Source organism: Enterococcus sp. DIV0970a (assembly GCF_051711265.1).
Classification (GTDB): domain Bacteria; phylum Bacillota; class Bacilli; order Lactobacillales; family Enterococcaceae; genus Enterococcus_D; species Enterococcus_D casseliflavus.
The window spans coordinates 1-46739 of record NZ_JBIOMF010000004.1; the positions used below are offsets into that span (position 1 = coordinate 1).

57 protein-coding genes are annotated in these 46739 nt (G+C 32.7%); 50 read left to right on the forward strand and 7 right to left on the reverse strand.

The genetic code is table 11. The features are described 5' to 3' along the window. From IGK14_RS17080 to IGK14_RS17190, 23 genes are all read left to right on the forward strand, one after another. Positions 1–470 (forward strand): replication initiation factor domain-containing protein (locus IGK14_RS17080; RefSeq protein ID WP_438712749.1); only part of this gene is annotated, 470 nt, incomplete at its 5' end. Continuing rightward, positions 463–696, forward strand: a complete 234-nt coding sequence (locus IGK14_RS17085) for a hypothetical protein (protein ID WP_438712751.1) — start codon at positions 463–465, stop codon at positions 694–696. The genes IGK14_RS17080 and IGK14_RS17085, both read left to right, overlap by 8 nt. Positions 697–715: 19 nt before the next feature. Beyond that, on the forward strand, positions 716–1255 hold the full coding sequence (locus IGK14_RS17090; RefSeq protein ID WP_438712752.1) for a hypothetical protein: 540 nt from the start codon (positions 716–718) through the stop codon (positions 1253–1255). 1 nt (position 1256) lies between these two features. Then, positions 1257–1604: a hypothetical protein gene (locus IGK14_RS17095; RefSeq protein ID WP_142425287.1), complete on the forward strand. Its 348-nt coding sequence runs from the start codon at positions 1257–1259 to the stop codon at positions 1602–1604. A gap of 13 nt (positions 1605–1617) precedes the next feature. Next, positions 1618–1881 (forward strand): hypothetical protein, encoded by a 264-nt coding sequence (locus IGK14_RS17100; protein ID WP_142425286.1) that lies wholly within the window; start codon positions 1618–1620, stop codon positions 1879–1881. Positions 1882–1903: 22 nt separating this feature from the next. After that, complete coding sequence (locus IGK14_RS17105) at positions 1904–2296, forward strand: helix-turn-helix domain-containing protein (protein ID WP_142425285.1); 393 nt, start codon at positions 1904–1906, stop codon at positions 2294–2296. A gap of 1675 nt (positions 2297–3971) precedes the next feature. Continuing rightward, entirely contained in the window at positions 3972–7520 is a 3549-nt protein-coding gene (locus IGK14_RS17110; RefSeq protein ID WP_438712755.1) for an MSCRAMM family protein, read from the forward strand. A gap of 12 nt (positions 7521–7532) precedes the next feature. Next, the gene (locus tag IGK14_RS17115; protein WP_144316642.1) at positions 7533–7862 is read left to right on the forward strand and encodes a hypothetical protein; all 330 of its coding nucleotides are present in this window, start codon (positions 7533–7535) and stop codon (positions 7860–7862) included. Positions 7863–7883: 21 nt separating this feature from the next. Beyond that, a complete protein-coding gene (locus IGK14_RS17120; protein ID WP_185938646.1) occupies positions 7884–8045 on the forward strand; it encodes a hypothetical protein in 162 nt (53 codons plus the stop codon). A gap of 58 nt (positions 8046–8103) precedes the next feature. Then, the gene (locus IGK14_RS17125; RefSeq protein ID WP_205821529.1) at positions 8104–8499 is read left to right on the forward strand and encodes a hypothetical protein; all 396 of its coding nucleotides are present in this window, start codon (positions 8104–8106) and stop codon (positions 8497–8499) included. A 4-nt stretch (positions 8500–8503) separates the two neighbouring features. Beyond that, a complete protein-coding gene (locus IGK14_RS17130) occupies positions 8504–9985 on the forward strand; it encodes an ATPase, T2SS/T4P/T4SS family (protein WP_438712758.1) in 1482 nt (493 codons plus the stop codon). A 13-nt stretch (positions 9986–9998) separates the two neighbouring features. Further along, a complete protein-coding gene (locus IGK14_RS17135) occupies positions 9999–10811 on the forward strand; it encodes a type II secretion system F family protein (RefSeq protein ID WP_260610878.1) in 813 nt (270 codons plus the stop codon). Positions 10812–10819: 8 nt separating this feature from the next. Further along, complete coding sequence (locus IGK14_RS17140) at positions 10820–11572, forward strand: hypothetical protein (protein WP_438712760.1); 753 nt, start codon at positions 10820–10822, stop codon at positions 11570–11572. A gap of 15 nt (positions 11573–11587) precedes the next feature. Next, on the forward strand, positions 11588–11953 hold the full coding sequence (locus tag IGK14_RS17145; RefSeq protein ID WP_272017759.1) for a hypothetical protein: 366 nt from the start codon (positions 11588–11590) through the stop codon (positions 11951–11953). 163 nt (positions 11954–12116) lie between these two features. Next, positions 12117–12896, forward strand: coding sequence for a hypothetical protein (locus IGK14_RS17150; RefSeq protein WP_438712762.1), 780 nt, complete (start codon positions 12117–12119; stop codon positions 12894–12896). A gap of 15 nt (positions 12897–12911) precedes the next feature. Further along, on the forward strand, positions 12912–13919 hold the full coding sequence (locus IGK14_RS17155) for a conjugal transfer protein (protein ID WP_438712764.1): 1008 nt from the start codon (positions 12912–12914) through the stop codon (positions 13917–13919). 1 nt (position 13920) lies between these two features. Beyond that, a complete protein-coding gene (locus tag IGK14_RS17160) occupies positions 13921–14139 on the forward strand; it encodes a TcpD family membrane protein (protein WP_142425277.1) in 219 nt (72 codons plus the stop codon). 9 nt (positions 14140–14148) lie between these two features. Continuing rightward, the gene (locus tag IGK14_RS17165; RefSeq protein WP_438712767.1) at positions 14149–14565 is read left to right on the forward strand and encodes a TcpE family conjugal transfer membrane protein; all 417 of its coding nucleotides are present in this window, start codon (positions 14149–14151) and stop codon (positions 14563–14565) included. A gap of 2 nt (positions 14566–14567) precedes the next feature. Then, the gene (locus IGK14_RS17170) at positions 14568–17078 is read left to right on the forward strand and encodes an ATP-binding protein (protein ID WP_438712769.1); all 2511 of its coding nucleotides are present in this window, start codon (positions 14568–14570) and stop codon (positions 17076–17078) included. Between the two features lie 14 nt (positions 17079–17092). After that, entirely contained in the window at positions 17093–19351 is a 2259-nt protein-coding gene (locus IGK14_RS17175) for a CD3337/EF1877 family mobilome membrane protein (protein WP_438712771.1), read from the forward strand. Next, positions 19348–20388, forward strand: a complete 1041-nt coding sequence (locus IGK14_RS17180) for a bifunctional lytic transglycosylase/C40 family peptidase (protein WP_144316667.1) — start codon at positions 19348–19350, stop codon at positions 20386–20388. The genes IGK14_RS17175 and IGK14_RS17180 overlap by 4 nt, the downstream gene beginning before the upstream one ends. A 9-nt stretch (positions 20389–20397) precedes the next feature. Then, complete coding sequence (locus IGK14_RS17185; RefSeq protein ID WP_438712773.1) at positions 20398–20994, forward strand: hypothetical protein; 597 nt, start codon at positions 20398–20400, stop codon at positions 20992–20994. 17 nt (positions 20995–21011) lie between these two features. Then, positions 21012–21407 carry a hypothetical protein gene (locus IGK14_RS17190; RefSeq protein ID WP_438712774.1) on the forward strand — a complete coding sequence of 132 codons (396 nt, stop codon included), beginning with the start codon at positions 21012–21014 and terminating at the stop codon, positions 21405–21407. Between the two features lie 58 nt (positions 21408–21465). Here the strand turns inward: IGK14_RS17190 and IGK14_RS17195 are convergent, their stop codons facing one another. From IGK14_RS17195 to IGK14_RS17210, 4 genes are all read right to left on the reverse strand, one after another. Then, positions 21466–21747 (reverse strand): type III secretion system protein PrgN, encoded by a 282-nt coding sequence (locus IGK14_RS17195; RefSeq protein ID WP_195961701.1) that lies wholly within the window; start codon positions 21745–21747, stop codon positions 21466–21468. A gap of 812 nt (positions 21748–22559) precedes the next feature. After that, positions 22560–23141, reverse strand: a complete 582-nt coding sequence (locus IGK14_RS17200) for a hypothetical protein (protein WP_438712776.1) — start codon at positions 23139–23141, stop codon at positions 22560–22562. A gap of 461 nt (positions 23142–23602) precedes the next feature. Then, entirely contained in the window at positions 23603–23908 is a 306-nt protein-coding gene (locus IGK14_RS17205) for a hypothetical protein (protein WP_438712778.1), read from the reverse strand. A gap of 13 nt (positions 23909–23921) precedes the next feature. Beyond that, a complete protein-coding gene (locus IGK14_RS17210) occupies positions 23922–24755 on the reverse strand; it encodes a ParA family protein (RefSeq protein ID WP_438712780.1) in 834 nt (277 codons plus the stop codon). Positions 24756–25082: 327 nt separating this feature from the next. Between IGK14_RS17210 and IGK14_RS17215 the strand changes: the two genes are divergently transcribed. Then, positions 25083–26123, forward strand: coding sequence for a replication initiator protein A (locus IGK14_RS17215; RefSeq protein WP_438712782.1), 1041 nt, complete (start codon positions 25083–25085; stop codon positions 26121–26123). 292 nt (positions 26124–26415) lie between these two features. Further along, a complete protein-coding gene (locus tag IGK14_RS17220; RefSeq protein WP_438712783.1) occupies positions 26416–28125 on the forward strand; it encodes an AIPR family protein in 1710 nt (569 codons plus the stop codon). 63 nt (positions 28126–28188) lie between these two features. Here the strand turns inward: IGK14_RS17220 and IGK14_RS17225 are convergent, their stop codons facing one another. Then, a complete protein-coding gene (locus tag IGK14_RS17225; protein WP_438712818.1) occupies positions 28189–30048 on the reverse strand; it encodes a Spaf_1101 family AAA-like ATPase in 1860 nt (619 codons plus the stop codon). An 81-nt stretch (positions 30049–30129) separates the two neighbouring features. Between IGK14_RS17225 and IGK14_RS17230 the strand changes: the two genes are divergently transcribed. Further along, a complete protein-coding gene (locus IGK14_RS17230; protein ID WP_002324630.1) occupies positions 30130–31320 on the forward strand; it encodes an IS256-like element ISLgar5 family transposase in 1191 nt (396 codons plus the stop codon). Between the two features lie 27 nt (positions 31321–31347). Here IGK14_RS17230 and IGK14_RS17235 read toward each other — a convergent pair whose 3' ends face one another. Further along, complete coding sequence (locus IGK14_RS17235; RefSeq protein WP_438712785.1) at positions 31348–32238, reverse strand: hypothetical protein; 891 nt, start codon at positions 32236–32238, stop codon at positions 31348–31350. A gap of 360 nt (positions 32239–32598) precedes the next feature. On the opposite strand from IGK14_RS17235, the gene IGK14_RS17240 reads away from it, so the two are divergent. From IGK14_RS17240 to IGK14_RS17310, 15 genes are all read left to right on the forward strand, one after another. Beyond that, a complete protein-coding gene (locus tag IGK14_RS17240; protein WP_167827453.1) occupies positions 32599–33192 on the forward strand; it encodes a recombinase family protein in 594 nt (197 codons plus the stop codon). Then, positions 33182–33748: a GNAT family N-acetyltransferase gene (locus tag IGK14_RS17245; RefSeq protein WP_167827452.1), complete on the forward strand. Its 567-nt coding sequence runs from the start codon at positions 33182–33184 to the stop codon at positions 33746–33748. Before IGK14_RS17240 ends, IGK14_RS17245 begins: the two co-directional genes overlap by 11 nt. Positions 33749–33796: 48 nt before the next feature. Continuing rightward, positions 33797–34075 carry a hypothetical protein gene (locus tag IGK14_RS17250; RefSeq protein ID WP_438712787.1) on the forward strand — a complete coding sequence of 93 codons (279 nt, stop codon included), beginning with the start codon at positions 33797–33799 and terminating at the stop codon, positions 34073–34075. An 84-nt stretch (positions 34076–34159) separates the two neighbouring features. Then, complete coding sequence (locus IGK14_RS17255; protein ID WP_002324630.1) at positions 34160–35350, forward strand: IS256-like element ISLgar5 family transposase; 1191 nt, start codon at positions 34160–34162, stop codon at positions 35348–35350. Between the two features lie 258 nt (positions 35351–35608). Beyond that, positions 35609–36640, forward strand: a complete 1032-nt coding sequence (locus IGK14_RS17260; protein WP_438712789.1) for a hypothetical protein — start codon at positions 35609–35611, stop codon at positions 36638–36640. A 214-nt stretch (positions 36641–36854) separates the two neighbouring features. Further along, positions 36855–37358, forward strand: coding sequence for a hypothetical protein (locus tag IGK14_RS17265; RefSeq protein WP_272017740.1), 504 nt, complete (start codon positions 36855–36857; stop codon positions 37356–37358). A gap of 339 nt (positions 37359–37697) precedes the next feature. Continuing rightward, entirely contained in the window at positions 37698–37958 is a 261-nt protein-coding gene (locus tag IGK14_RS17270) for an AbrB/MazE/SpoVT family DNA-binding domain-containing protein (RefSeq protein WP_438712791.1), read from the forward strand. After that, a complete protein-coding gene (locus IGK14_RS17275) occupies positions 37951–38262 on the forward strand; it encodes a type II toxin-antitoxin system RelE/ParE family toxin (RefSeq protein ID WP_005231959.1) in 312 nt (103 codons plus the stop codon). The genes IGK14_RS17270 and IGK14_RS17275 overlap by 8 nt, the downstream gene beginning before the upstream one ends. Positions 38263–38284: 22 nt before the next feature. Next, on the forward strand, positions 38285–38440 hold the full coding sequence (locus IGK14_RS17280) for a hypothetical protein (RefSeq protein WP_185938648.1): 156 nt from the start codon (positions 38285–38287) through the stop codon (positions 38438–38440). A gap of 37 nt (positions 38441–38477) precedes the next feature. Further along, the gene (locus IGK14_RS17285) at positions 38478–38855 is read left to right on the forward strand and encodes a hypothetical protein (RefSeq protein ID WP_438712793.1); all 378 of its coding nucleotides are present in this window, start codon (positions 38478–38480) and stop codon (positions 38853–38855) included. A gap of 236 nt (positions 38856–39091) precedes the next feature. Then, on the forward strand, positions 39092–39358 hold the full coding sequence (locus tag IGK14_RS17290; RefSeq protein ID WP_438712795.1) for a type II toxin-antitoxin system RelB/DinJ family antitoxin: 267 nt from the start codon (positions 39092–39094) through the stop codon (positions 39356–39358). Then, positions 39351–39623, forward strand: coding sequence for a type II toxin-antitoxin system YafQ family toxin (locus IGK14_RS17295; RefSeq protein ID WP_438712797.1), 273 nt, complete (start codon positions 39351–39353; stop codon positions 39621–39623). Before IGK14_RS17290 ends, IGK14_RS17295 begins: the two co-directional genes overlap by 8 nt. Positions 39624–39708: 85 nt before the next feature. Next, on the forward strand, positions 39709–39903 hold the full coding sequence (locus IGK14_RS17300) for a hypothetical protein (protein ID WP_438712800.1): 195 nt from the start codon (positions 39709–39711) through the stop codon (positions 39901–39903). A gap of 59 nt (positions 39904–39962) precedes the next feature. Next, positions 39963–40205, forward strand: a complete 243-nt coding sequence (locus IGK14_RS17305) for a type II toxin-antitoxin system Phd/YefM family antitoxin (RefSeq protein WP_438712801.1) — start codon at positions 39963–39965, stop codon at positions 40203–40205. Then, complete coding sequence (locus IGK14_RS17310; RefSeq protein WP_438712820.1) at positions 40205–40270, forward strand: putative holin-like toxin; 66 nt, start codon at positions 40205–40207, stop codon at positions 40268–40270. The genes IGK14_RS17305 and IGK14_RS17310 overlap by 1 nt, the downstream gene beginning before the upstream one ends. A 168-nt stretch (positions 40271–40438) precedes the next feature. Here IGK14_RS17310 and IGK14_RS17315 read toward each other — a convergent pair whose 3' ends face one another. Beyond that, complete coding sequence (locus IGK14_RS17315) at positions 40439–40720, reverse strand: helix-turn-helix domain-containing protein (protein ID WP_195961689.1); 282 nt, start codon at positions 40718–40720, stop codon at positions 40439–40441. 1152 nt (positions 40721–41872) lie between these two features. Here IGK14_RS17315 and IGK14_RS17320 point away from each other — a divergent pair. The 9 genes from IGK14_RS17320 to IGK14_RS17360 form a co-directional block, all read left to right on the forward strand. After that, the gene (locus IGK14_RS17320; protein ID WP_438712803.1) at positions 41873–42238 is read left to right on the forward strand and encodes a nucleotidyltransferase family protein; all 366 of its coding nucleotides are present in this window, start codon (positions 41873–41875) and stop codon (positions 42236–42238) included. After that, positions 42195–42542, forward strand: coding sequence for a HepT-like ribonuclease domain-containing protein (locus IGK14_RS17325; protein ID WP_438712805.1), 348 nt, complete (start codon positions 42195–42197; stop codon positions 42540–42542). The genes IGK14_RS17320 and IGK14_RS17325 overlap by 44 nt, the downstream gene beginning before the upstream one ends. Before the next feature lie 13 nt (positions 42543–42555). Continuing rightward, on the forward strand, positions 42556–42885 hold the full coding sequence (locus IGK14_RS17330; RefSeq protein WP_142425294.1) for a hypothetical protein: 330 nt from the start codon (positions 42556–42558) through the stop codon (positions 42883–42885). Then, entirely contained in the window at positions 42885–43298 is a 414-nt protein-coding gene (locus IGK14_RS17335) for a hypothetical protein (protein WP_438712807.1), read from the forward strand. The genes IGK14_RS17330 and IGK14_RS17335 overlap by 1 nt, the downstream gene beginning before the upstream one ends. A gap of 40 nt (positions 43299–43338) precedes the next feature. Beyond that, positions 43339–43704: a hypothetical protein gene (locus IGK14_RS17340; protein WP_438712808.1), complete on the forward strand. Its 366-nt coding sequence runs from the start codon at positions 43339–43341 to the stop codon at positions 43702–43704. A gap of 2 nt (positions 43705–43706) precedes the next feature. Further along, entirely contained in the window at positions 43707–45056 is a 1350-nt protein-coding gene (locus IGK14_RS17345) for an FtsK/SpoIIIE domain-containing protein (RefSeq protein WP_438712810.1), read from the forward strand. A gap of 47 nt (positions 45057–45103) precedes the next feature. Then, complete coding sequence (locus IGK14_RS17350; protein WP_438712812.1) at positions 45104–45412, forward strand: LPD11 domain-containing protein; 309 nt, start codon at positions 45104–45106, stop codon at positions 45410–45412. Positions 45413–45428: 16 nt separating this feature from the next. Beyond that, positions 45429–45632 carry a hypothetical protein gene (locus IGK14_RS17355; protein ID WP_438712814.1) on the forward strand — a complete coding sequence of 68 codons (204 nt, stop codon included), beginning with the start codon at positions 45429–45431 and terminating at the stop codon, positions 45630–45632. Positions 45633–45979: 347 nt separating this feature from the next. Further along, the coding region (locus IGK14_RS17360; RefSeq protein ID WP_438712816.1) for a replication initiation factor domain-containing protein at positions 45980–46739 on the forward strand (760 nt) is incomplete at its 3' end.

Consider the following 46739-nt stretch of genomic DNA (forward strand, 5'->3'; position numbering starts at 1 on the left):
AGAATAGGTACGAGATCCGGTTGATGGACGAAAAGGCAAATCGATTTATCGATGAATTTTTAACTACTTATGACTGCTCTCTTTTAATACGTTCAATCATTGATAAGTATGTTACTTTTTTTGATTATGATAAGTATAGAAAAGAATTGGTTGTTTCTAAGGAATGGAATGAATTATTGAAAGAAACGATCGATGTTGATTTTTCTATGGAACCAAAAGAAGTTTCTTTTGAAAAGTCTTATCGTTGGATGAATTATCAAGGGGGAAGGGTATTAAAGAAACTACGGTTATATGGCGAATATACTGGTGAGGATCTTATCGAAAAAATCATAGAGAATGCAGAATTGTCTGATGAAGACGAAATGCAGGTTGAGCAGGCTACAACGGATAGTGCCGATATTGTTGTTTTAGAAGGTATTGGCTATCTTAACAGAGAAACAGGACAAATATTTGGAGGTTCGTATGGATAAAATTGTACAAGAAATACCTAGAATAAAAGAATTTATTTATCGAATTGGTTCAAGGAGATTTAGCTTTCATGATATTGATAATTACCTGGTATCTGAGAAGCATGAAAAACCCTTCTCAACAAAGGAAAAAATGATTTTTGTTTCGTTTGCTAACAAGTCTATATTAAAAAGGACATACCGGCAGAGAGAAAAAACATTTGAAAGTATGTTCCAGCTGAACCATTAGATAAATAGTGAGGTGTTTTATGGAACGAAATGAATTTGTGGGAAAATATTTATCACTTGTGGAAGGGGTTATTCTTTCTAAGGTGCCAGATATTGACTTAAAAAAAGCTCCTAATCAGCAATGTTTCTATTGGGAAGAAGAGTTAATAGAACAAACCTATTATTCTTACGTCAGTGATCATAGGAGAAAGCCCGATTATGCGTTTTTAATGGATTGTGTGACCGATTTTGGCATGAAGCGCTTGGATTTATTTGATAAAAACGAACGCCAAGTTAGTTGTGATCAATTTGTTGAATTTTATATTGATCAATTAGAAAAAAGCCAAAAATTATTGGTCACAGATTACTCTTTTGAAGACTATCGTTTTATCTTAAAAAGAGAAAGATATATGGCGGAAAAATATTTTAATGAAAAGAGAAATGATTCTCCGTTATACAAAGAACTAAATATTGAAACTTCTAAAAAGGCTCAGGAAATGTTGTTGAATGTGTTAAATACACGATTTCAACATGATCTTGAGTCTTTTTATCATGGAATGAAATCTAAACGAGGTGCTTAATATGGGAGCATTTACGTTAAGTGATTACTTAAAGAAGCGTGGCTTTATGTGCTATGTTTCTAGTCCAAGTGATCAAGATGCAGAGGAATTTATGAAAATTTTGGTTAAAACAGGAAATCAAAATTTGAAGTTTAAACCATATGTACCAGTCTGTTACGAAAAAAAGTTGTCAGCGATCACTTCGTTAATTATTGAAGGGAGTAGCAAAAAAAGCATTTATTTTTATGACTTTTATAAGGCAACATTTTTTAAAAAAGATAATCGAGCAGCCAGGATAAAATTGTATGGCAGTTCGCTTAGAAGAAATGAGTTGATAACTGAAGTAAACAAATATTTTAGTAAGAAGTGAGGTGAAATTATTGGTGTTCGTAACGTTTGAGGAATTAAAGAAAGGCTTTTTTAGAAAAGTTCTTATGGTTATTTCTGCAAGATTTCCAACGATTCAAGAATCTGAAGTACAAGAAGAATTTTTAAAATCAGAAAAGTTACAGGAATTGCGCTCTATTGTACTTAACAAGTTTGGTGGTGATGTTCCTTTTTTAGAAACAGATCGATTGGAGGATCAGTTTTTGATTGGAATCATTGATGAAGTGCAGCGTTCAATTCAAAACAAACTTGCAAACTAATAGAAAAGAGTTGATGTAATTCGTGCCGAGTGGATTTTCTTATAATCTTAAAAGATTAAGAAAACAAACTCGATTAACACAAGAAGAATTGGCTGCCAAAACAAATGTTTCTGTAGCGACAATTAGAAACTATGAAAGTGGTCGTTCTTATCCTTCAAATGAAACAATTGAGAGATTATCAGATTCTTTAGGGTTTACTCCTAATATATTGGAGGGAATACCATTGATCAGGTACTCAGAGGACGATTTTAAGCGTTTTTCAACTCGATTAGATGAACTACAGGGCGATCCTTACGCTGTACGGCTCTTCATTTTGGAGCATATTTATTTGATTGATACAAAACTGTTGATCGAATTTGTTAAAAAACTTATGAATTTAGATATTTTATTAAATCTAGACGATTTGATGAAATAAAAAAACCATTGGCTGTCACCAATGGCAGTAGTTAAAACTTCGATTCAAAGTTTTAAGAAAATCTCTACAAAAAGGATTATATCATTAAAAAATACAAAAGAGCTGCTTTATTTAAATTTAATTTCTAATAGGCTTTCTTAAATAAACTGGTCAGTAATTTTTTTTAGATTGGGATATCTTCAAAGCCAAATTATATCCAACAAAAAAAATGATAAATTTGACTACTAAATTGGTAGTTGGTAAAGACTGCAAAGTATATTCTCCAAAGAATAAATCTGTAAGTACGATAAAAACTAGCGCAATTATAGATATTAAAAAGCTTTTAACAAAATATTTCATATAAACCTCTTTTCTATTCAATGTAAGAATACAATCGTTAAATATCCTAAGATAGTTTGACGATTATACAGATAGAAATTAAAAATAATTGGAAATATCAAATATATTCAAGAATAAGCTAACATAATTTTCTTTGAAATTATCCAAGAAAGGCTCTTTTTTGGTTATTAGCTTATAAAGACTTACTAATGCTGATAAAATAATGCAAAGCATGGAGTATAGTATAACAAATGACAGAACTATGATTAATACTTTAGTTAATTTTTCCATGAAGATGAATTCCTTTTTTTAGAAAATATTTTGGATAATATAGTGATAATTAAAACTCCTAATAAATACGAAAAAAAGTATACAAAGAAATCAGTTAGCAATTTTATTGCTGATAGGTCATTTAGGGTTAAGTCGTTACTTAGAAGATCGATAGAATAATTAACTATATTTAAAATAAGAGACATTAATGCTGCAGTAGATAGATGTTTCATTTTAGTACTCCTTTTTTAAATTATCGGGATTAAGTGATTACTTGCTTGTAGAGCATTAAATTGGAAGTTTTCTTTTAATAAAGTGTTTTAAAAAATAAAAGATAATAAAACGCCTAAAGAAAGTATTAGAGTAAATTCCATTACCCTTTCAGCAACTAAATTATTATTCTTAAGAAAGATAGTTTTAATCTTGTAAGGATTCCAAAATGATTGCCTTGCGTAACTTGGCGGATATACGTAGTCTAAAAGTCCATTGATCAAAAGTAACGGTAACCCCTTTATGATACTGTCTTGGAATACTAAGTAGACATAGTAGATAAGTAATGATAATTGAGCAATTCGGAGATATCTAATATTGGTAATTGGAAAATTCATAGTAACACCCTTTCTTTAAAAATTATCTCATATTAAAATACTTAGTCAAATAAAAAAATAAATTAACAATTATTTATAACTTGGCAAACGATAAATAAGTCTAATGAAGAATTATTAACAAGAGTGAAAATAGTCAGCAGTTGATTTCAAAATTGCTGACTTTATTCTGCTTTAATATCAAATTATAGAAACTGTAATTGATGAGCATAAAAAAAGATCTCCCTAGTTTCCGCTAGAAAGACCAAACAAACTATTATGTCCTTATTAATTATAAGTAAAAAAATATGAACTACAAAGAAAATGCTTATTTACTAATTGAGGGGTGATTTATTGAGTAATCGTTCTCCGCCGAATAAATGAAATAATCTTTAGAAAGGATGTGTAAATCATAAATGAGAAGGTTTAAGGCAAAGAAATTTTTCTTTTTAACACTTATCTTATCTTTTGTTTTCCTAATAACAATCGGGAATATTCATAGTGTGATTGCTATTGAATCGACTACTCCGCCTGAAGAAGATCAAGAAAAAACGAAGGTATCTGACCAGGTGCTTAATCAATCTGAAGAATCAGCTGTCGTACAAGGTGCAGATGGGTTGTTATACGTGGTGGCAGACAAATCAGACAAAGAACAGCTGATTTCTTCAGATACGCCACAAATCTCTGAAAAAACAGAAGGAGATTTTACAGCTGTTGAAGTAGGGATTGATGAAAAACGGCAAGAAAAAGCGGATCAGGCAGATAAAGAAATCAAAGACTTTGATGAAATTGATTTAGATGATGTTGAATCGCTGCAATCGGCAGTCAATAGTGAAGATCTTCCATTTATTGAAGAAGATCAAGTCGCTGAAGAATTGTCAAAAGCAAAAGATTTAGAGGAATCCGAACAGATTTTGATGCAAACACGTTTCTTTTACGCTGAAGAGATCCTCAATCAAACGAACAACTTGAATGATGTTCCTTCTATGCTGAAAGAAAGCAAAGTTGCCTTATTAGCTTCGGTATCAAAAACAGTATCTGAAACAACGATCAATCCGCCTTCTGGTTATCCTTGGCTAATGTATATTGTTCGTAGCAATGGCTATTCATATACAGAAGATCGAGGGATTCGCCGGACGATCGATGGAAAAGATGCCTTTTGTTTACAAGCAGGGGTAACAGCTACTAAGACCTATACGGATGCCGGAAGCAGTTATTTGAGTAGTTCACAAAAAGAAACGATCACGTCCATTATTAGTGCTTATCGTGAATTGGGTGGTTGGGCAAATAACGATGCCGGAAAGCAGCGATGGATGGCTGCACAAATTCTTGTTTGGGAAAACTCGAATGAGAAACCGAAAAGCATTACAATCACACCAAATCATAAAGCTGGTGTGACTGACTGGAAAAGCAAAATGACCACTCGTGCAAGTCAGATCCGTACACGCCCTCAATGGGATGCAACGTCTAAAACAGTTTATGAAGGAGAAAAAGCGACCTTTACTGTGAAAAACAGTTGGGGCGATCATAACCTCTATGTGGAATCCGTCAGTGGTGGCGCAAAAGCGACGATCAGTGGAAATAAATTAACTGTTGATACAAATGGATCTACTGCGACAAAAATCACTGTAAATATGGTGAAAGGGTCGAAAACAAATGAAAAATATCCAACTACTGTCTGGGCGAACGGTTCGTATCAAAAACTGGTCACCGGTTCTTTTTATGTGTCAACTTCCGTAACCGTTAATGTAAAGCGAAAAGGGACGGTGGATGTTTTAAAAGTAGATGCCGATACGAAAAAGCCACTAGCAAATGCAACTTTCCGCTTTACGTATGATGGAAAGTCAACAGACGTAAAATCAGGAACGGATGGAAAAGCAAAGCTAGGTGAGCGATTAAAAGCTGGTTCAGTTGTTAAAGTGAAGGAAATTACTGCTCCTTCAGGCTATAAATTGAATGGAACAGAGTTTTCGATTACGGTTGGGGAAAATACGAATGTAACGAAAACTTGGACGAATGAACGGCTTGCCGGGGCTGTTGAGTTATCAAAGATTACAGATGTTGATCAAAAATCACTTGATGGTGTTGTATTTACGCTATACAAATCTGACGGTACGATTTTAAAAGATAACTTGAAAACAGATGCTACCGGAAAGTTGAAAGTAACAGACCTTTCTCTAGGATCTTATTACTTTAAAGAAAAAACTACACCGGTTGGATTTGAATTAGATCCAAAAAACTATTCTTTTGAAATTACGGATGCCGTTACAGAAGAGAAACCGGTTAAAATCACTATTACAAATAACTATTTATTGTCAGTATCTAAAACTGTGTCTGATAAAAATGAAAGCAATCAAGTGAAAAATACTTGGACTGCCCGATCGGATGATTTTCTTCAGTACGATTTGACTACAACCACAATAAACAAACTTGGTTCTCGCTATTTAGCAGATTTTATTTTAGAGGATCAGTTTGCAGCTGATAAGGTTACTATTTCTACCGTGCAAGTCCTGGCACAAGGCATTGATGTGACGGATAAATTTTCAATTACAAAAGATACAACAAATGGCAAAGTGATTGCAACGGCTAAAAGTACCGCACTATCAGATCCTGATTTTTATAATAAGTCATATGATTTACGTACAAAAATGCTTATTAAGCAAGAAGTTTTAACCGCAAGTACTAAAACAGCACTTAGTTTCAATAAGCAAGGAAGTGTAAAAACCGGTACTAAAAATATTGATTCAAACGTGGTTACAACGTTGCTACCGGTATTTAAACTTACTGTGAACCACGTGGCAGAAACAGATAAAAAGCTGCTTAAACAAGAGTTAGATACGAAATACGATGGGGAAGCGTATGAGTACCAACCTCGTGAGGATTTATTTGATAGTAAAGGGAACCGCTATCGATCAAAAGTGATTCGAAGTGGTTTTGTTGAAGGTAAGGATCTTTTATTGGAAATCCCTTATTATCTTCCTTCTATTGATTTAAATGCTGAAAAAATATCGATTTTTACTGGGAAGGCTTCTGTCACTGGAAGTTTAGATGCAACTATTTCTTTATCGAAGAAAACCACTTATGATGCAGAGTTGAAGAACGTTAAATTTCGTTTGGGTGTGACTGATCAAAAACAGAAGAAAATGGTTTATAAAAAAGACTTTTCTTTGTCAGATTACAAAGATTCATTTGATTTAACTCTTCCAACAGCAGGACTAGAAAAAGGGGAAAAAGTGCCATATTCAGTTACTATTCAGGTGATTGAAAATCCTGATAAGGTGAAGGCTGAAACAGATACGCTTGATTTTCCAACGTTTGGTTTTACTTCTTCAGAAAAGATTTTAACGAATGATCAGTTAAGTGGTGGAAAATTGTCTTACAGTGGTGTAGTGAAGACAGAATCAACAAGAAAATCAAAAGAATATGTTGAAAGGAAAGAAACACTGGTACTTGATTTTGCAGAAAATGGCGCTTCAAAAACTGGCTATGGTCTTCCTATAGAAGTAAATCCTAGTTACACTAGCGAGATTCAGGAAACGCCTTTAATAAGCTTTGCATTTTCGGCACCGTCTAAATTGGTTGATTCCTATTTTGATTTACAGTATGCACCTACGAAAGGAATTGTTCGAATCCCGCTTGATCGTACGATGAATAAAGTGAATTCGCTAGAACAGTCGTCACTAACACTAGCGAAATTTGAATTTCCTAAAGTAAGCGTTGAAGAGAAGACTGGCGCACTGTATACACAAGAACAAGTCAAAAATTCAACGAAAAAAATAGAAAATCCTTTATTAGACGGTGGCAGGCTCTTCTATCTTCCTATTTGGTCAAAACTTGGCAATTACAATTTGATGTTTCAGTCTAATTCTTTTGGAAGAAATTTTATTCAAGTGAATTTGAACCAAAAATTAGATGTATATGCTTATATGTACGCAACTATGGATAGTAAAACAAAGGAGAGGGATGAATTACTTTTAAGCCCTATCTATCCTCAATCTGATATTCCTGAAGGATGGAATAAAGAAGATATTGCTTGGTTGAAGGGCAAATAAGGAGTGTTTTTGATGTATGGTACAAACGTTTATGACATAAGGCAAGAATTTGTTAGAACAAGAATAGGTATCAGAAAGATTGTTGCTCGCTTTATTGGTGTAATAGTCTTTTTATTTTTGGTAAAGCAGGTATTAGGAATTACTTCTGTGTATATAAGTGAGAGTGTAGGATCATTCTTATCTTTTAATGGCACATTTTCTAATGCTTCTGTACTAACTTCTGCAATACAAAGCAATCAATTCATTCAATCGATTGTTGTTTTTGTTACTGGTTTGTTTAGTGTCTTTACTAGATTTTTTTCGGAGATAAAAGAAATACTTACACAACAAATTAAAAAATAAATAATAAAGGTGGAAATATAAATGAATAATTTAGATACAAATACAGATAGAATTGTAGCCGTTGGTGTTGCATTGGCATTTATCGGAGGGATTGCTGCACTTGCATTGAAGGGGTTCCCTGAAATTACAAACACTGTTTTAACGTCTATGAAAACATATATTACCGGTGTGTTACCTAAATAAATAAGAAGTAAGGCGAGTAGAAAAATGCTACTCGCTTTTACTTTTAAATAATGAGGTGTTGAACATTTTATCAGGATATTGGCGAATAGTATTAACTCTAATAGGTACAGTGGTTTTAGCAGGTTTTATTGCTTTTATGTTCTTAAATTCATATTCGAGTGATAGCAATGCTATGACTTTAACAGAAACACTAAGATCAACGGCGTTATCTAATAAGGATGATGCTGCTCGTGTTAGTCCAGGTGAGTTTTACATGGATAAAGAAAATTTTGAAAAGGAATTTTCTGAATCGATTTTAAAGCAGCCACTTTATAAAGGAAAAAAAGTAGAAATTACTTTCGATTATCTTAAAACCAATGATCAAAAAGGCGTGAAAGGGATCAAGGTTTTTGTGGAAGCAGATGGAGTTATTGATCAAGCAACTTGTGTTTTAAGCAAGCCAGGAAAGGAATGATAGGATGGCAGTAAAACTTGTGGATCAATCAGAACAGTTACAAGAATCAAATGAACGTCAATTTTCAAAAGCGAATATCATACAAACAACTATTAACAAATCTGTTCTTAATGTAAAAACAAAATTTGATCACGAAAATAATAAGGAGCAAGGTTTGTTTGAAAAAGGAGTTTCTGATAATCAGTTAAAAAGCATTCGAGAGGATTTAGTTTCTCACCATGCCGATTTGATACTTAGTTCTTTCGTAAGTAAAGAATCACGAAAAGCATTGGTTGATATAGTGTTTAAGGAACAACGTTTTTCTAATGATGATACTGGTCATGATAAAGCTGAATATATCGTGAGTGAGATTGTCGGCTTAGGTTTTATTGAAAAAATTCTAATTGATGATGATTCAATTACTGATATTGGTTGGAATGGTACATTTTTGACGGTTCAGAGCAACGATCGTTACCAGGTGTTTACACCAGACGAATTAATGCTAGATGATCCGGAAACAGCAATTTTTCGTATTGTTAAAAAGTTTGCGGATTCAGTTGGGAAATCATTTAATCGCAGTTATCCAATTTTAGACAGCGTAGCAGGAAATTTGCGTATAAGTGCAATGCACCAAATTTGTAGTCCAGATGGAACAACAATGTCACTTCGGGTCGTGAAACCTAATTTAGCTTTAAAAGAAGAAAATTTCACTGATTTTGCGCCTGAATTTGTCTTAGATTTTCTGCGAACTGTTATGGCTACTAGGGCGAATGTTGTTGTTGCAGGTGAAACCGGATCAGGAAAAACAGAATTGTTAAAGTTGCTTTTATCATTTTCAAATAAGGAAGATCGTATTTTGATGATTGAGGACGTACAAGAAACACACGTTAAAACTTTATTGCCTGAACATGATATTTATTCCTGGGTAACTTCTGAGAAAGTAAAAATTATTGATGAAGTAGTTACCTCGTTAAGAAATTTTCCCAAGTGGATTGTTGTGTCAGAAACGAGGGGATCAGAAGCTTATGAGATGATTCAAGCTGCACTGACGGATCACAAAATCATTACTACCGTTCATGCGGTCAGTTGTCGAGCAATTCCCAGAAGGTTTATTACAATGTCTAGTATGGGTTATTCTGTCAATGAAAAATCAGTTGAAGAGGATATTCTAACGTATTTTGATTTTGGCATACATATTAAAACATTGAAGGTGCCGATCGATCGAGAAAAAAACTTATTCCGAATTGTACGTTATCTATCAGAAGTTGTTGAATATTCAACAGAAGGTATAAAAACTTTGTTTAAGCAGACCTATTACTATGGGAAGTTTTACGTGACGACTGGTGAATTATCAGAAGGGTTTAAAGAAAGAATGGGAGAAAAATTTGTAAATTTTGATTTTCCTGTTATGAAGAATCAAGAAATTGAAAAATCAGAAGAATTGACGAAATTCCTTAGAAAGGCAAGTGAAGCATATGAGAATAAGCAGCCTGCAAACTCAAAATAGAAATCGAGTTAACTTGGAAGAATTACATGCACTAAGTAGTGCGTACGGTAAAAAAATGCAAAGCAAGGAGATCATTTTAATGGTCGGCTTTCCTGCGCTATTACTTGGAACCTTTGTTTGTTTACTCACTTACTATTGGTTTACCGTTATTCCGGCTGTTGTTCTAGGTGCAATTTATGGGTATCGTATTATCCTTCCTAAGATCGTTAAAAGAAGGTATGAATCTCAATCATTATTAGCTAGAAACAAGTTTATGAACAATATGACACAAGTTATGAGCGATCCTAATCGTACAGTGAACCAATCGATTGATTATGTGTTATCTCGTACGAATGGTGAATTACACAAGGAATTGAAAGAATTGCTTACGTCACTAGCAGTTGGATCAGATCCTGAAAGAGTAACAGAGTTAATTTATCAATTCGGGAAAAAATATCAAGAGGATAACTTGTTTAATCAATTTTTAGAGCAGTTAGAAACAACGATTCATGAAGGAAAAACAAACATTGAAGCAATGCAGGATCTAACCGAACACCATAATGATATGCTTCAAAAAAGAAATGACTTTTTTAAATTAAAAGATCAACATTTAGGCGGAGTAAAGCTGCTATCCATAATTATTGTTGGGCTAATTCTAATGCTTCATATGACTTCTTATATGATGAGTGGCGGAATGGAAATGTACATGTCGGGATTTGCTCATAACATTATAGGCTATATATGCGTAAGTATTTTTATCCCTTCTTATTTGTATGTTTTACATGGCTTTATCAATAATTACTTTGATGATTCAGTTATGGAAGTGCAGGTGAAGACTAAAAAATGAGAATTAGTATGGATTCGACAAATAATCCAAGTGATCCTAAAAGAAACGGCTACCTTAAATTAATACCTGAAAAAAATTTATATGAGTTAAGAGAAATGAACAATAGCATGCAAGATATTTTGATGTGGGAAAAAAGGAATGTGCGTAGAGCGGTTTTATTCATATTGGTCTTTGGTATTTTTGGTGTGCTAATTGACTTTCGTTTCGCTTTTTTAGGCATTGTATTTGCGGTTCTTGATGGAAGAAATCAGTTCAAAAAAGTTAGCTTAGTTTACCAACAGTTTCGCTTTGAACGCCAATTACAATTTTTTAAGTTTGCCAGGCTTTTGATACCGCTGCTAAAACAGACAGGCGATGGAGTAAATCTGAACGCAATCTTTATTCGCTTGGTAAATAGAATGCCACATGATATTGATAAGAATTTATTGCAAAAACTAATTACAGATATGTCTTACTATTCCGAAAATTTTTATCCATTTGAAGTCTTTGCAAATCAAATGTCAGGAAGTGAAAATAGTGTTCTTTTCATGCAAACGTTGTTCGACTTGGATCAAGGAGCGCTTGATTTAACTGTTATAGAGCGGTTAGGACAAATTGCTAGTAAGGAAATGATGTCTGGTATTGATCAGATTATTGCGTTCAAAGAACGTAAATTCAGTTTGTTATATACAAAGATTTTGATGTCTGTTGTTGTATTGATGTTTGGCTTTGGAATCTCTATCGTGGTTTATCAAATTGGTGAGATGGGTATTTTCTTTTAAGAAAGGAGAATTACAGTGGGTTTAGATCATAGTGTTTCTGAAATTTTTAGGATGCTGCTTGGATTTTTCCTTGCGTGTTGTTTGCTTTCTGTAGTGGTGTTTTCCTACCAATTACAGACACTTAACACGTTTCGTCAGCAAGTCAATTATCGAATCGAGCGAAAAGGGGGCTTGACGACTGAAGCAGTGAAAGAGATTAATCAGTATTCAAAAGAATATTTTCATGGATGGTATACGGTTGATAGCAAACAAATTGGGAATAAGGTTATTTTTGGTGAAAATGTTGATTACAAAATTATTGGTACTTATCCAATCGCATTTTTGCCACTTCCTGATTTAAATGTGGAAGTTCCTGGTCAAGCAAGTTCACAGGTAAGGTGATGATATGAATGAAAATCTATCAAGATTATTAGGATTGGTATTGCTGATCATGATTGGCATTTTAGTTATTCCTATGGTTATTAATAGTTTTGATCAAATGAAGGATTTATTTGATCAATGGGTACACATAAAAAATATAAAAATGTAAAAGGAGTTCTTTTCTATGGAAAATATGTATCGAGTACAGTTTAAAGGTTTTAATAAAAAGCTTAGTAAAAAATTTCGTTTAATCAATGAAAAAGGTATATATGGTGTTTTTGAGGTACAGCAAATCCTTTCTGAGTTACAAAAATCTATTACAAGTATTGAAAAGTTGACGTTATTAGTTAAGAACATTGAAAATTCATTGGTTCTTGAATTTGATAATATCTATATTGATCCTAGCAGCAAACCATTTCAAGTTTTGGATGAAATTCAAAAGCAATTATTAGAAGCCGGTGATGATATTGATGGTGCAGAAATCTATACTGCGCTGAATAGACAATATAATAATGAAATGACTATGATACCAGCACCAAAAGAAAAAAGAAAATTTTCGTTGGTAGCAATTCTATCTTCTTTCTTAAAGAAAGAACCTGAAACATTTAATGGTGTACCGCCTTATGCCCAACCGTTTATGGATGTTGCTGATACTAAGGCTAAACAAAATTTAAATGAAGTGGTTCATGCGGAACCAGTTTATTATGACTATCAAATGTTATTCCGGCTTAAAGGTGATCAAGTGATCGAATGTTCGTTTGAATCAGAACATGAAACATTAGAACGAAATGCAGCACTGAAAAAATATTTTACTTGTAGGGGAAGAACCATTCAGGTTGAAGATCAAGAAATTAATATTTCTGATATTGAAGGAATTCGCTTGGTTAAAGTCGATGTTACTAATCTTTTTCAACTTCCTGAAGATGTCGGCAATTACGATTACTTAGTCGGCATACCTGAGTAGGAGGTAAAAAAGTAGATGGCATTAGTTATTAAAAATAATGAACCGGCAATCGATCAGTCAAAAATTGCAGTTCCTGGTAAAAAAATAAAATTGAAGAATAGTAAAACAAAGGATGCGATCCCAAAAAGCAATCGAAGTATTGCGAAATGGTATCGCACTTTTGTTTGGTCGGGCATAATTTTCTTCTTTTTCTGTAGCTTTCTTGCGCTATTTAAAGCGACTACCTCTGCTCGTTATAACAGTGAAGTCATTAGTGGAGTTCAAAGTTTGAAGGAAGAATTATCGGCAATAAAACAAACGAATATAGATGATTTAAAAGTTGATGCGTATTTTTCTGACTTTTTACCAATCTATTTTGATATTGAATCAACGAATATTGATCAGAAATCGAAGCGAGAAGAGTTATTGGGGCAATATTTTAAAGATACAAGTGACCTAACAATGAATGTACCAGGTGATCGAAGTCTGAAAAACTTTCGCTTGGTCGATGTTTCTTCAGCAGATAATGGTTGGATTGCTAAATATGAAGTTACCTATACTGCAACAGATGATGAAAAAAAGAATACACAACAGTTTCACCAGGTAATTAATATGCCATTTTTATATGAAAATGGTGTATTTGCAATGACGGAAACACCTTATTTTACTGCTTTAGAAAGTCAGTCAGGTTTAGTTGATCGTACGGAAAATAATTTGTCCGGTCAATCTGAGATTGATTCTGATAAAAAAGAGCAGATACAAGCATTTTTAGATCAATTTTTCAAAAACTATGCCAGTACAAACGAATCAGATATGGCATATATGATGCAAGATCCTGAATCCTTGAAAGGGGAATTTGAATACATTTCTTCAGAAAATAAAGTTTATGATGGTGGATCAGGATCTTGGAAGGTCAAATCTGAAGTAACCTTCCAATTACCAAAAACCAGCTTTATGAATACAGAAAACATGACATTATCATTGGTACAAAAAGATGGGAAATATTTTGTAGAAAATTTAACACACACTATAGGGGGAAATTAATATGCCAACAACAAGCGGAATTTTAGACTATGCAAAAAAAGAAGGAATTAATATTGTTTGGATTATTTTGATTGGATTTGCGATCAAATTTTTTTATAAGCAAGAATGGGGTAAAGCCGCAGGTTTCTTAGCAGGTGGCGGATTAGTTGCGTATATTGTAAACAATCCTCAAGTTGTTTCTCAAGCTTTTGAAAAAGTCAGTCAAATGATTTTTAAATAAGAGGGATGTGTGAATTTGAAGAATTGTTTTAATTACAAGAAAGTATTTGATGATTCAATCAAAATTCGTCAATTTGGGAAACTGTCATTGCCTATGGCAGTTCCCCTTAATCGATTGATACTCTCTGCTTTTCTTTTACTCATTTTATACGTTTTTTTTAAAACTCCAATTAGTTGGATCGATTCTTTATTTCATGGATTGAAATTTGTGATGTATTTAGGAATTCCGTATTACATATCTGGAGTTATTGTTCGTTTGAATCCTGATGGGCAAAAATTACATTGGTACCTGGTTGATTTATTTTATTATTTACTTTTTATACGGTTGCCAAACAAAGATTTTTGCCAGGATGAAATGATTGAAAAACTTGCTATTACTAAAATTGATAACTATGAAACAGTTCCTAACGAGGACACAAGGAGGTAACAATGAACACTGTCACGTATGCTAAAAATCCTATAAAGACACTCCATAAAAATATGATTTTAAACCAGGATGGATATGTTTGGGCTTACTATCGTATTTCGCCGGAAGATACGAATCCAAACAACTTTGAAAAATTAGAACGGTTCAAAGAAAATTGGGCAAAATTCTTTCGAAAGACATTGCCTAAATATAAAGAATTTGATTTATTTCTATATCCTAAAGATAAACAGCTTATAAATCGTTTTAAAGCGTTCCAGAATGACCTTGATAAGGATTCGTTTTCTATGGGAACTAAATATATGTCTCGAACGGTAGAAGCCTTAAAAAGCGAACTAGGGGATATTACAGAAACAGACTTTATCATGGGCATTCGAATTAAAGATGTGTACGATAATCAAAATCCGATTGAATCGGTGAAGCGTGTATCTGATGATATTGCAGATAAAGTATTGATATGGTTAGGGAAAAAACAACCGATCGATCTAGCAGCCTTTCACAACGTTCAGCAGTTAGAAGAAGAATTGTTTCGAGTGATTCACAGCAGAAAAGGGAAACGACTATCTGAAAAAGATATGATCTACTTGAATCGGTTAAATTATATTCGAAACATTGATCACGATATTATGACGGAAGCAAAAAGTATTGAACGGATCAATGATTCTATTGTAGATCCTGTTTCAGACGTTGGATTTATCCATTTAAGATCTGACAATGGCAATAGTTGCGTTTCTTTCATTCCGATCGCTGAATTTGAAGATCACGATATTTCATACAATCACTTATTTCATTTAGCGCAACAAATGGATTTTCCTTGTGAACTTCGAATAAAAGGAAGTTATGTTGAAGTTGATGGTGTTGGTGGGTTTGCTTCAAAAGTAGGGGTTCAAAAAAGACGGCATAAGACTGAAGGAACAGAATCTTTGCAGGCCGGTGATTCCGTTACACAACGAACAAAAAATAATTTGATTCTTACTGAAAAGTTATCTGATGAAATTGATCAAAAGGAACCGATCATTCGTTGGATGGCTTGTTTTGTTGTGTACGGAAAGGACAAGGCGCAATGTAAAAGAAGAGGGGATGCGTTGATTAATACCCTGGATAATCTACGAGTGCGTGCTGTACGTCCTAGTGCAAAGCAGCTGTATTTATTCTATAAGATGCTGCAAGGCAATTCTATTGATCATGCTCGTGACTGGATTCAAATTTCTAATGGAACAACCTTAGCTGAAGTATTATTTGCGGTGACAAATAATGTAGGTACCAATGTTGGATGGTATTTTGGTCGAACTGATGGATTTTTGGAATCGGAAACCAGGGAACAAAGCTTATTAGCTTCTAGGAATATCGTTCAGTTTAATCCTTATGTAGCTAACCAGGGGCAAGCAACTGCAATGACAGATAGTCCACATATTGCGATTACTGGTGAGACCGGTAAAGGGAAATCGTATTTAACAAAGATGCTTTTTTTCTATTTATCGTATATGAAGGGGAAAGTTTTATATATTGATCCTAAGCAGGAAATGAGAGAACAGTTTCTATTTACTGCGAACGATCCAACCATGCAAAAACAATATCCTGATTTTGTTCGCCACTTAAAGAACTTTCACTACGTTACCCTTGATGCTCGATTTAAAGAGAATCATGGTGTTTTAGATCCAATCGTATTTTTGAAAGGTGTGGATGCAAAGGACACTGCCCAGGCAATGATCCAATCTATTTACAACTTAGAAAACAAAGAAGAGGTTGAAACCTTTATTAACGAAACTTTGGATCAAGTGATTGAAGAGCGTGAAATGGGCGAAAAAGTTGGCTTGCTAACAGTGATTAAACGGCTGCAAGATTCTGAAATTGAAAATATAAAGCGTGCCGGAAATTTACTGTTTTCGAAAATCAATAAAAGTATTTTACATTTGGGATTTTCAGATGGAGAAATTGAAGGATTGGATTTGAAAAAACGTGTCACTATTTTGGAAGTTGCTGGTTTGGATCTACCGGAACAAGATACGTCAATGATTGATTATTCTGAAGCAAACAAAAAATCTGTTTGCTTGATGCTTCCACTAGGTAAGTTTTGTGAACAATTCGGTGAAGCAAATCGAAAAGAGTATACCGTTGAAATCTTTGATGAAGCCTGGATATTTGAAAAAGCGAAAGGCGGTAAACAAATTTTAAAATCTATGCAACGTGTAGGACGTTCCTTCTGTAACATTTTGGTGTATTGTACACAGTCTGTAAAAGATTTACAAGATGATCAAAATACAAGTAGTTTTGGTACAGTGTTTGCATTTGATTGGGATAAAGAAAGAGACGGTATTCTACAACATGTTGGTATTGAAGTGACGGATAGAAATCGTAAAATCCTATCGAACATGAAAAAAGGTCAATGCTTTTTCAAAGACATTTATAATCGAGTAGCCAAAATAACCGTTGATTGTTTGTTTCCTGAATGGGATCTTGCTATGAAAACGGTCGAACGTACTGCTTCTAGTGATGCTGAAGTGAAATACGCTTAGAAAGGGTGTTGTTGATGAAATTATGGAAAAAGCTAGTCTTCGGGGCTGTTTTATTGATTGGACTATGCTTGTTTACAACAACGACTGTTGCGTATGCTGAACAAGCGCCAATTAGAGATACGGAAGTTTCTGATCAAACGCAAACGTACAATTTAGATTCTTATGGTAGTCAGATGGTAAGTGAAGAGGGATGGGCTTCATTCTTTAATATCGATACTGGTCAATGGATCAACAGTGGCGCAAATATCTTTTTTGAATTCAATAAGATCTCTTTTTCCGTATTCCGAAAAGGAATCGAATTGTTTGGAGAAGCCAGTGTTTTGCAAGATAACATTTCTACATTCACCAGTTATTCTAAAAACCTTTTTGATACGTTATATGGAAAATTTGGCTTAACAATTATTGTGTGTATGGCTGTGTACATTTTTTATTTGTATTTTGCTAAAAGTCCGCAACGAGCGATGAAACAGTTCGTTGCTTTTATGATGGTTATTGTATTTGCTTTTGGTTGGAATGCGAAAGGCAAAGATCTTGTAAAAGGATTTAATACAATTTCTAACGAAGTTCAAGTTGCTTTGCTGCAATCAACAGCGAATAACCAGGGAAATACAAAAGTGGATGCAACTGTTTTGGTGCAAAACACACTTTTTGATCTTGCAGTGAAAGAACCCTATTATCTGATGAATTATGGAAAAACAACAAACATAAATACTCCTGAGAATCCTAAAAAAACAAGTGAATTTTTGTATCCTGGAAAAACCACTAAAGATAAACTTGAAAAGGTTCAGGATAATGTTGATGAAGCAGCAGAAACGAATGAATATTTGCAACCTTCAAAAGCTGGTTGGAAGTTAGCGGTAGGATTTTTATCACCAATCATGACTATTTCTATCGGATTTCCTTTATTGGCAATTCAATTTTTAAATTTCATGGTGGAATTAATTGTTTTGGTTGTTTCTGGATTTATTGGTTTATCGGCGTTTATTAGTTTAATTCCAAAGTTCCAGAACGCAGTATGGAAAATGATGCAGTTTTTACTAGGTGCTTTTGGTATAAGGGTTCTATTGGGATTAGCCTTTTTAATGTTGGTGTCCGTAATCAATGTGATTCGTACGGCAATCCCTTCAGATGGTATTTCAAACTATGTTTTGCAGGTTATTGCTATTTGTGTGGTCATTTTCTTTATCTGGAAAAATAGAGATAAAATTGTTTATATGATCACTGGCGGAGTGGTTGCTTCAATGGATGGGGGGATTCTTAATAAAGCCACTAAACCAGTGAAGGATCGTGTTAAAAGTGGTGCCAAGTATGCCGGTGACATTGCTGGCTTGGCAACGGTCGGTGTTCCTCTAGGCAGTTCTATTGGTCAAGCAGGTTCACAATTATCTGATTACACAAAAGAAAATGAGCACGGTATTTATGAGGATCGTATTGCTAGAAAGCAAGAACGAAATTCAGGAGATTTTGTTATGGATAGTGGTCGAAAATCTGGCGAATCTTCTTTGAACCAGGATTTTGCTGCAACCAGGTCTTCTTTTGTTGTTCCTGATGAAACAAGAGAAGCTAATCAGAATAATGAAGAAAAGAAAACAGCTTTAGATCCTTTAATTGCTTTCAATCCGGCTAGTAGTTCTGATCCGAAACTTGGAGAAGTATCTGATACATTAAATGATATTGAAAGTAAAATGTTATCAGAAGTTCCAGATTCCTCTAGTCATGAAACGTCTGATACAAAAAGTCGTGAATCTAAAGAGAACAGATTGTTGGAAGATTTGGCAGATGATCAAAATGCTTCTGTTAACCAATCGAATCGATCCAAGTATCAATTAGATTCTCCAAGAGAATTAGGCGTTATGAAAGATCAAGTGGCATTGTCGTCCGCTCCCGTAGAAAATTATAATCAGAATCAGATTGATGTGCCTTTAGAAAATCAGACGACAAGTCAATTAAGTATCGAAGATATGGTTCTTTCAGGACAGTCGCAGGTTCTTTCTGAAGGTCAAAATGAACACTTTCAAAGCCCTATAATTAATTCTGATCAATCTATAAATCCGGAATTGACTACGGTAAGCAATGATCAATATTCACTCTATTCGACAGAAAATAGCAGTGAAGCAGTATCAGTGCATAATGAATTTGAGCCAACGAGAACCGTTCGTGAAACACTTCAATCAGATTCAAGTTCTATACGTGAAATTCCTGAGCAATTAAAATCCACGTCAGAAAGAAGCATGGATAATTTTGACTTTGGTTTTAGTGGAGGTCTTGAATGAAAAAAATTCTGATTGTTCTATTCCTTTTTTCTTCCTTGATTATTACCCCAGTAATCTTATTTACTGGGGGTTTTTCTAGTTCGAAGAATGTTGCAGAAGCGGAAGTGATCGAGGGAAATCTTAATATTAGCCCTGCCGTTTCTAAATGGAGAGGAGAAGTAGAAAAATCTGCCAAGAAATGGGGCATTCCTGATAAGGTTAATTGGATTTTAGCTATCATGATGGTTGAAACAGGTGGATCAGAACGTGATATAATGCAAAGTTCAGAATCTAAAGGACTACCTATGAACTCAATTTCCAATGAAAAAGAAAGTATTGATGCAGGGGTAGAACATTTGTCAAAAGCCATTAAATCAGCAAAAGAACTAGGCTGTAATGATGAAGCAGCGATTGGGGCGTATAATTTTGGTTTGGCATATGTTTCTTATGTTGCTAAAAACGGTAAAAAGCATTCACTAGAGATTGCCGAAAAGTATTCACGAGAAGTTGTGGCTCCTTCTTTAGGCAATAGTACCGGTCAAAGATACTCGTATGTAAATGCGATTTCATTGAAGTTTAACAAGACTTATCTGTATTTGAATGGTGGGAACTTTTTTTATGTAGAAATGGTTAAGCAGTATATTGGTGGATCAAGTGGTCAAGCTGCAAAACCTGCCAAGTTTTTTTCAGCTATGAAAACGGAAATGGAAAAATACCAGGGATGGCCATATGTTTGGGGCGGAAAAAATCCTACTACCGGATTTGATTGTAGTGGTTTTACTTCTTATCTTTACGCTAAAGTTGCCGGAATTAACATTGTCAGCTATACCGTCACACAATATGAACAAAGTGAAGCAGTTTCTGTAAAAGATGCCCAGGCAGGGGATCTTATTTTCTTTCGTGGCACGTATGGTGACCCTAGCTTCATTTCTCATGTAGGAATCTATGTAAATGAAACAACTATGTATGACAGCAATTCTAGTGGCATTGGGTATCATAATTGGACGGACAGTTACTGGTCTAAGCATAGTCCAGAAATTCGAAGAGTAAAACAATAGGAGGAAATTATGAAAAAAGGATTGTTTTTGACTATACTACTTTCATTTGTTGGTATGATCTCGTTTTATGTGTTTTTTGTTGGAAAAGATAGTAAGAGTGTTGAAGCTGAAGGCAAAGAAATGACTTTAAGCAAAGTATCAAAAGATCCGGAAAGCTATTTGAGTTTTTCGACAGAAAATCGTGCAGAACCTGCGATCGTAAAAAATGATTCAACTGAAGCGTATGTCTCAAATAGTGATACCAGCGATTTATCTCCGGAAAATGCGTTAAAATTGGCAGACGAATTTATCGCTGCATTTTATGAGTATTCTAGTATTGAAGAAAGAAATCAAGATTTAAAATATTTAATGACGGATGCTTTGTATCAAGAATACCGATTACCAGAAGAATCACCGCAATTATCGGAAGTGAGCGCACAAATAAATAATAAATCACTTTATATTTCCCCAGAAATGACCGATACTATTACTATCATAGCTTTAGTTGATTTATCAATTCAGAATGTTCCTCAAAGTATGTTCATTCAGATAGATTTTCATTCTGAAGATAGTACGATTCTTATTGATAATCTATCATTCAAAAGCTTTATATCTGAAAATCAGTAACTGGAAAAGGAGTTCAAATGAAAAAGAAATATTTTGGTTTTTTGTTTGTTTTGGTATTAAGTTTTATCGCTCTAGCAGGTTGTTCTTCGGAACCAAAAGGAGAAACCAAAGAAGTAGTTGATGCGATTATTTCTTATCAAAATGATGTAGCTAACAGTATATTAGAATCCAATGAAGAAAAATATTCGTATAAAGAATCTGATTTTAGTTTTAAGATTTGGCACGAAACTAGCACGGATGAATATCTAGTTGATGCTTGGATTCCAATCAAAAATGAACCAAGTAGATTAGAAAAACTATATCATTACAAGTTAGGTGAGGTGGATTCTTCAAACAAAGTAAGTAAGTTGTCTGAAATTCTTGCTAGCGGAACATATGAGGAAGTATATTCTAGCGGTAAATTTAAGGAATAAAAAAATAAAGAAGGTAGATCACCTAATGTTACTAGGTGTATCTACCTTCTTTTTTTGCCTAAATATCGATCCTTCTTTTAATTCGTTTTCTTTTTAGGTAAGGTTCTTCGTAATCTAAAAGCTTTTGATAAACAAAATCCATAGGCTTGCTAGAAGCTAGTCCCAGGCAATAAATAAAGTTTACTGGCAGAGAATCTACGGTTTTATTTCTTGTTATCCAACTGGAAACAGTTCCTTGTTTAAAACCATAGAGGTCACAGAATGTTTCTACTGGCATAGCTAGATGCTGAATAACGTACATATTGATGGGATGTGTATATACAAAAGTATTAACTTTCATAGTGGGAAAGCAACTCCTTGATTATATAACTGCGTTCGCATTAATATTAATCTATTAGATCAAAATATGCAACTAGGTGTCGCTGGAACATCTATACAGAAAATAGCGGTAGTGAGTAAAAGACGAACATTCTCTCTTTTTTCAACTCTACCAACCCTCAACTAGCTTGTGTCTCTTTCGTGAGCGCTTACAAATAAGCACTGGTTTTATCATTCCGACTTATCTAATCATTTGAAGACTTTTAAAATGTTTAATAATTTTCAGTTAATTTCAATCATATCAGTATATTTTCTTATTGATATATAATACACTAAACATGTAAAAAGAATTTACGAATTATAATTCAAGGGGGAAGGATTAATGTTTAACATATTTATATATATTTTTTGTATAGTTGGTTCTATAGTAATCACTTATTTCTTCTATGGAATTTTTGCTACAAATATTGGAGAAATGATACGCTTAAAAAGAGAGACTGGACTTACTTTAACGCAGCAATTCAAAATATTATTTAATCAGTTTCAAGAAAAAATGAAGAAACGATAAATTACATTTTTAAACTGGACTATTGTATTTGGAGTTGTTACTTAAAAAATGAATCAAAACATAAAAAATTTTTATAACAAAAAAATAGACTATTTTAAACGCACTAAAATAGTCTTATTCATACGAATAAATGAAGATAAATAAACTTATCAAAGGAATACCTTCGGATAAGTGTTCTGATCCAGCTAAATAGTTATTAAATCATTTAAAAATGCAAAAAAGGAAATGTATAAACATTTCCTAAAGTATAGTTTTACAGAGAGGATTTAAAAATCTCTTCCGCCTCCCCCATTTTGAGTTCCACTAGATATAATTCTCCACGGTTTAGTCCCTATTGTCCATTGGTAACCACGAGTACCATTAACAGATTTTAATTGATTGTGCATTCCACTTGCAACCATAGCATCCAATGGCATACCTACAGCAGCTCCATACGCTTGAATAGCAAGTATGGTTGCTCTACCACTGATTTTCCATGTTTTCACTAGGGCAGAATTTGCACCGATTGAAATTCTAGTCTCATTACCAACTTTAAATGTTTTAATATAAGAACTACCTACTCTTAACATATCTTGTCTTAGGGCTTTGTTGTATTCTTCCTCACCTAATGCACCTTTTACGTCTACTCCTTCAGACTCAGCAATTTCAAATGCTTTCTTTGTAGAAATATAATAAATTTCTACATCTGTTTCTTCTAAGTTATTATCATCCTCGCCAATTTCTGTTTCTACGGTTGTCGATTGGGATGCTGTTTCTGTATTATTTGCAAAAACAGTAGTGGTATTGGCTAACAAAGAAACTGAAAGTAAAGTTAATATTGAAACATTAAGAATAGATAATTTTTTCATAGTTTTTCCTTCTTTCTTTTTTTGATTACATGTACATAGTAACTAAAAAAGATATCGCTTACAATACTTTTTAAATAATTTATTAATATATGCGTAATAACATAAATACAAAATTCTTATTTATAGCTAAAGAATCTTTTCTTTTATGGTGGGATTTAGCTCTTTTTTAAGAAAGAAAAGCGATCTTTTTTGCCCTCTTTGCGCTCATGAGGCCTATTAGAGTTATTTAAGCCTCCTAGACCGGTGTCTACCATTGATCCCCGCCCTTTGTGCGGATCTTTTCCTTCCTGCCTAAGTTCCCAATTTTTTTCTCATTTTATCTAACTTTTTTATTTTCGGTATAAGGTTTTACTGGAACATCCGTACAAAAATTAGCGGTAAGGAAAGTATCATATACTTTTTACTCTTTAATATAGAATTAGGGAAATATAGAAATTTCTATATTTCCCTAATTCTATATTTTATTCTTCTATAAGCAATCTGAATCTCTTTTGCTTAGCAGTATCTAAACTGGGGATATAGGAGTCAATTAACATTTGAATTATTTCGTAATCTGTTTTAGTCTTAGTAATATCTTTAAGTGCTGCCAATTCACTTTTTGTTGACATAGGTACTTTTATACTTCCTTTTTGATTTTTGAATTCACTTTTCTTTTTTGCTATTCTATCGGTAGAATTATCATTAAATGATCTTTTAGGAACAATATTTCCTTCTTTTCTTTCCAAAGTATTTTGTTTATTGAGTAATCCGATTTTTTTTTCAGCCATCTTATTTCCCTCTCTATTGATTGTTGAATTGTTCAAGTCTTTTTAGTAACTCAGAAGCAACTTCTTCGTAAACATTCAATACTTTTCTATCATGCCTATCTTGATCTGTAATACCATTAACTGCAAATCGTTTAATTCTCTCCATTTGTGGTATATAAGTCTCAAAAAGGTTTTCTTCACCAAATAATGTTTTTGCACTATCTAAAATATACTCGTCTACCTTACCATTATTTTTCATGAGTACAGGTAATATCCCTACCACATCTAGATTAAGATTGTACATACTTGTAAGTTTTCCTAACTCTTCAACATAACTCTCGGCACCAGTTAAGCTATATTCTTGTGTTTGCAATGAAATTAAAACATAGTCACTAGACGTCACTGCATTTTTTGTGATTTCAATACTCATTGGAGGTACATCTAAAATTATTAAGTCGTATTTTTCTTTTAAAGGTTCAAAATACTTAGACAGGAAAAAATCTTCCTCGACGTCACTAGAAGTATTCTTATATAGATACTTTGCAAAACCCTCAAAATCTATGAATGATGGAATAAGTTCTAAATTAGATTTTATATGAACTGGTAAATCCATTAGAGATCCATCCTCAATACCAGCCATGAGTGTTTTATTGATTGTAGTATCTTCTTCAGGTGAATTAATAAATTTAGTTAACATTAATTCTTTTGTAGCATTTGATTGTGGATCCAAATCAACAACCAAAGTATTGATTCCCATATTCGATAGAGTATAACTAAGAAGGGTAGCATTTGTTGTCTTTCCTGCTCCCCCTTTATAATTTCCAATAGTAATAGTTGTTGCTTTATCATTATATTTTTTCCAATTCATATATAACCCTCGCTTTCAAAATTCATTATATCACGTATAGGGAAATATAGAAATATAGAAATATAGAAATAGGGATAATTCTATATTTCTATATTTATTATTATTTGTGAAACTCTTTTTTATCACGCTTTTTACATTTAATAAAAACAGATAAAATATTTTTTTGAATTATACAATATAGAAATAGGGATAATTCTAAATATAGAAATTTCCCTATTTCTATACCTTGATAAAAGTGTTTACATATGACTAAAAATCCTATATGCTAAAGGAGTAAACGAATCCAAATTAAGATGAAATAAATATATATTTAGAGAGGTAAAACTCATGTCAGATTTTAATTTTTATAAATCAAAAGAGATATATAGAGAAAAATACTATCAAATGCCCAAAGTTTTTTTTACAAATAAACACTACTTTGATCTATCGAACGATGCTAAAATTGCCTATATGTTGTTGAAGGATCGTTTTGACTATTCGGTTAAAAATAATTGGGTTGATGAAGATGATAATATTTACTTTATTTTCACGGTTACAGAATTGATGAACTTACTGCATTGCCGAGAAGGTAAAGTGTCAAAGATCAAAAAAGAGTTAGAACAAGTGGGCTTGTTGAAACAAAAAAAAGGGCGGATCAATAATGAGTGTGGAAGAATTAAAGCCACACCAAATCGATTGTATTTAGGTAAACCAGAAGTCACAAGTGAAGATATTTTTGCAATCAATCAAGAAGAATCTATATCTACCGTAAATGCGAAAATCGCAAATACGGCAAAAGACCTTGAAATCAACGATTCTACCGTGAATGCGAAAATCGCAAATACGGCAAAACCTAGCAATACCAATGGTTCAACCGTAATTGCGAAAATCGCAGACAATCTATTCTATTCTTCTAGTACCTTAGACACTAATAGACACTCTATAGACACTCGAGAAGCCGATCAAAATTCTATTCTGCTTGAAAATTTTATAGATCTTATGCAAGACAGCAGCGTTGCTACTTTCATACCAGAGAATGTGCTAAACTTAATTAAAGCTTTTTCTAGTACATTCGAAGAAGCCCAACAAACGGTAAAAACGATTCATAATGCAAAATTTAAAGCAGAACAAGAAGCAAATCAAAAATTCGTTTTTGAAGAACTTGAAAATTATGGCGTTGATACGAATGAATTATATCGAACGATGTTGAAGGCGTATCAAAAAGGGAAAACAGAAGAAGTGGATAATTTGTCAAATTTAATTTTTATTTACGTTAAAAATTGGTTTAAGGAAAAAGCTGCACCAGCTGTAAAAGCATATTATGATCAAGATTTTCCTGGTCAAACACGAATTCCTATGCATGATTGGTCAATTTCTGACTGTGATTGATAAGTTAAAATAACGGAATTCAAAAATAGACAATCAGAAATTTCACAAGCGAAAAATCTTGATTTAGGGAATAAAATGCTGATTTTCAGGTAGACCAATTTTTATTCACAAAGTTGTCCTTGAAAAGCCTTGATAGTGCTAGAAGTTGGGATAGGATGGATTATGGGTAACACAGGCTTAGATTACATTGCGATCAGTTAGAGTAGATAAAATCTTTTTTTTAAATACAAAAGATTCAAATAATGATAAAATCTTAATATAGAATGCTATTACCTAAGGAGGAATATATTCGATGACTTTTGACTTAAATAAGCAAATAGTTGATTCACAAGTAAAAAAGTTTAAAAATGATTTCCCTGAATATTTTGCAGGATTAGATGATGAAAGAGCTTTATCTAAAGCTTTTTTGATGAGAGGTATTTCAGCTTATCTTAATATTGATATAGAAGAGGCTTTTTCTTATATTACTGATGGAGGAAATGATGGGGGCTTTGATGGAGCATTTATTCAAGAGCAACCCGAAAGTATTCTAAAAGTTGTTCTTTTTCAATCAAAATATACTCGAAATTTAGAAAAAGATAGTTCTTTTCCTACCAATTCCATTGAGAAGGCCGTAAATACTATAAAGACAGTTTTTGCTCCAAGTATGGACATGATGTTAAATAGTTTAAGTCAAGCAGTTGTTGATGAAATACGTTCTTATCTTTTAGAAGGCTATCTACCTGATATTACCTTTGTTTGTTTAAGCAATGGATCAATATGGAATGATGAAGGTAATCGTTATATTGCAAATGCTTTTTCTGGTAATTCAAATGTTGAGTTTGATTTCTTTAATCACAATGACATTTTGAAAACCAGCACAAATAACAAAGAAATCAACACTCATTTAAATCTTTCTGGAAAAGCTCTTTCTGAAGAGTTTAATTACAAGCGTGTAATTCTTGGAAAAGTTAATGTTATGGAGATTTATAGATTAATTGAAGAATTTGGTGATGCTTTATTAGAAAGGAATATAAGAAATTATCTAGGAAAAAATAATGTGAATTTGGCGATTAGCGATACCCTAATAAACCAAAATAGCAATTTTTTCTTTTATAATAATGGAATTACTTTGATCGCTAACAATATGAGATCTAATTCTCTAGCAACTGAAAATTGGATTGTTAAAATAGATAACGTTCAAATTATCAATGGTGGACAAACTTGTAAAACAATTCATGAAACTATTTTAAATAATCCAGACATAGATTATCGCAATGCTTATGTCCTTGTTAGAATCTATGCTGTAGATGCTACTGACAATGATAATCTAATAAAAGACATTACAGTGGCAACAAACAGTCAAAATCCTGTTGATTTAAGAGATTTACAAGCAAATGATGATGTTCAACAAAAACTTGAATTAGATGCAAGAGATTTAGGGTATGTTTATAAAAGAAAACGAGATGTTACAAGCGGAGCTGGTATCCCATCTAGTGTTGCTGCAGAGTCAGTATTGGCAATTTGGAGACAGCAACCTGTTGCTGCAAAAAGTAAAAAAAGTGAACATTTCTCTACGTACTATAATTTAATATTCAATGAGTTAAATGCTTCTCAAATGATTTTAGCTGTTGATATATATCGCTATTGTGATAGAATCAGAAAATTGAGTAGTGAAGATATTGAAATTAATACTATTAGGAGATTTAGTAGTTATTTTATATCCATGATAATAGGTGATGTACTACTCAAAACCTTTAATCTAAAACTTAATGAAATCAGGCATGATAATTTCTTAGATTTAAAAGAATGGTTAGATCAAAATATCGAAGAAATTTATATATCAGCAGAAAATTATTTATTAGATTCTGTAAGATCACAATTAAATAGCTACTTCTTTAATTCTGCACCAACAATAAATAATATTGATGGTAGAACAATAGCATCAATATTCAGAAGTGAATCTTTAAAGTCTCAATTTTTAACTAGCAATTTTAATCCAAACTTAAATTCCTCAGAATAATTCTGAGGAATTTTTAGTTTGTTATAATAGGCGAAAATTTTGATCATGAATTAATCATCAAGTTTATTCTATGTGTAATTCGTCAATTAATTTCAAAGTTTCTTTAAGTTGTTGCACTGACATTTTTTCTAATTTTGATAATAGTTCTAAAGTTACTTCTTCAAATGTATTATTCCAATTAATAATTTCATTATTAATAAAATTTGTTGCTTGCTTCTTTAATCCGTGGTTATAAAAGTAAGCTTTGTCTACAAAAGCATCTTTTCCGCCTTCTAAAATATTGATAACATTGTTTACAATTGATTGTTCAGCCATATATCCGGTACTGATGGGCCATCCGTGTTCATTATCGGAATCCATAACAATTACTTGCTCTGATCCACTATTCATTACAATCGTAGAATTGTGAGAAGCTAAGATTACCTGTCTCTTCAACTTCATCTTTTTTAAATCATCTACAAGGTTTTTGTAAATATATTGATTATCTAAATTATCTTCTGGTTGATCAACAATAAAAGGAGAATTATCATTTGTAAATTCACTAAAAGATAATACAAAAGACAGTATTGCAACGACTTTTTGCCCTAAAGAAAGTTGAGTTATGTTTTTAAAAATACGTTTGGAACTTTTTATGTGTTCACGATTATTTATGTTAAATTCTAATTCAAAAAAGTCACTGTCATTATAAAATTCATTTAAATAATCTTGTAAATAATTCAGTGTTGAATTTTTTAGAAGAAAAAATTTTAGTGTATCTAAGAATTCAAGTTTTTCTTTTTCCTTTTTTATAACTTTTCTCATATTATCAATGTTCTCATATTTTAGCTCTTCAAAATAATTTTCGGGATCAGCATAGTGTAATATTAAATCATAGTTGCTATTCCAGAAACATATGCATACTTCGATACTATTTGTCATCTGATCAGATAGAATTTGTAAATAATCAATTACTTTTTCATAAGTGATTGCATAGCCTTCAAAATATCGATCTCTAGAATAAGTACTTATACCCATAGCAGAGTACCAGTTCATTTGAAAATCACTTAATTTTTTTTGGCTAAATTTTATTTTTAATTTTTGTGAGTTTTCATTATTATACTCTTCTAGTGTTTGATAGACATTTTCTGCTCTTTTTTTCAAAAGGTTTGGAATATTCTTATATTTTAAAATAATATCATCAATTTCATTTTTGAATCTTAAATTATATTTTTTTGTTTTTATTGCTTTATATTCATATATTGTAGATTGGATAAAATCAGTTAAGTATACTTCATTACTTGCAATATTTACCAGTTCATTTACAGTGAATTTTCTAGCAAATAATTTATCAAGAATTTTTTTTGCAGGCTTTACTTCTGTTGTTTTTTTCCCGTCATAGGTAAATACTTGTATTCTATCTCGTATAGCAATTTTTCTTTTTTGAGATTCATAGTTAGTATTCCTTTTCGGAAATGTTATTGGATCTCTTTCAAAATAGTTATTAATAAAAATCTCATTATTATCTTTATTAATGGAGAAGAGGAAAATGTAATAATCTATTCCTTCAAAATGATATAAGACACAGCAAGTTCCCTGTTCAAGAATATTTTCCAGACTATTTTTAGTTTCAAATACTTGTGATGTTAAACAACCTATTGTATTCAATATTGTGCTTTTTCCAGTTCCTCTTCCTCCGATTAAAGAATTGAAATGAGGAGAAAAGTTTAAAATCATGTGTTGGCTTTTTTGACCTCTTAAAAAGCCTAATCCTTCTATATATATAGCTTTAATATATTTTTTTGGACTACTTATTCTTTCATAAGTGATTGATGACTTAAAATCTTTTAATGCTGCTTCTATAGACTTGAAATCCATTTTATTTCCTTTTATATAAAAGAAGTTAGTTTTCAATCCCTCAATAGTATGTGAGTGAGAGTGTAAAATATTTTGTGTAAATAGAAAAAAGGAAGTCCCTTCTGTAGAATAGAGTTACCACAACACATTCACAGAAGAGAGGACTTCCCTATGAACGATTTTACTACAGAAATTCTAAAGACTCTAGCGAACAAAGGCGATTTGAATGAATTATTCCGTGTCCATTTGGAGAAAGCAGTCAATACGCTTCTCAAAACGGAGTTAACGGCTTTCCTAGATTACGAAAAGTATGATCGCATTGGTTTTAACACGGGTAATTCTCGTAACGGCTCCTATGACCGTACGGTCAAGACCGAGTATGGGGAACTTCATCTCCAGATTCCGCGCGACCGCAATGGTGAGTTCAAGCAACAGACTGTTCCTGCTTATAGACGGACGAATGACACGTTAGAGGAGACCGTCATTCACCTCTTCCGAAAAGGTATTACCATGTCGGAAATCGCAGACTTGATTGAGAAAATGTATGGGCATCACTACACGCCCCAAACCATGTCCAATATAACAAAATCATTTACAGAAGAGGTAACGGCGTTTAAAGGGCGGGAGCTTCATGACCGTTATGCTGCTATTTATATGGACGCAACGTATATTCCGTTAAAGCGGAAAACCGTCGCCAAGGAAGCTATTCATATCGCAGTTGGCATTCGCCCGGACGGATCAAAGGAAGTATTGAGCTATGCGATTGCACCGACTGAATCCATCACGATTTGGGAGGAAATTTTATTGGACCTTCAAGAGCGCGGTTTGAAAAATGTCCTCCTGTTCATCACGGATGGCTTAAAGGGGATGGTAGGAGCGATTAGTCGGTTCTATCCCAAAGCTCGTTTTCAACATTGTTGTGTACACGTTTCCCGTAATATCAGTCACAAAGTGCGTGTCGATGATCGTAAGGAAGTCTGTGATGATTTTAAAATGGTGTATCAAGCCTCATCTAAAGAGGTGGCGTTGGAAGCACGTGGTGCTTTTGCGGAAAAATGGAAAACCAGCTATCCAAAAGTGGTTGAATCGATTCTTTCGAACGATCACTTGCTCACTTTCTATGATTTCCCCTTGGCCATACGCAAGAGTATTTATTCTACGAACTTGATTGAATCCTTTAATAAGCAAATCAAGAAATACAGCCACCGCAAGGAACAGTTCCAAAACGAAGAGTCGATGGAACGTTTCTTAGTCTCGTCTTTTGATACTTACAACCAAAAATTCCTAGGTCGCAGTCATAAAGGCTTTCAACAGGCCGAAGGCGAACTTGAACAAATGCTAAGCCAACTGATTGAGAATTAGAAACAATCTGCAGTAGGGAAGAATCATTTACACAAAATTATTGACGCTCCCATGTGAGTCATTGTCAATGACAAAATTAAATTTTCTTTTTGTGAAGTGCTTAATTCTATTCATAGTATTTTCAATCTGATTAATCCTAGTTACGCCTATTATTTTAAATAATTCTGAATTGAACAATTCCTTTTTATATGTCCCACTCAAAAAATCAGGTTTAAAAATTTGGGAAGTATTGATGTGCGCAATATAGCCAATAATTCCCAATCTATTAAACATTTCAAATACATCGAAAGTTGTTCTTACAGTTCCTTCGGAAGGAGATATAATATTTTTTTTCATCCATGATTTAAATTCTTTAATTTGTTCATTGTCTGATTGATTTAAAATACCAACTACATGATTTTTATCAGAGCATGAAATTTCAATTCCAAGTTCTACTCTTGGTTTTGTGGTATAGTCACTTCTCTCCTTTCTTAAAATGTAAATAGCTTTTTGTAGCTTTTTTAACCCCTTTGTAGTGTTATGGTCACATACTAAACATAATTCTATTTCTTCTTTTAAAATTATATGAGCCTGAATCATAAATGCTAATAGTTCATTGTCACTTTCAAATAAATCCAAAGAGTTATATTTTTTTAGATCATCTATTACATATTCTTTAGATATAAATAGCTTTACATGTTTAGCAATTTTTATTAATTCTTCAGAAGAAAAATCTCTCCACGAATATATATTTTTGTTTTTATCATTATTTATTCCTAACAGTTGTTGAGTGTCTGATTCTATTAGCATGTAATCATGAGATTCGGGAGTATGCACATGAAAAACTGTTTTTCGAAACTGACCATAGAAATTATAATTCTTAATATGTGTATCAATTGAAGCTGCTACTTCATGGGACCTAATATTTTTTTTAGACATTTATTCACCTTCTGGATTTGATAAAATTAGCAAATAATTAATTAATTTAATGATAATTATTTGTAACGTTAATTATATGTGATTATATTTATTTTTCTAAAAAAACGAATTTGAAAGTTTTATATATTGGTTTCTTACAGGATAAACTCTACTTTATTATTAGTTGAATTGCAAAAGAAAATTATATGAATTGTTTTTATTTATTTATTTATCTGTTTTTCACTTACTACTAATTGATAGGATGGATAACCATACATTGAAGTATTCAAAAACTTAACAGTTGTTGAATACTCTTCTTTTTTTAGGTAGAATAAGGGTTAGAGGATGTTCAAAAACTTTATTCAGAAAGTGGGAGTTAAAATGACTATATATGGCTACGCACGTGTTTCAACTCGGGGACAAAATTTAAGGGAACAAATTAAGCAATTAAAAGATGCGGGTGTTGATAAAGAAAACATTTTTCATGAAAAATATACTGGTGCAAAATCTAATCGTCCTGAGTTTCAAAAAATGTTATCGCTTTTAAAAAAAAATGATACAATAATTGTAACAAAATTGGATCGATTCGCTAGAAATACAAGGGAAGCTTTAGGTATTATTGAGCCGCTTTTAGATAGCGATGTAACAATAAAGGTTTTAAATCTAGGTGCTATTGAAAATACACCAATGGGAAAAATGATTGTGCGTACTCTATTGAGTGTTGCCGAAATGGAGAGAGATATGATTTTAGAGCGTACACAAGAGGGGAAAATTTACGCGAAAAAGCATAATCCAAATTATCGCGAAGGAAGACCCAAAGCAACTTTAAACAAACAGAAACTGCATGCTTTTGATTTGTTGCAATCAGGAAAGAGTTATAGAGAGGTTTCTCTAATGACAGGATTTAGTAAAAGTACATTGCAGCGAATTAAGAAGATTGCTCTGGCTGAGAAAGGATCCGTAAATGATATTTAAGTCTAAGAAAAAAAACTATATAAATGATATAGATGATTCTGAATTTCAATTTTATAAGAATAAATATTTGTTTGAGGAAAAAATCCGTGATAGATGTAAAGAATACCCGCCTTTCAATTTTGGTGTCGATAGTATTATTTTAATTGACAGATTGGATTCTAAGAACTTTCCTGAAATATATATATATAAGATCAGTAGACCAATTGAGCAGTGGATGTTTGATGTCAGTGCAAACTTAGACTATAAGAAGTGGGCACAAATGATAGGGAAACTTGAGTGTGGCAGAAATACTGGGGAAATGATAAAAATTCACCGCCTTTTTACTTCAGAAATGTATAGAAATCAAGGTATAGCTACTTATATGTTGAAAAGATTAATAGAATGGGGGAATAATGAAAATATATTAGGTTTTTATTTAACTGCTGCTAGTGTTCAGCAGAGGTTTTCTAATGAATTAGAGCAGGAAGAATTACTTGAATTTTATCTTGATTTTGGATTTAAGCCAATTAGGCTGGGGTCTAACTTATTAGAATATTATTATAAAGAGAAAATTTGAAAATTTGCACTGATAATACATTTTTATGACGATTGGGAGGCAATTTATATGGAAATACTCGCTAGTTTTTTTGGATGGATGAATCACAAGCTAGAGTGCTTTTATATATATATATCTTTTGAAGGTATATTGGCAGTAACAGCTTCTATACTTGCTTTATTAATTCCTGTGGCTTTATTAGTTATTGAGAATAACGGAAATAGCACAGATGGATCTTTTAAATGGGATAAAATGGTTTTATTTAATCAAGTTATAGATATAAAGAATGTTGTAGTGGGATTAAGTTTAATAGTTTTTCCATTAGTATTATGGTCGAAGAGAGTGTAAAATATTTTGTGTAAATAGAAAAAAGGAAGTCCCTTCTGTAGAATAGAGTTACCACAACACATTCACAGAAGAGAGGACTTCCCTATGAACGATTTTACTACAGAAATTCTAAAGACTCTAGCGAACAAAGGCGATTTGAATGAATTATTCCGTGTCCATTTGGAGAAAGCAGTCAATACGCTTCTCAAAACGGAGTTAACGGCTTTCCTAGATTACGAAAAGTATGATCGCATTGGTTTTAACACGGGTAATTCTCGTAACGGCTCCTATGACCGTACGGTCAAGACCGAGTATGGGGAACTTCATCTCCAGATTCCGCGCGACCGCAATGGTGAGTTCAAGCAACAGACTGTTCCTGCTTATAGACGGACGAATGACACGTTAGAGGAGACCGTCATTCACCTCTTCCGAAAAGGTATTACCATGTCGGAAATCGCAGACTTGATTGAGAAAATGTATGGGCATCACTACACGCCCCAAACCATGTCCAATATAACAAAATCATTTACAGAAGAGGTAACGGCGTTTAAAGGGCGGGAGCTTCATGACCGTTATGCTGCTATTTATATGGACGCAACGTATATTCCGTTAAAGCGGAAAACCGTCGCCAAGGAAGCTATTCATATCGCAGTTGGCATTCGCCCGGACGGATCAAAGGAAGTATTGAGCTATGCGATTGCACCGACTGAATCCATCACGATTTGGGAGGAAATTTTATTGGACCTTCAAGAGCGCGGTTTGAAAAATGTCCTCCTGTTCATCACGGATGGCTTAAAGGGGATGGTAGGAGCGATTAGTCGGTTCTATCCCAAAGCTCGTTTTCAACATTGTTGTGTACACGTTTCCCGTAATATCAGTCACAAAGTGCGTGTCGATGATCGTAAGGAAGTCTGTGATGATTTTAAAATGGTGTATCAAGCCTCATCTAAAGAGGTGGCGTTGGAAGCACGTGGTGCTTTTGCGGAAAAATGGAAAACCAGCTATCCAAAAGTGGTTGAATCGATTCTTTCGAACGATCACTTGCTCACTTTCTATGATTTCCCCTTGGCCATACGCAAGAGTATTTATTCTACGAACTTGATTGAATCCTTTAATAAGCAAATCAAGAAATACAGCCACCGCAAGGAACAGTTCCAAAACGAAGAGTCGATGGAACGTTTCTTAGTCTCGTCTTTTGATACTTACAACCAAAAATTCCTAGGTCGCAGTCATAAAGGCTTTCAACAGGCCGAAGGCGAACTTGAACAAATGCTAAGCCAACTGATTGAGAATTAGAAACAATCTGCAGTAGGGAAGAATCATTTACACAAAATTATTGACGCTCCCTGGTCGAAAGAAAATTATGTACTAAATACGATTGTCCTTTTAGCATATTTGTATGGATTATCCAAAGTACTAACACTCTTAAAAAATAGTTATTATTGGATTGTCTCCAAAAAGATAGATGGAGAGAATTTTAAAAATATTAATCGTCAAAAATATATTGAAAGTTTGTCCAGTGAAGATTTTCAGACTAGACTTGAAGTATGGGATTTGATTTGGAATGATTCTAAAGAACGAGAAGGAATGGATCGAGATGCTTTATTAGACTTATACTTTGAACAATATTCAAAATTAAAAGATTCAAAAGAAAAGCGATCTTTTTTATTAGTTTTTTACAGAGATTTCGACTTAGATTATTATACTTTTAAGAAAACACAGGAATTACTCGAAGATAATTTAGCGCAAGTTTTACCTAAAGAAGAGAATAATGATTTTGATAATCAAAGATATTTACTTTGGTCGCTTTATGATCAATTATTTTTGGAAGTCTCTAGAAAAGTTATAGGTGATAGGAATTATGAATATGAATTTAAAAATTGGTTTGACAAACTTTTATTAAATTTTTCTGACCATCAGTATAATGAATTTCTATCTAGTGTAGGTATGGATTTCTTAGAGATTGTTCGTTTGTCTGTTTACAATTATAACTATTACGAGTTAGATTATATTCTTCCTAATAATTTAGTTTATGATAATGTTAACGGAAAAGAAAAAAAAGATGCAATAAAAAATGTTTTTATGACTTGGTTAAAAAATAGTTACATTATATTACCTGAAAAAGATCTTAAAGATAAGTTTTTTGCTAATAAAATATTTGAATTTATATTTCAAAAGGCTGAACCAATATCTTTTTTTAGAATTATTGGATTTACTATGTTTATAAATGATTTTGTTTATGATGACCAAATTTTAGAGGAGAGAATTTTTGCTTATGCAAGCGAACCGAATATTTTTATTGGCATTGGCAGGATATACTCTTTTAATAAAGAATCTGATAGTAGTAACTTTGAAAATAGAATTATTGCAGAGAAAAATTGGACATATAAATTTATATTACATCTTGGTTCACAAGGATACTATTACTTACAAAATGAAGATATTTTAAATAAAGTTATTCATGCAATAGAACAAGTGAGAACTAAAAATGCCGATATTGATGAATTAGGATTAGCAAGATTAAATGGTGTCCATAGTGAATTATTAGGATATAAAAAAATTCTTCAATCAGAGTATCGTAAATAACTCTCTTACAAGCGAGTAAAGACAAACATATTATAGATCATTAGTCTAAAAAATTGCAAAGGTAGTTGTAAAGTTACAAAGTCATATTGCTATAAAAAATAACAATTTTCGAAATCTGATATATAGTCATGTGTTTAAGAATAGTTTTTTAAGGTATTTAATAGTGAATGAAAAAGAGAACTTTCATATAGTTTATGGAACATGAGAGGTATATATGTCTAAATTAACAATGAATTTGGAAAAGTGGAATAACAAAGTAGAAAAATTAGGCTGTCTGATGAATGGGGTATTGTTTTTTTGTGCTTCTTATTCAACCAAGTTACTCAGGAACATTGTAATTGATTATCTGGGTAATTCATGGAGATTGCCAGTTGCTCTTGTTTCACCTGTTCTTTGTATAGCTATATTTTTAGTTTTAGTTCAAATTGTCAGTAAGAAAAAACAACAAATTGAATGGGTAGAGACTAACGCAAAGATAATAAAAAGTGTTCTCTCGAGTAACACGTGGGGAACAGAAGTAAGTCATGCCAGGGGAGAATCTGATCGACTGGTTAAGTTGACTGTAGAAATTCCTCTGAATAATGGAGAAACGATAGTTGCTACTAAGAAGGTTTGGACATTGACTAAAAATAGAAATATGTTTCGGGAAGGAAATTATATATCAATTTTATATAATAAAAAAAAACCTAGCCAATTTAAGCTTAAGTATCAAATATAAGATCAAACGATTGGAATGCTCTCAGCAAAGAAATTATTTTGTCAAAAAGCTAATTAATACAGATATTTAAGAAAAAGTTATGACACAGTTGAATTTGTAAAGTGAGGTGAGAAGAAATGATTTGGGTTAAAAGAATTTTTTTCACGTTTATGTATCTTTTACTCGTATATTTTATTTTGACATTTACGAATGTTTCACCGTTAGTTGTATTATTGTTTTCAATTATTTTCTCTAGTTTTATATCTAGAAATAGCATGTTTTCTGGATTAGAAAAATATTTGCATAGCTAATTGAAATAAGTTATAACTTTTGTTATAATTATTTTGAAGAGGTGATTTCATGAAAAATATAAAAGTTAGAAAAGTTGGAAATTCAATAGGTATTATTTTGCCGAAAGAAAGTGGTCTACAAGTTGGAGATTTATTAGGTTATAAACAAGATGGGAAAAAATTAATTTTAGATGCCCAAAACGTAGACAAAGAGTATGATAAAAGATTAATTGAAAGCAGCTTCGAGGATTTTTCAAATGGAAATATTCTTCTTGAAGAAGATCTTAAAAATAAATTTGGAAAATATGGTTGGGGATCTGGTAATGTATAAATTAACTTATTCAAATAGTTTTACAGTTAGTTTAGAAAGATTAATCTATGAATGGGAAGTAGAGCTAGAATTTCCTCTTGAAAAAATAAGAAAATTTGTTCAATCAATTGAAGCATCTTTAAGAATGGTCAGTGAATTTCCAGAAATGCATGAGGAAGTTTCGTCTATATATAATTTATCAGAATTAACTTATAGAATTCTGATAGGGAAACAATTTGCTCTATTTTATCGTTTAAATCATGATAAAAAGGAAATTTTAGTAGGCTCAATATTTAACCAAAAGCAAATGAGAATAGGATTTTGAATAATAGGAAGTGGGTAAAAAAATGTCATTACAACTTAGTTCAGATAAAGATTATGTTGGATTGTTAAATGATCAGACCGGAAAATATGAGTGGATTCCAAAAAAAGCGGCAGAAAAGTATTTGGAAGACAAGCAAGAAGAGATAGATCAGGATAAAAAAGATAAAGATAATCTTTGAGATTAATTTTTACAAGATTGATGATGGTGATTTTGTAATGACTGTTCATGGGAGAAAATTTGTCGTTCGAACAAGGGATTCATATGTAGCAAGTGATATTGAGTTGAGAAATTTAGTAAATGTTGTTGAAGAAAAGCCAGCTGATACATTGCCGCTAAGTGCTGCAGCTAAAGGAACATTTTCATTTTTCCATTATGATGATCGATCACTGATTGGTCGATTGGAAGAATTTTGTATGCCATTTAAAATACAAAAAACAAAAAAATTTGAAAAAAATGGAAAATTAGCATTTCTAAGTCCTAGTGGATCAGTAGCGATTTCATTAAATAATTATGTTGTAAAAATAAGTAATGATCATTATTTAGTTTTTGACGACAAGATTTTTCACCAGATATTTGCTATTAGTCGCAATTAACATATAACTCGTTAGTCCTGTAAATAATGTATTGGATTGACGATTTTTTAATTTGTAAGTCATATAATTAACGAAATGGTCGTTATGAAATATAATGAAAATAGGTTCAAATAAGATAAAATATTTCTTAAGAAATAGCGTGTTAAGAAGTTATATGTTGTTTGTAAGGTGTCTATATGTTGCCGTTATGTTGTATTTTTGGTATTATATAAGTAAATACTAACGAGGTGATTACCATGGAATCTATTAAAAAGAAGCCTATCCATATCTCTGTTGATGAGGATTTAAAAGCAGATGCTGAACAATTATTTGATGAATTGGGTTTAAATATGACAACAGCAATCACTGTTTTTTTGAAACAATCTGTAACCAAACAAGCAATTCCATTTAAAATTGAGAAGGCAAATCCCACAACATTACAAGCGTTGAAAGATGCTCAAAATATGAATATACATGGAGGATTTACTTCAGTAGATGATTTAATGGAGGATTTAGATGCTTGAAATTTTCTATACGTCACAATTTAAAAGAGACTATAAAAAAGCTAAAAAGCAAAGAAGAGATTTGGATCAATTAAAAAAAGTAATAGTTATGCTTCAAAATCAAGAAACTTTACCTGATAAATATAGAGATCATAAGCTTACTGGTGACTATGTGGGGTTTAAAGAATGCCATATTGGTCCTGATTGGTTGCTAGTTTACAGGATTGACAATGATCGGTTAATTTTGACATTAGCTAGGTTAGGATCTCACAGCGAACTTTTTTAAGAAAAACCGTTTTAGACTGTTTGACTTATAGTTTTTATAAATTAAACATATGATCAACGTTCTAAAAATGGCTTAGGAGGATTTTATGAGCAAGAAAGCACCTTATAGTATGAATAAGTTTCTAGATAAAGTAGTTAAAGTTGGCTTAACTGATGGGAAAAGTTTAAATGGGAAACTAGTCCATATTTCGCAATATGAAATCTTTTTAGAGGTAACAAGAGAAGGGAAAGAACCAAAGGTAATCTTGATCATGAAGCATGCTATAAAATATATCATGTAAAAAGTTGCTCTCTTAACATATTGTAAAATGTGTCTATGTGATAAAAGGAGGAGTTGTCAGTGGAAGCAGTGGCATACTCAAATTTCAGACAAAATCTAAGTAAGTACATGAAACAAGTCAACGAGGATGCAGAAGCATTAATTGTCACAACAAAAGATGTTGATGATACTGTTGTAGTACTCTCTAAAAGAGAGTATGATTCTATACAAGAAACCTTACGAGTTTTATCTAATAATTATGTTATGGATAAAATCAGAGGTGGGGAACAACAATTTTCTGATGAAAATTTGGAATTTGATTAATGATTCAATTTGGATCGTTAATCATTGCGTTGGTAGCTTTAATTAATAAAAAAAACAAAAAATAAACCCGTCAAAGACATTCGGCAAGTCTGACGGGTTTATTTTAAACCAAAAAAATTTGCTACCGTCTTAAACAAATCTACGAAGTAGGGAGTTGTTAGCGCAACTCTCTTTTTGTTTAAGCTTTTTCATACAGTCATGATTACATGCGCAAGTATTTTTTTGTAAAATTTTTAAAAATAAGTTCGTTTGTTTCTATCTTTGAAGGGCGAGAACTTATTTAGATCTTTAAATAAAACAAGAGGATCTATCTCTAAAGCAGCTGCTAGTTTTAAGTAAATATTTAAGCTAACTTTGATTCTTTTGCCATTCTCTATTAAGCTTATGTGATTATCTGAAACACCGGATAAGAGAGACAGTTCTAATATGCTGATTTCTTTTATTTTTCTTTCTGCTTTTATTCTGCGACCGATGTGCAGTGCAATAAGTTGAAAATCGTCATCTGTAAGCAGCACGTCCACCCACTTCCTTTTGTTATCATAACCAAAAACAATAATACAAAGCGGAAAACCTAACATTGTAAAATAGTGGGTAAAAACATAAAAACTTGTTATATATTAGTTTTCTTTAATTTAATAAATTTTTCGTATGTAGATTGTGATTTTAGAATAAAAATCTTTTTTTAAAAGGGTATTAACAAATAAATTATTCTGACGATTAATAATTATGTGTTGATAAAAAGGACATTACATAGATTTTAATTAGTTATTTTAGAATTTATCTTTTTTTGTGCTAATTGCTTTGATTATATTTGAGTCTTTTTTCGTAAAATCAATGGTTTCAAATATTGCTATATCAGTATTTATTGCGTTTGGTATAGAAAAATATAAAATTTCTTTAAAGAAAACAGTTGCTTTTATATAACGACTGTGTTTATAATCTTTGTGAGTTGATCTTGCTTAACAAGTTGTTAAGCAGATAATTATTTTGTTCGTTAAACACAAAAAAAGAAGGCTCACATGTAACTCCCAGGTTTATCAGGCCTGGTCAGACGTTACGAGTGAATCACCCAAACTCGAACTTTGGGCGTTTACCTTCTGTGTTATAGGCGAACCTATAACGTGGCTAGTATAGCATTATTTATATGGTTTTGGAAACTAGATAGACGTTTATTTTAAGCGCTCTTTCACTTTCTTTAATCAAAAAATTCTGTTATTGTCGAGTTTGATAGGTTCCTATGGCATAGAAAAGGAGAGAACGTCTAAAAAAGACATTCTCTCCTTTTTTTGTTGGCAAGATCAACTCACTATTAAATGCGAACGATCTTTGACAACTAAATAGCACAAGAAAAATAAATCCAATAATAGCTTAATTTTTCTTGCACGCTGCATTTTAGATAAATCTAAAATACGACATAGGAAATCGTATTATATCATGATTATCTGAAAATTTGTAGTGGTTGGTTTAGGAACCATTTATAAAATCCAAAGTCGCAGGAATGCGCTGATGATTCTACACAGTGTTAGATGAGCTGAAAACAGACTTCTAATGAATCTATGTGGTTAAAAACCAAAGAAAGACAAAGAGAATATGCCAAGAAGGCGTTTGCTGAGCGTATATCATTGTTTGAAGTTTCGTGTATGATTAAGGTAAAGGGGAGTGAAAGCATGATTTATACAATCGAAGAAATTAAAGAGATTTGTTTGCCAATATTTTTGGAGAAAAATCTAAAAAAAGTTTATCTATTTGGATCTTATGCTAGAGATATGGCGACAAATACAAGTGATTTAGACTTCTTGATTGATGGAGAAGGCTCTTCGCTCAAAACCCTATTTGATCAAATTGCATTGCAGTTAGCCTTGGAACGTGTTTTAAAAAAAGAAGTTGATTTGATCACAGTGAATGCAGTAAACAGTGAAATCAACCAGAAAAAAAGTCCAGGGTTTAAAGAAAATATTCAAAAAGATTTGGTTGTGATCTATGATCGGGATGAAAGAACAACTAGCATTAACCAGAATATTAACTCTAATTGAACAAATAGATGGAACCGTCACTAGATTTGGTGACGGTCTTTCTATTTTCCAATCGGATGTAGATTTTCAAAATTCTGTAGCATTTTCATTAGTTCAAATTGGTGAAACAGTAAGAAATGACTTATCTCAGGAATTCAAAGAAAAATATAATGCGGTGCAATGGGATGGTTACAGAATGTTGCGTAATGCATTGGCTCACGAATACTCGCAAATGGATTTCGAATATTTGTGGGAATCTACAAAAAATCCAATGAATGAATTAAGAGATTATTGTCAGTATATTTTAAAAGAAAATAGAAACTAGGAGGAAATTATCAATGGCAAAAGGTGTAAGCAAGATTTATGTACCTGATACATTAACAAAGGGAGCAATGTTCATTTCACACTTACGGACAAGAGCAAAACGTGAAAACACTCCGTTGGCTGAAATTTTTGAAGTATATTTACCAGAACATGGAGTTGTTGAATTGACTTGTGAGGAGCCGTTTAAAATTCCTGCTCGTCCGAAAGCCAAAACGGCAATTAAATTAACTGATCCTTATATTACAGTGCGCAATCGAGTAAGTGGCGGTGACGGCAATAAGCGTGCGCGTGTACTTTATAATTTAAATGCAACTGGTTTTGAAATTGAAGGGGGAACAAAATAATGGCTGAATTGAACTTTGCTTTTGATAATCGTGGACGTATTCCAACGGATGTTAAAAAAACTTTGGGTACATTGGAAGTTTTAAAAGTATTGGAACCAAAAATTAAATTTGAAGATGGCGAATCAACTGGTGAAATTTCAGAACGTCCTGTTGAATTTTTGAGCGCTGCTGTTGGAGGAAGTGTTGTCATTTCATTTGATCCAGGAGTAGATACGGCGCAATTAAAAACCTTTGATCAAATTGAATTAGAAGATGATGATACAGATGTTATCGCTTGGGCAAACATTGATCCAAATGCTTTTGGAAACTTTGCTGAATCGGATGTTAAAATTCGTGCTACTAAATTTAGAAAAGTAAATGCAGCAATGCCTAATTCTGGTAAACCGCAGCAAGAAAATAAAGATATTAAATAAGCAACATATATTTGTTTGCTATTTAAAATGAGGTGATAGTTTGAATAACTTTACGCCTTTTGATCAACAGATATTGGCTATCTTAAAAGAAAAACGGAATGAGTTGAGAAAGTATTACGAAAATACTTCTCAACTCATTTTTTCGGCAAAATTTTCTAATGATTTGGAAGAAGTATTTCGTGTGTCGTCTATGGAATTAGATGTTTATGACTATACAGTATTAGATGATTTTCACCGATCATTAGAGGATAGTCTTGGAATTGAAAAATCAGCTTTTCAAAACGTTTGTAGTTTATGGATAGAAAAGCAGTGTCAGATTCTTCTTAACGAACAGATTGAACAATATCAAGTGAAAATGGATGCTATCTTCTTTTCTTATAGTCGATGGCATGATCAAGAGGAATAAAAATGGCAATAATTAAAATGATTTTCAAGTATAGGGGTAGGCGGATAAGGAAAGTCCATTTGTATGATTGGGTGTTGCATTATTTCTTACTCTTAATACCCTGTATTTTAGGAATTGGGTATCTGACATACAAGTTTATCTATCCTAAAATAAGTAATTTTCAAGATTATAAAAGTTTGATTTTACCAGGCATATTTGTCCTTCTTTTGTTTTGTTTGGTTAATTTGCTGATTTTTGTTTTTATGAAGTGGTCGCAATTAAAGGGTGGGTATTTTTTAAAAGTTAAATACTATAACATGATAGCCACTATGCTTAAACTTAGTGGATTTATTTATAAGACACCGTCTAAGAATAAATCAAAAAAAACAAAAGAAAAATTTCCAAAAGTATACGTAAGGAAGAGCAAATATGTAACCTTTGTTACTCTACCATTAGATGGATCACAATTTCATGATCGCTTTTTGCAGCTAGGAAAAAAACTTGAGGAAATGTTTTTAGCGGATCTCGTATCTGAAGAAAGAGATTTTGGCTTCGTTACGTATGGATTTATGACGGATGTCATTGGCAATCGAATTTCTATTGAAAATGTCATTTCTAAAGATGGATCCATTTTATTAATGAATGGGGTTAAGTGGAACTATGATGAAATGCCTCATATGCTCGTTGCAGGCGGTACTGGTGGCGGTAAGACGTACTTCTTGTACTCCTTAATTAAAGCCTTACTGAGTGTCGGTACGATCGATATATGCGATCCTAAGAACGCTGATCTAGCGGATTTGAGTAACATTCCTGTTTTTAAAGGTCATATTCATTATGGTGCAGGAGAAACAATGATTCGTTGCTTAGAAAATGGCGTTAAAACAATGGAAGAGCGGTTTAAGTACATGAAGTCTCTTCCGAATTATGAATCTGGTAGAAACTATGCTTACTATAAGATGCCACCACATTTCATAATTTTTGATGAATGGAAAGCTTTTTATAGCATGTTGGATTATCAAAACCAAAATCGTGTGGGTATAGCTGTGCAGCAATTAGTAATGAAAGCTAGGCAAGCAGGTGTATTTTTGATATTGGCAACACAACGTCCAGATGCGGCAGATTTCCCTTCAGGTGTCAGAGATAACCTGATGTGTAAAGTTACTGTTGGTAAACTGGCTCAAATTGGGTATCACATGGTATTTGGGGAGGAAAGCAAAAACAAAGCTTTTTTCAATAAAGGGATCAAAGGTAGAGGATATATTGACGATGGAAATGGTGTTGTCAGAGAGTTTTACTCGCCTTATGTACCAAAAACCTATAATTTTTTAGCTGAGTTTGCAAAGTATGATCAGATGATCGTTTTGGATTTTTGAAAATAAAAAGGCAAAATCAACTGTAGTTGAAGAGAGGAAGGAATAACTTGTTTGATAGTCGTTTAGCTGAAAAAAGCTTGGAGTATCGGTACGCTCTTCTGGATCGATTGAAAGTAGATGCTCGCTATTGTAAAAACCATATTCTAGAAGTAGAAGAAGATCGGTTAAGTTCTTCTGTAGATTATTCGCAACTTTTATCCAAACATTTGTGGGGTGGGCTAGATAATCATTTTGAAACAATAGAAGGTATTTGGCGAAGCTTTGCTGAAGAGGAACAACCGAATTGGTATTCTTTGAGTGCAATGATGGAAGATAAACGATTGCTTGAAGAATTGACACATTTGTCGATTGGGTAAGCAACAGAAGGAAAAGGTGATTAAAATACAGAAGAATAGGCTTGTACTATATGATTCGAATCAAAAAAAGTATTTAGGAAAGCCTGAAAAAGATCAACCGACAAAACTTGTTTCGAATAAAGCAGAAGCTTGGCGGTTTACAGATTCTGAAGAAGCGTGGTTTTTTGCTTATAAAAGTGCCTGGTTAGGGATAGGGATTTTTTACGTTCACAAAGGATAGTTATTCTTTTACTATACGAAAATAGAATTTTTTATCATAGGAGGTCAGCCTTCAAGTATTATTCCTAACACACAAAAAAAAGGCGTGGCAGCCATGCCGTGCATGGCAAGCAGTGGGCAGTGCGCTAGCACATGCCCACGTTAGACTTTTTGGTCAGTGTAGGCTCGCTGTGCGAGCCGAAGCTGACCATTAACCCCCATTTACTAATAGGGGGGTTAGAAACAGTAATTCTACTATATGGGATGTCTGATAAACCTTAGAGCCACAAGGGTTTGACGATTTATAAAGTAGGTCACATTTTCGACCAAGGAAAGTTGAAGATGTGACCTACTTTTTGGGTGGTGCGAATGGAATCAAAAAACTATAAAGAATTGCGATTGAAATGCGGTCTCACTCAAAGTAAAGCAGCAAATGATCTAGGAATAAGTCGTGAATTTATTAATCGAATAGAATCTGGGAAAAAAAATCCTTCTGAAGAATTAGCCGAAAGGCTAAATGAGTACTATCAATCGTTTTTAGACACTATCTTTAAATCAGATGATGTAACAGCGATATTTGACTGGGTGCGGGTTCGTTTCCCAACAAATGACTGGCAAATGATCTGCAAGAAAGTTTTGTGTATCGATCCGGATCTTTTCTTTTACAAGCACACTGGAAAATATGGGTATGTTGAATGTTACTATTACGGAAATATTCAAATATTAAACTCTAAGAATGGTGATTCAAGGGGTGTTTTAATTGATATGAGTGGTCAAGGCTGCCGTAATTATGAAATCGTTTTGGATGAATTAAACCAGCGTTGGCACGATTTTTTCAGTAGATGCCGAGATATTGGTAAAGGAACATTTACACGCTTAGATTGTGCGTTGGATGATAAAAAAGAAATTATTTCCATACCTAAGTTTGCGGATAAGTGGCGTAAAGGCTATTTAAAAACAAATTTTAAAGTCGTAAAAGTTATTGATGAACGTCTGATGAAGAACAATAGCGACAACGGTATGACTATTTATTTTGGTAGTCGTAACGGTACCATACATTTTGCTTTCTATCAGAAAGATTATGAGCAGGCGAAAAAGAAAAAAATCGCAAAAGAAGATGTTGAAGTAA

Coding starts and splice junctions, on each gene's coding strand:
- IGK14_RS17285 (WP_438712793.1), top strand. CDS start 38,478: ATGACTGTTCATGGGAGAAAATTTGTCGTTCGAACAAGGGATTCATAT.
- IGK14_RS17275 (WP_005231959.1), top strand. CDS start 37,951: ATGTATAAATTAACTTATTCAAATAGTTTTACAGTTAGTTTAGAAAGA.
- IGK14_RS17185 (WP_438712773.1), top strand. CDS start 20,398: ATGAAAAAAGGATTGTTTTTGACTATACTACTTTCATTTGTTGGTATG.
- IGK14_RS17200 (WP_438712776.1), bottom strand. CDS start 23,141: ATGAAAAAATTATCTATTCTTAATGTTTCAATATTAACTTTACTTTCA.
- IGK14_RS17095 (WP_142425287.1), top strand. CDS start 1,257: ATGGGAGCATTTACGTTAAGTGATTACTTAAAGAAGCGTGGCTTTATG.
- IGK14_RS17295 (WP_438712797.1), top strand. CDS start 39,351: ATGCTTGAAATTTTCTATACGTCACAATTTAAAAGAGACTATAAAAAA.
- IGK14_RS17220 (WP_438712783.1), top strand. CDS start 26,416: ATGACTTTTGACTTAAATAAGCAAATAGTTGATTCACAAGTAAAAAAG.
- IGK14_RS17335 (WP_438712807.1), top strand. CDS start 42,885: ATGGCTGAATTGAACTTTGCTTTTGATAATCGTGGACGTATTCCAACG.
- IGK14_RS17270 (WP_438712791.1), top strand. CDS start 37,698: ATGAAAAATATAAAAGTTAGAAAAGTTGGAAATTCAATAGGTATTATT.
- IGK14_RS17230 (WP_002324630.1), top strand. CDS start 30,130: ATGAACGATTTTACTACAGAAATTCTAAAGACTCTAGCGAACAAAGGC.
- IGK14_RS17180 (WP_144316667.1), top strand. CDS start 19,348: ATGAAAAAAATTCTGATTGTTCTATTCCTTTTTTCTTCCTTGATTATT.
- IGK14_RS17330 (WP_142425294.1), top strand. CDS start 42,556: ATGGCAAAAGGTGTAAGCAAGATTTATGTACCTGATACATTAACAAAG.
- IGK14_RS17345 (WP_438712810.1), top strand. CDS start 43,707: ATGGCAATAATTAAAATGATTTTCAAGTATAGGGGTAGGCGGATAAGG.
- IGK14_RS17190 (WP_438712774.1), top strand. CDS start 21,012: ATGAAAAAGAAATATTTTGGTTTTTTGTTTGTTTTGGTATTAAGTTTT.
- IGK14_RS17205 (WP_438712778.1), bottom strand. CDS start 23,908: ATGGCTGAAAAAAAAATCGGATTACTCAATAAACAAAATACTTTGGAA.
- IGK14_RS17290 (WP_438712795.1), top strand. CDS start 39,092: ATGGAATCTATTAAAAAGAAGCCTATCCATATCTCTGTTGATGAGGAT.
- IGK14_RS17120 (WP_185938646.1), top strand. CDS start 7,884: ATGAATAATTTAGATACAAATACAGATAGAATTGTAGCCGTTGGTGTT.
- IGK14_RS17195 (WP_195961701.1), bottom strand. CDS start 21,747: ATGAAAGTTAATACTTTTGTATATACACATCCCATCAATATGTACGTT.
- IGK14_RS17155 (WP_438712764.1), top strand. CDS start 12,912: ATGGCATTAGTTATTAAAAATAATGAACCGGCAATCGATCAGTCAAAA.
- IGK14_RS17150 (WP_438712762.1), top strand. CDS start 12,117: ATGGAAAATATGTATCGAGTACAGTTTAAAGGTTTTAATAAAAAGCTT.
- IGK14_RS17320 (WP_438712803.1), top strand. CDS start 41,873: ATGATTTATACAATCGAAGAAATTAAAGAGATTTGTTTGCCAATATTT.
- IGK14_RS17255 (WP_002324630.1), top strand. CDS start 34,160: ATGAACGATTTTACTACAGAAATTCTAAAGACTCTAGCGAACAAAGGC.
- IGK14_RS17240 (WP_167827453.1), top strand. CDS start 32,599: ATGACTATATATGGCTACGCACGTGTTTCAACTCGGGGACAAAATTTA.
- IGK14_RS17210 (WP_438712780.1), bottom strand. CDS start 24,755: ATGAATTGGAAAAAATATAATGATAAAGCAACAACTATTACTATTGGA.
- IGK14_RS17280 (WP_185938648.1), top strand. CDS start 38,285: ATGTCATTACAACTTAGTTCAGATAAAGATTATGTTGGATTGTTAAAT.
- IGK14_RS17250 (WP_438712787.1), top strand. CDS start 33,797: ATGGAAATACTCGCTAGTTTTTTTGGATGGATGAATCACAAGCTAGAG.
- IGK14_RS17140 (WP_438712760.1), top strand. CDS start 10,820: ATGGATTCGACAAATAATCCAAGTGATCCTAAAAGAAACGGCTACCTT.
- IGK14_RS17265 (WP_272017740.1), top strand. CDS start 36,855: ATGTCTAAATTAACAATGAATTTGGAAAAGTGGAATAACAAAGTAGAA.
- IGK14_RS17175 (WP_438712771.1), top strand. CDS start 17,093: ATGAAATTATGGAAAAAGCTAGTCTTCGGGGCTGTTTTATTGATTGGA.
- IGK14_RS17090 (WP_438712752.1), top strand. CDS start 716: ATGGAACGAAATGAATTTGTGGGAAAATATTTATCACTTGTGGAAGGG.
- IGK14_RS17245 (WP_167827452.1), top strand. CDS start 33,182: ATGATATTTAAGTCTAAGAAAAAAAACTATATAAATGATATAGATGAT.
- IGK14_RS17300 (WP_438712800.1), top strand. CDS start 39,709: ATGAGCAAGAAAGCACCTTATAGTATGAATAAGTTTCTAGATAAAGTA.
- IGK14_RS17160 (WP_142425277.1), top strand. CDS start 13,921: ATGCCAACAACAAGCGGAATTTTAGACTATGCAAAAAAAGAAGGAATT.
- IGK14_RS17085 (WP_438712751.1), top strand. CDS start 463: ATGGATAAAATTGTACAAGAAATACCTAGAATAAAAGAATTTATTTAT.
- IGK14_RS17115 (WP_144316642.1), top strand. CDS start 7,533: ATGTATGGTACAAACGTTTATGACATAAGGCAAGAATTTGTTAGAACA.
- IGK14_RS17130 (WP_438712758.1), top strand. CDS start 8,504: ATGGCAGTAAAACTTGTGGATCAATCAGAACAGTTACAAGAATCAAAT.
- IGK14_RS17235 (WP_438712785.1), bottom strand. CDS start 32,238: ATGTCTAAAAAAAATATTAGGTCCCATGAAGTAGCAGCTTCAATTGAT.
- IGK14_RS17170 (WP_438712769.1), top strand. CDS start 14,568: ATGAACACTGTCACGTATGCTAAAAATCCTATAAAGACACTCCATAAA.
- IGK14_RS17215 (WP_438712782.1), top strand. CDS start 25,083: ATGTCAGATTTTAATTTTTATAAATCAAAAGAGATATATAGAGAAAAA.
- IGK14_RS17325 (WP_438712805.1), top strand. CDS start 42,195: ATGAAAGAACAACTAGCATTAACCAGAATATTAACTCTAATTGAACAA.